59 protein-coding genes, 1 tRNA gene and 2 rRNA genes (2 of these 62 running past the window's edge) are annotated in these 55,076 nt (G+C 62.0%); 13 read left to right on the plus strand and 49 right to left on the minus strand.

Features of this window, described 5'->3' with window-relative positions; genetic code table 11:
- From FHS49_RS01275 to FHS49_RS01285, 3 genes are all read left to right on the plus strand, one after another.
- Positions 1–1,094, plus strand: a 23S ribosomal RNA gene (locus FHS49_RS01275) (it extends 1,697 nt beyond the left edge of the window).
- Positions 1,095–1,223: 129 nt separating this feature from the next.
- A 5S ribosomal RNA gene (rrf, locus tag FHS49_RS01280) occupies positions 1,224–1,338 on the plus strand.
- 171 nt (positions 1,339–1,509) lie between these two features.
- A tRNA-Met gene (locus tag FHS49_RS01285) sits at positions 1,510–1,586 on the plus strand.
- A 57-nt stretch (positions 1,587–1,643) separates the two neighbouring features.
- Here the strand turns inward: FHS49_RS01285 and ung are convergent.
- The 3 genes from ung to FHS49_RS01300 all read right to left on the minus strand — a co-directional run bounded on the left by ung (position 1,644) and on the right by FHS49_RS01300 (position 6,528).
- Positions 1,644–2,333 (minus strand): uracil-DNA glycosylase, encoded by a 690-nt coding sequence (gene ung, locus FHS49_RS01290; RefSeq protein WP_184014504.1) that lies wholly within the window; start codon positions 2,331–2,333, stop codon positions 1,644–1,646.
- 31 nt (positions 2,334–2,364) lie between these two features.
- Positions 2,365–3,885: a PQQ-dependent sugar dehydrogenase gene (locus FHS49_RS01295; protein WP_184014505.1), complete on the minus strand. Its 1,521-nt coding sequence runs from the start codon at positions 3,883–3,885 to the stop codon at positions 2,365–2,367.
- A 156-nt stretch (positions 3,886–4,041) separates the two neighbouring features.
- Positions 4,042–6,528, minus strand: coding sequence for a TonB-dependent receptor (locus FHS49_RS01300; RefSeq protein ID WP_343052869.1), 2,487 nt, complete (start codon positions 6,526–6,528; stop codon positions 4,042–4,044).
- Between the two features lie 204 nt (positions 6,529–6,732).
- Between FHS49_RS01300 and FHS49_RS01305 the strand changes: the two genes are divergently transcribed.
- Genes FHS49_RS01305 through FHS49_RS19795 form a run of 9 tightly spaced genes read left to right on the plus strand, consistent with a single transcriptional unit; the run spans position 6,733 to position 16,699 of the window.
- Complete coding sequence (locus FHS49_RS01305) at positions 6,733–8,139, plus strand: amino acid permease (RefSeq protein ID WP_184014507.1); 1,407 nt, start codon at positions 6,733–6,735, stop codon at positions 8,137–8,139.
- Positions 8,140–8,182: 43 nt separating this feature from the next.
- A complete protein-coding gene (locus FHS49_RS01310; protein WP_184014508.1) occupies positions 8,183–9,052 on the plus strand; it encodes an S-methyl-5'-thioadenosine phosphorylase in 870 nt (289 codons plus the stop codon).
- A complete protein-coding gene (locus FHS49_RS01315) occupies positions 9,049–12,594 on the plus strand; it encodes a hydantoinase B/oxoprolinase family protein (protein WP_184014509.1) in 3,546 nt (1,181 codons plus the stop codon). The genes FHS49_RS01310 and FHS49_RS01315 overlap by 4 nt, the downstream gene beginning before the upstream one ends.
- A gap of 8 nt (positions 12,595–12,602) precedes the next feature.
- Entirely contained in the window at positions 12,603–13,364 is a 762-nt protein-coding gene (locus FHS49_RS01320) for a DUF969 domain-containing protein (protein WP_184015897.1), read from the plus strand.
- Complete coding sequence (locus FHS49_RS01325) at positions 13,361–14,311, plus strand: DUF979 domain-containing protein (RefSeq protein WP_184014510.1); 951 nt, start codon at positions 13,361–13,363, stop codon at positions 14,309–14,311. Before FHS49_RS01320 ends, FHS49_RS01325 begins: the two co-directional genes overlap by 4 nt.
- A 28-nt stretch (positions 14,312–14,339) precedes the next feature.
- Complete coding sequence (locus FHS49_RS01330) at positions 14,340–15,338, plus strand: DUF2891 domain-containing protein (RefSeq protein ID WP_184014511.1); 999 nt, start codon at positions 14,340–14,342, stop codon at positions 15,336–15,338.
- Positions 15,335–15,973, plus strand: a complete 639-nt coding sequence (maiA, locus tag FHS49_RS01335) for a maleylacetoacetate isomerase (RefSeq protein WP_184014512.1) — start codon at positions 15,335–15,337, stop codon at positions 15,971–15,973. The genes FHS49_RS01330 and maiA overlap by 4 nt, the downstream gene beginning before the upstream one ends.
- 41 nt (positions 15,974–16,014) lie before the next feature.
- Positions 16,015–16,521, plus strand: coding sequence for a hypothetical protein (locus tag FHS49_RS01340; RefSeq protein WP_184014513.1), 507 nt, complete (start codon positions 16,015–16,017; stop codon positions 16,519–16,521).
- Positions 16,522–16,573: 52 nt separating this feature from the next.
- Positions 16,574–16,699 carry a hypothetical protein gene (locus FHS49_RS19795; protein WP_281397017.1) on the plus strand — a complete coding sequence of 42 codons (126 nt, stop codon included), beginning with the start codon at positions 16,574–16,576 and terminating at the stop codon, positions 16,697–16,699.
- A gap of 26 nt (positions 16,700–16,725) precedes the next feature.
- Here the strand turns inward: FHS49_RS19795 and FHS49_RS01345 are convergent, their stop codons facing one another.
- From FHS49_RS01345 to FHS49_RS01465, 25 genes are all read right to left on the minus strand, one after another.
- Positions 16,726–18,975 (minus strand): CHASE2 domain-containing protein, encoded by a 2,250-nt coding sequence (locus FHS49_RS01345; RefSeq protein WP_184014514.1) that lies wholly within the window; start codon positions 18,973–18,975, stop codon positions 16,726–16,728.
- A gap of 22 nt (positions 18,976–18,997) precedes the next feature.
- Complete coding sequence (locus tag FHS49_RS01350; RefSeq protein ID WP_184014515.1) at positions 18,998–20,311, minus strand: FecR family protein; 1,314 nt, start codon at positions 20,309–20,311, stop codon at positions 18,998–19,000.
- Positions 20,308–21,024 carry a response regulator transcription factor gene (locus FHS49_RS01355; RefSeq protein ID WP_184014516.1) on the minus strand — a complete coding sequence of 239 codons (717 nt, stop codon included), beginning with the start codon at positions 21,022–21,024 and terminating at the stop codon, positions 20,308–20,310. The genes FHS49_RS01350 and FHS49_RS01355 overlap by 4 nt, the downstream gene beginning before the upstream one ends.
- A 543-nt stretch (positions 21,025–21,567) precedes the next feature.
- A complete protein-coding gene (locus tag FHS49_RS01360) occupies positions 21,568–21,750 on the minus strand; it encodes a hypothetical protein (RefSeq protein ID WP_184014517.1) in 183 nt (60 codons plus the stop codon).
- Positions 21,710–22,141 carry a hypothetical protein gene (locus FHS49_RS01365; RefSeq protein WP_184014518.1) on the minus strand — a complete coding sequence of 144 codons (432 nt, stop codon included), beginning with the start codon at positions 22,139–22,141 and terminating at the stop codon, positions 21,710–21,712. Before FHS49_RS01365 ends, FHS49_RS01360 begins: the two co-directional genes overlap by 41 nt.
- Entirely contained in the window at positions 22,138–22,392 is a 255-nt protein-coding gene (locus FHS49_RS01370; RefSeq protein WP_184014519.1) for a hypothetical protein, read from the minus strand. Before FHS49_RS01370 ends, FHS49_RS01365 begins: the two co-directional genes overlap by 4 nt.
- The gene (locus FHS49_RS01375) at positions 22,389–22,760 is read right to left on the minus strand and encodes a tlde1 domain-containing protein (protein WP_221240331.1); all 372 of its coding nucleotides are present in this window, start codon (positions 22,758–22,760) and stop codon (positions 22,389–22,391) included. Before FHS49_RS01375 ends, FHS49_RS01370 begins: the two co-directional genes overlap by 4 nt.
- 23 nt (positions 22,761–22,783) lie before the next feature.
- Positions 22,784–23,197, minus strand: coding sequence for a hypothetical protein (locus FHS49_RS01380; RefSeq protein ID WP_184014520.1), 414 nt, complete (start codon positions 23,195–23,197; stop codon positions 22,784–22,786).
- A gap of 46 nt (positions 23,198–23,243) precedes the next feature.
- Positions 23,244–23,582: a hypothetical protein gene (locus tag FHS49_RS01385; protein WP_184014521.1), complete on the minus strand. Its 339-nt coding sequence runs from the start codon at positions 23,580–23,582 to the stop codon at positions 23,244–23,246.
- A gap of 22 nt (positions 23,583–23,604) precedes the next feature.
- A complete protein-coding gene (locus tag FHS49_RS01390; protein WP_184014522.1) occupies positions 23,605–23,931 on the minus strand; it encodes a hypothetical protein in 327 nt (108 codons plus the stop codon).
- A gap of 101 nt (positions 23,932–24,032) precedes the next feature.
- Positions 24,033–26,876 carry a phage tail protein gene (locus FHS49_RS01395; protein WP_184014523.1) on the minus strand — a complete coding sequence of 948 codons (2,844 nt, stop codon included), beginning with the start codon at positions 26,874–26,876 and terminating at the stop codon, positions 24,033–24,035.
- Complete coding sequence (locus FHS49_RS01400; RefSeq protein WP_184014524.1) at positions 26,869–27,273, minus strand: DUF6950 family protein; 405 nt, start codon at positions 27,271–27,273, stop codon at positions 26,869–26,871. The genes FHS49_RS01395 and FHS49_RS01400 overlap by 8 nt, the downstream gene beginning before the upstream one ends.
- Positions 27,273–27,932, minus strand: coding sequence for a hypothetical protein (locus FHS49_RS01405; RefSeq protein WP_184014525.1), 660 nt, complete (start codon positions 27,930–27,932; stop codon positions 27,273–27,275). The genes FHS49_RS01400 and FHS49_RS01405 overlap by 1 nt, the downstream gene beginning before the upstream one ends.
- The gene (locus FHS49_RS01410; protein WP_184014526.1) at positions 27,932–28,546 is read right to left on the minus strand and encodes a hypothetical protein; all 615 of its coding nucleotides are present in this window, start codon (positions 28,544–28,546) and stop codon (positions 27,932–27,934) included. The genes FHS49_RS01405 and FHS49_RS01410 overlap by 1 nt, the downstream gene beginning before the upstream one ends.
- Positions 28,547–30,856: a phage tail tape measure protein gene (locus FHS49_RS01415; RefSeq protein ID WP_184014527.1), complete on the minus strand. Its 2,310-nt coding sequence runs from the start codon at positions 30,854–30,856 to the stop codon at positions 28,547–28,549. It abuts the gene before it with no gap.
- 3 nt (positions 30,857–30,859) lie between these two features.
- On the minus strand, positions 30,860–30,961 hold the full coding sequence (locus tag FHS49_RS19940) for a phage tail assembly chaperone (protein ID WP_184014528.1): 102 nt from the start codon (positions 30,959–30,961) through the stop codon (positions 30,860–30,862).
- 20 nt (positions 30,962–30,981) lie between these two features.
- Entirely contained in the window at positions 30,982–31,377 is a 396-nt protein-coding gene (locus tag FHS49_RS01425; RefSeq protein WP_184014529.1) for a GTA-gp10 family protein, read from the minus strand.
- Positions 31,374–31,697: a hypothetical protein gene (locus FHS49_RS01430; protein ID WP_184014530.1), complete on the minus strand. Its 324-nt coding sequence runs from the start codon at positions 31,695–31,697 to the stop codon at positions 31,374–31,376. Before FHS49_RS01430 ends, FHS49_RS01425 begins: the two co-directional genes overlap by 4 nt.
- A 12-nt stretch (positions 31,698–31,709) precedes the next feature.
- Complete coding sequence (locus FHS49_RS01435; protein ID WP_184014531.1) at positions 31,710–32,144, minus strand: phage tail tube protein; 435 nt, start codon at positions 32,142–32,144, stop codon at positions 31,710–31,712.
- A 69-nt stretch (positions 32,145–32,213) separates the two neighbouring features.
- Positions 32,214–32,606: a tail completion protein gp17 gene (gene gp17 / locus FHS49_RS01440; RefSeq protein WP_184014532.1), complete on the minus strand. Its 393-nt coding sequence runs from the start codon at positions 32,604–32,606 to the stop codon at positions 32,214–32,216.
- Complete coding sequence (locus FHS49_RS01445; RefSeq protein ID WP_184014533.1) at positions 32,599–33,075, minus strand: hypothetical protein; 477 nt, start codon at positions 33,073–33,075, stop codon at positions 32,599–32,601. The genes gp17 and FHS49_RS01445 overlap by 8 nt, the downstream gene beginning before the upstream one ends.
- Positions 33,075–33,404, minus strand: a complete 330-nt coding sequence (locus tag FHS49_RS01450) for a phage head closure protein (RefSeq protein ID WP_184014534.1) — start codon at positions 33,402–33,404, stop codon at positions 33,075–33,077. Before FHS49_RS01450 ends, FHS49_RS01445 begins: the two co-directional genes overlap by 1 nt.
- The gene (locus tag FHS49_RS01455; protein ID WP_184014535.1) at positions 33,404–34,033 is read right to left on the minus strand and encodes a head-tail connector protein; all 630 of its coding nucleotides are present in this window, start codon (positions 34,031–34,033) and stop codon (positions 33,404–33,406) included. The genes FHS49_RS01450 and FHS49_RS01455 overlap by 1 nt, the downstream gene beginning before the upstream one ends.
- Positions 34,030–34,254 (minus strand): hypothetical protein, encoded by a 225-nt coding sequence (locus FHS49_RS01460; protein ID WP_184014536.1) that lies wholly within the window; start codon positions 34,252–34,254, stop codon positions 34,030–34,032. Before FHS49_RS01460 ends, FHS49_RS01455 begins: the two co-directional genes overlap by 4 nt.
- On the minus strand, positions 34,251–34,745 hold the full coding sequence (locus FHS49_RS01465) for a hypothetical protein (protein ID WP_184014537.1): 495 nt from the start codon (positions 34,743–34,745) through the stop codon (positions 34,251–34,253). Before FHS49_RS01465 ends, FHS49_RS01460 begins: the two co-directional genes overlap by 4 nt.
- A 14-nt stretch (positions 34,746–34,759) precedes the next feature.
- Between FHS49_RS01465 and FHS49_RS19505 the strand changes: the two genes are divergently transcribed.
- A complete protein-coding gene (locus FHS49_RS19505) occupies positions 34,760–35,545 on the plus strand; it encodes a PEPxxWA-CTERM sorting domain-containing protein (protein WP_246350184.1) in 786 nt (261 codons plus the stop codon).
- On the opposite strand, the gene FHS49_RS01475 is transcribed toward FHS49_RS19505, so the two are convergent.
- The 21 genes from FHS49_RS01475 to FHS49_RS01575 all read right to left on the minus strand — a co-directional run.
- Complete coding sequence (locus FHS49_RS01475; RefSeq protein WP_184014538.1) at positions 35,487–35,678, minus strand: hypothetical protein; 192 nt, start codon at positions 35,676–35,678, stop codon at positions 35,487–35,489. The genes FHS49_RS19505 and FHS49_RS01475 overlap by 59 nt on opposite strands.
- A gap of 11 nt (positions 35,679–35,689) precedes the next feature.
- Entirely contained in the window at positions 35,690–37,981 is a 2,292-nt protein-coding gene (locus tag FHS49_RS01480) for a hypothetical protein (RefSeq protein ID WP_184014539.1), read from the minus strand.
- Positions 37,981–39,333, minus strand: a complete 1,353-nt coding sequence (locus FHS49_RS01485; RefSeq protein ID WP_184014540.1) for an SGNH/GDSL hydrolase family protein — start codon at positions 39,331–39,333, stop codon at positions 37,981–37,983. Before FHS49_RS01485 ends, FHS49_RS01480 begins: the two co-directional genes overlap by 1 nt.
- Positions 39,333–40,109: a hypothetical protein gene (locus FHS49_RS01490; RefSeq protein ID WP_184014541.1), complete on the minus strand. Its 777-nt coding sequence runs from the start codon at positions 40,107–40,109 to the stop codon at positions 39,333–39,335. The genes FHS49_RS01485 and FHS49_RS01490 overlap by 1 nt, the downstream gene beginning before the upstream one ends.
- A 14-nt stretch (positions 40,110–40,123) precedes the next feature.
- A complete protein-coding gene (locus FHS49_RS01495) occupies positions 40,124–40,444 on the minus strand; it encodes a hypothetical protein (protein WP_184014542.1) in 321 nt (106 codons plus the stop codon).
- Between the two features lies 1 nt (position 40,445).
- Positions 40,446–40,673, minus strand: a complete 228-nt coding sequence (locus FHS49_RS01500) for a hypothetical protein (protein WP_184014543.1) — start codon at positions 40,671–40,673, stop codon at positions 40,446–40,448.
- A gap of 53 nt (positions 40,674–40,726) precedes the next feature.
- The gene (locus FHS49_RS01505; RefSeq protein WP_184014544.1) at positions 40,727–42,016 is read right to left on the minus strand and encodes a phage major capsid protein; all 1,290 of its coding nucleotides are present in this window, start codon (positions 42,014–42,016) and stop codon (positions 40,727–40,729) included.
- A gap of 135 nt (positions 42,017–42,151) precedes the next feature.
- Positions 42,152–42,808: an HK97 family phage prohead protease gene (locus tag FHS49_RS01510; protein WP_184014545.1), complete on the minus strand. Its 657-nt coding sequence runs from the start codon at positions 42,806–42,808 to the stop codon at positions 42,152–42,154.
- 9 nt (positions 42,809–42,817) lie between these two features.
- Positions 42,818–44,023, minus strand: a complete 1,206-nt coding sequence (locus tag FHS49_RS01515; RefSeq protein ID WP_184014546.1) for a phage portal protein — start codon at positions 44,021–44,023, stop codon at positions 42,818–42,820.
- Positions 44,020–45,699, minus strand: a complete 1,680-nt coding sequence (locus FHS49_RS01520; protein ID WP_184014547.1) for a terminase large subunit — start codon at positions 45,697–45,699, stop codon at positions 44,020–44,022. Before FHS49_RS01520 ends, FHS49_RS01515 begins: the two co-directional genes overlap by 4 nt.
- Positions 45,699–46,166 carry a hypothetical protein gene (locus tag FHS49_RS01525; RefSeq protein WP_184014548.1) on the minus strand — a complete coding sequence of 156 codons (468 nt, stop codon included), beginning with the start codon at positions 46,164–46,166 and terminating at the stop codon, positions 45,699–45,701. The genes FHS49_RS01520 and FHS49_RS01525 overlap by 1 nt, the downstream gene beginning before the upstream one ends.
- A gap of 73 nt (positions 46,167–46,239) precedes the next feature.
- A complete protein-coding gene (locus tag FHS49_RS01530; RefSeq protein ID WP_184014549.1) occupies positions 46,240–46,554 on the minus strand; it encodes an HNH endonuclease signature motif containing protein in 315 nt (104 codons plus the stop codon).
- Between the two features lie 185 nt (positions 46,555–46,739).
- A complete protein-coding gene (locus FHS49_RS01535; RefSeq protein ID WP_246350186.1) occupies positions 46,740–47,297 on the minus strand; it encodes a DUF6362 family protein in 558 nt (185 codons plus the stop codon).
- A 122-nt stretch (positions 47,298–47,419) separates the two neighbouring features.
- The gene (locus FHS49_RS01540; RefSeq protein ID WP_184014550.1) at positions 47,420–50,371 is read right to left on the minus strand and encodes a phage/plasmid primase, P4 family; all 2,952 of its coding nucleotides are present in this window, start codon (positions 50,369–50,371) and stop codon (positions 47,420–47,422) included.
- 103 nt (positions 50,372–50,474) lie between these two features.
- Positions 50,475–50,924: a single-stranded DNA-binding protein gene (gene ssb, locus FHS49_RS01545; protein WP_184014551.1), complete on the minus strand. Its 450-nt coding sequence runs from the start codon at positions 50,922–50,924 to the stop codon at positions 50,475–50,477.
- 589 nt (positions 50,925–51,513) lie between these two features.
- Positions 51,514–52,497, minus strand: coding sequence for a DNA methyltransferase (locus FHS49_RS19510; protein ID WP_246350189.1), 984 nt, complete (start codon positions 52,495–52,497; stop codon positions 51,514–51,516).
- Complete coding sequence (locus tag FHS49_RS01555; protein ID WP_184014552.1) at positions 52,494–53,444, minus strand: DUF5131 family protein; 951 nt, start codon at positions 53,442–53,444, stop codon at positions 52,494–52,496. Before FHS49_RS01555 ends, FHS49_RS19510 begins: the two co-directional genes overlap by 4 nt.
- The gene (locus tag FHS49_RS01560; protein WP_184014553.1) at positions 53,437–53,694 is read right to left on the minus strand and encodes a hypothetical protein; all 258 of its coding nucleotides are present in this window, start codon (positions 53,692–53,694) and stop codon (positions 53,437–53,439) included. Before FHS49_RS01560 ends, FHS49_RS01555 begins: the two co-directional genes overlap by 8 nt.
- 35 nt (positions 53,695–53,729) lie before the next feature.
- A complete protein-coding gene (locus FHS49_RS01565) occupies positions 53,730–54,056 on the minus strand; it encodes a hypothetical protein (RefSeq protein WP_184014554.1) in 327 nt (108 codons plus the stop codon).
- A complete protein-coding gene (locus tag FHS49_RS01570; RefSeq protein ID WP_184014555.1) occupies positions 54,053–54,730 on the minus strand; it encodes a hypothetical protein in 678 nt (225 codons plus the stop codon). Before FHS49_RS01570 ends, FHS49_RS01565 begins: the two co-directional genes overlap by 4 nt.
- Positions 54,727–55,076, minus strand: partial view of a phage regulatory CII family protein gene (locus FHS49_RS01575; RefSeq protein ID WP_184014556.1) — the 3' portion only. 172 nt of this gene lie beyond the right edge of the window; only the last 350 of its 522 coding nucleotides appear in the window; its start codon lies off the right edge, out of view; it ends in the stop codon at positions 54,727–54,729. Before FHS49_RS01575 ends, FHS49_RS01570 begins: the two co-directional genes overlap by 4 nt.

The raw sequence follows: 55,076 nt of genomic DNA on the forward strand, positions 1-55,076 counted from the left end.
AAACACAGGGCTCTGCTAAGTCGGCTTCAAGACGACGTATAGGGCCTGACGCCTGCCCGGTGCCTGAAGGTTAAGTGGAGTAGTGCAAGCTGCGAAATGAAGCCCAGGTAAACGGCGGCCGTAACTATAACGGTCCTAAGGTAGCGAAATTCCTTGTCGGGTAAGTTCCGACCTGCACGAATGGCGTAACGACTTCCCCACTGTCTCCAGTACATGCTCAGCGAAATTGAATTCTCCGTGAAGATGCGGAGTACCCGCGGTTAGACGGAAAGACCCCGTGCACCTTTACTGCAACTTCAGAGTGGCATTAGGAAAGAGCTGTGTAGCATAGGTGGGAGGCTTTGAAGCGTTGGCGCCAGCTGACGTGGAGCCATAGGTGAAATACCACCCTGCTGTTTTCTGATGTCTAACCTCGTACCGTTATCCGGTACAGGGACCCTCTGTGGTGGGTAGTTTGACTGGGGCGGTCGCCTCCTAAAGAGTAACGGAGGCGCGCGATGGTTGGCTCAGGACGGTTGGAAACCGTCTGTTAGAGTGCAATGGCATAAGCCAGCCTGACTGCGAGACTGACGAGTCGAGCAGAGACGAAAGTCGGTCATAGTGATCCGGTGGTCCCTCGTGGAAGGGCCATCGCTCAACGGATAAAAGGTACGCCGGGGATAACAGGCTGATAACCCCCAAGAGCTCATATCGACGGGGTTGTTTGGCACCTCGATGTCGGCTCATCACATCCTGGGGCTGGAGCAGGTCCCAAGGGTTTGGCTGTTCGCCAATTAAAGTGGTACGTGAGCTGGGTTCAGAACGTCGCGAGACAGTTTGGTCCCTATCTGCCGTGGGCGTCGAAATTTGAGAGGAGTTGACCCTAGTACGAGAGGACCGGGTTGAACATACCTCTGGTGGACCTGTCATCGTGCCAACGGTGCAGCAGGGTAGCTATGTATGGACGGGATAACCGCTGAAAGCATCTAAGCGGGAAGCCTCCCTCAAGATAAGATTTCATAGAGCCGTCGGAGACCACGACGTTGATAGACTGGATGTGGAAGTGGAGTAATCCATGGAGCTAACCAGTACTAATTGCTCTATTCGCGATTGAGAGTTCCACCATCAATAACAGCTCTGGTTGTTGTTGCGGTGCGGATGATTAAACGCAGCCCAATAATTTGGTCATAATACGCACGGTATTCGATTTTAAGAACAAACCCCCCTATACGCCTGCTTCATAGCTTGGTGACCATAGCGTCAGTGACCCACCCGATCCCATCCCGAACTCGGCCGTGAAACCTGACTGCGCCGATGGTACTACCGCTTAAGCGTTGGAAGAGTAGGTCGTCGCCAGGCTTTGTAGCAGGCGTATACGGGGATTTTGTTCAAAGAACCCATTCATGATGTTGATTATTCGGTCTTAACGGGCCGGAAGGTCCGCAAGGCCGAACGGCCGCCCGCGCTGATGCGAGGAAAGCCAAGTTGACGGATGTCGACGCCGGCGCTTGAGGCCCAACACGTTAGTGTCGCGGGATGGAGCAGCCCGGTAGCTCGTCAGGCTCATAACCTGAAGGTCGTAGGTTCAAATCCTACTCCCGCAACCAACAAAACGCCGCCTTACGGGCGGTTTTTTTGTGTCCGGCGCAGATCAGGTCATCAGATCACATCATCTCCGGCAGTGCCCAGTCGATCGGTGTCTGCCCTTGCCCTTCCAGAAAGGCGTTGGCCTGGGAGAAGGGACGGCTGCCCAAAAATCCATTGTGCGCTGACAGCGGCGATGGATGCGCCGATTTCAGCACCAGATGGCGGCTGGCGTCCACGAACGCCGCCTTGCGCTGGGCATAGGCACCCCACAGGATAAACACCACGGGCTCGGGCTTGGCGTTGACCGTGCGAATAATCGCGTCGGTGAACGTCTCCCAGCCCTTGCGTTGATGCGAGGCCGCCTGCGCCATCTCCACCGTCAGTACGCTGTTGAGCAGGAGCACGCCCTGCCGCGCCCAGGATTCCAGAAACCCGTGGCGTGGCGGCGCGATCCCGAGATCGCTCTGCAATTCCTTATAGATGTTCTTCAGCGATGGCGGCGGACGAACGCCAGGCTGCACGCTGAAACACAGGCCATGCGCCTGCCCCTCGCCATGATAAGGGTCCTGCCCCAGGATCACGACCTTCACTGCATCCGGCGGGGTGAGATCCAGCGCGCGGAAATATTCGCTGCCTTTGGGAAAGATGCGCTTTCCCTTGGCCTTTTCGTCCAGCAGGAACTGCCTGAGAGCCGCCATATAGCCGCTCTCGAATTCCGCTTTCAGCGCCGCTTTCCAGCTTTCGTCGAGTTTGATCGTATCTGCCATGCGCCCGGAGTGTCAGAAGATGGCGCGGTGATCAAATGGCGGCCTCGATCACGAAGATGTCGCCATCATAATCGACGATGTAGAGATTGCCCGCCTGGTCCTGTCCGAAGCTCGCGACATTGCCAATCGTGCCTGCGCTCGGTGCGAAACTCTGCGTGCGGATCGTGAAGCTGCTGCTGGGGAGCGTAGCGCCCGGCATGAGCTGCGTGATCGGCACCGACCACAGCGCCCCGCGCACGAAATCGCCGAAGATATACTGGCCCTGCAGCGATTCCACCGGCCCGCGATAGACATAGCCGCCCGTGAGCGAATCGCCCTGCGCCGGTCCGGTGCCATGGCTATATTGCGTGACCGGAAAGGTCAGCCCCGCGGTGCTGTTGCCGGTATTGGCTTGCGTGCCTTCATACAGTGGCCAGCCGAAATTCGCGCCGCCGTCGGTGGGGCGCATCAGATCCACCTCCTCGATCGCATTCTGGCCGACATCGCCGATCCACAAATTGCCGGTCACCCGATCGAAGCTGTTGCGAAAACTGTTGCGCAGGCCATAGGCCCACACCTCCGGCGCGTCGCCCGCTGTTGCGAAGGGATTGGTGGCGGGAATGCCATAGTCCCGCGCGCTGTCCGTGGGGAAATCGTCGCGACTGACGTCGATCCTGAGCATCTTGCCGAGCAGGCTGTTGCGGTTCTGGGCGTTGCCGAACGTGTCGTTCGATCCGCCGCCGTCCCCCGTGGCCGCATACAGCAAGCCATCCGGCCCGAAATCGATCCAGCCGCCATTGTGATTGCTGGCCCCGGCGTGGGGGAAGGTCAGGATGACGTCGGCGGTGGTGGGGTCGAGTTGATCGCTGTTGCTCAGCAGCGTGCGATAGCGCCTGATCTCGATCGCGCCCGTGGTGTTGGTCAGATAGACATAGGCGGTGCCGCTGGTCTGGAAATCGGCGGGCAATGCGACGCCGAGCAGGCCGCGCTCGCCATCGGTGGCGATCTGGCCCGAAACATCGAGAAACGGAGTCGCGGCGATCGCCCCGGTCGCGGGATTGAAAATGCGAATAAGCCCGCCCTTTTGCGCGATCAGCAGCCGTCCGGAATTGTCGGGGATGCCGAGCGCATAGAGCGGTTGGCTGAATCCCGTGCCGGCCCGTCGCACCCGGAATGCGCCGGTCGCAGCGTCGGTCACCGTGACGGAGAGCGCGAGCGTGGCGTTCGCCGTGCCGTCCGATACGGAGAGCGTGACCTGATAGATATTGTTGCGGTCCGCATCCCCGGGCGCCTCGAAATCGGGTGCAGCGCGAAAGGTCAGCGCGCCGCCCGCCGTGATCGAAAACATCGCCGCATCGGCCCCGCCGGACAGCGAAAAGGTCAGCGGATTGCCATCCGGATCGGTGGCTGCGGCAGTGTAGAATGCGGCAGTCGCGCCTTCGGGGGCATTGGCCGCAGTGGCGGAGGTGAAGCTCGGCGCGCGGTTTTGCGGTGGAGACGGGGTGGAGCCGCCATCGCCACCGCCGCATCCCGCGAGTGTCAGGGTCAGGATCGCCAGAATCGCTTTACGCATACATGCGTCCTTCGGAACAGGCCGCCCCCGGCTGCGCGCAAAGATTGCCTTCTCAAGCGGTTACACGCAAGTCTCAATCAGTCAGCCCCGGACGCGTGCGTGACTTCGCGCCCGGGGCTTCACACGACCCGCCGAAGCGGGCGTGATTCGGTGGGTTCAGAAACTCGTCTTGATCGTGCCCCCCCAGGTGCGCTGATCGCCCGGCTGGCCTGCGATCAGCCCGACATTGCCGGGCGCGACCTGCAGCGTTTCAATGTAATTCACGTCAAAGGCGTTGCGCACCCAGCCGAAGATGTCGAAGCCACTGTCCGTGCGGAAACCCAGACGAAAATTGGTGAGCGCATAGCCCTTCACATCGGTGTAGATCGACGGCGAGGCATTCGAATTCCAATGCGAACGATAATTGCCATCGACGCCGAAATAGACTTGCCCGTCCTTGTCGAGCAGATGAACCGGGGCGTTGGCTTCCACACCGTAGGAGAAGGCCCATTTCGACACGCCGGGCAGATCGGCCCCGGAAATGTCGCATTGCCGCGGGCTGAGCGCCCCAGCGACACCGGGCTGCGAATAATCCGGCGCGGCATTGGCAGGCTGGAGCGTGCCGCCGGAAAGCTCGGGCGGGCAGGGCGCATTGGTGAACTTCTTATATTTCGCGTCGGTATAGGCACCGTTGGCATAAGCCGAGACGCGGTCGCTCGGGCGGATCTTGAAATCCGCCTCGATCCCCTGGGATACCACCTTCTCGGCATTGGCCAGATAGCCGCGCACCGTGCCGAACTGTCCACCATTCACGGTGGCCTGGAAATTCTTGATCTCGGTGCGGAAGGCGCTGAGGTTGAAGGTGGCCCGACGATCCCAGAATGCGGTCTTGAGACCGATTTCATAGTGATTGACCGATTCCGGCTTCACCGTGCTTGCGGACAGGTCGGGGACGTTCGCGCTGGTCAGCGGCAGACCATTTTGGTTGATGCCCACGGTCTTGAAGCTCTTGGCATAGGTCGCATAAGCGAGAACGTCGCGGGTGATCTTGTAATTCACGTTGAGATCGTAGCTGAAATTCCAGTCGCTCACCGAGGGCGAAGTGCTCTGCGGCTGATAGACGCCGCATTGCGCGGCCAGCACCGTGCCGGCAGCCGGCACGGGGGTGCAACTGATCACCGCACCCGCGCCGTTGGTCACGACGCGCTCGTAAAAACCTTCCTTCTTGTCATAGTTGATCCGGATACCCGGCTGGATCGTCAGGGCATCGGTCAATTGATAGCTGACCTGGCCATAAAGCGCCGCGCTGTCGCTCTTGAGGAACTGGGTGTTGGATGCGGTCAGGCCGTTGAGAATGCTGGGGTCTACGGCCTGGGCACCGGTCAGGCTCCAGCGGCTGGCATCGGCACCCTGCTGCTCGGTGCCCTGGGTGTCGATCCGTTGCTTGAAGCCGAACAGGCCGACCACGACATCGATCTTGTCGCTTTCGTAATTGTAGCGGAATTCCTGGCTATACTGATCCTGCTGCGAAGGGTTTTGTGATTTGGCGACGATCGACAGGCCAGTGAAATCGCGATCATTCTCGGGCTTCCAGTCCCAGAAGCGCCAGGCGCTGATCGAGGTGAACGTGCCGGGGCCGACATCCCATTTCACCTTGAGCGAAGCGCCGCCGATCTTGTTGCCCGCGTTGAGATTGCTGTCGAGGTCGGTCAGGCGGTCATAGGGATTGGTGCTGGGAACCGCATAATTGCGGCCCGGCGTGGCGGCATTGATTGCTGCGACAAGCCCGTCATACTGCCGGGTGAGCGCGCGCTGGGTGCGGCCGACCCGGACGTAGACGGTGCCGTATCCTTCGGGATCCTGCTGCGAATAGTCGCCCGACAAGGTGACCGAGAGGTTGTCGTTCGGCTTGAACAGCAATGTGCCGCGCAGACCGAGATTGTCCTGCTCGTTGATCCAGCGCTGCGTTCTGGTGTTGTAGAGCGTGCCGCGCCGGGTGGTCGTCGCAACCGCGATGCGCGCCGCGATCGTCTCGGATAGCGGACCTGAAACGGCGGCCTTGGCCTGTTTGTAATTCAGATTGCCCGCCGTCAGCTCGGCGCGGCCCTCGAAATCAAAAGTCGGCTGGTTGGTGGTGATGTTGATCGCGCCGGCGGTGGTGTTCTTGCCGTAGAGCGTGCCTTGCGGACCGCGCAGCACTTCGACCTGATCGACGTCGAGGAAGTCGAACGTCGCGGCGGCAACGCGCGAATTGTAAACGTCATCGACATAGATGCCCACGCCCTGCTCGAAGCCGTCGCTGGTCAGGCCGAACGGCACGCCAAGCCCGCGGATATTGACCGACGTGTTGCGGGGATTGGTGGTATACACCTGCAGCGTCGGGGCGAGCTGCTGCAGCTTGACGATGTTGAAATTGCCCGTGGCCTCGATGCTGTCGCCGCGGATCACGGAGATCGCCAGCGGCACCTCCTGCGCGGTTTCCAGCCGGCGACGCGCGGTCACCAGGATGATGTTGCCATTCCCGATATCAGCCTCTGCGGCCTCCGGTGCTTCGCTTTCGGCGCGCGCGGCGTCGGGTGCCGCCTCGGGATCGGCCCAGGCAAGGCCGGGCTGGGCGAAGGCGGCGAAGGCAACGCCTGCGAGAATGGTTTGACGAATGGTCACGCTGGAAAACCCCTTTTTTGATTCGGGTTGTTCTCTACTCATTCACTAGAGAATCTAGAAACATAGTTTTTCTTTCCTGCGCAATGGGGCTTTGTTTGTTTCGTCGCTGGTCCGGTGAAAATGCGCGACGAGCAGTTTGATGCGCGCCGCTCGACTTGAGCGCGAAAGCCGGTCTAGGTTGCCCCCCACAAGGGGAGCCATGGAATGAACAAGTTGCTGCGGCGGAAAACGGTCCTGACCGGAGACGATCAGCCGCACGAACATCGCATGACGCGCACGCTCTCCTGGCCGCATCTCGTGGCACTGGGAGTCGGCGCGATCGTGGGCACGGGGATCCTCACCTTGATCGGCGTGGGTGCCGATCGGGCGGGGCCGTCCGTGCTGTTGTCCTTCGCGATCGCCGGCGTGATCTGCGCCTGTGCGGCGCTGGCCTATGCCGAAATGTCCACGATGATTCCCGCCTCGGGCAGCGCCTATACTTATAGCTATGTCGTGCTGGGTGAGATTTTCGCCTGGGTGATCGGATGGAGCCTGATCCTCGAATATTCGCTGGTCGTGTCCACCGTGGCGGTCGGCTGGTCGGGCTATGCGGCACCCCTGCTGCACGATTGGCTGGGCTATCCGATGAATCTGGCGCAGGGGCCACATGCGGGCGGGATCGTCAATCTGCCTGCGATCCTGATTATCTGGGTGGTCGCCGGGCTGCTGATGCTGGGCACGCATGAAAGCGCCCGACTGAATGCGGCGTTGGTGGTGGTCAAGATCGTGACGCTCACATTGTTCGTGGCCGTCGCGCTGCCGCATTTCGACGCTGCCAATTTCGAACCGTTCATGCCCTTCGGCTTTGGCAAATCGGTCGCGCCCGATGGCGTGGAACGCGGCGTGATGGCGGCGGCGGCCATCATCTTCTTCGCGTTTTACGGGTTCGATGCGATCTCCACGGCGGCGGAAGAAACCAAGAATCCGGAGCGCAATTTGCCGATCGGGATCGTGGGATCGATGCTGGTGTGCACGGTGATCTACATGATCGTGGCCGCTGCTGCCGTGGGTGCCTTGCCCTTTACCCGTTTTGCCAACAGCCCGGAACCACTGGCGCTGATCATGCGCGAAATTCAGCAGCCCGGCATCGCCAAAATCGTGGCCGCCGCCGCCGTGATCGCATTGCCCACGGTGGTGCTGGCATTCTTTTATGGCCAGAGCCGCATCTTCCTGGTGATGGCGCGCGACGGCTTTCTGCCTCAATCGCTGGCGCGCATATCAGCACGCGGCACACCGGTGCGCATCACGATCATCACGGCGGCCTTCGTGTCGATCTTCGCCGGGCTGATTCCGCTCGATGAGATCGCAGCGCTTGCCAATTCCGGCACGCTGGCGGCGTTCGTGGCCGTGGCCTTGTGCATGTTGGTGATGCGGCGGCGCGCGCCCGATGCGGCCCGACCGTTCCGCACCCCGGCCGCGTGGGTGGTCGGGCTGATCGCGATCCTGGGATGCTGCTATCTGTTCCTCAGTCTGCCGCAAAAGACCCAGCTTTATTTTCTGATCTGGAATGCGTTCGGTCTGCTGGTCTATTTCGCTTATGGCATGAGGAAGAGCCTTGCCGAGACCCGATAGGGGCTTGGCCCGCGCGGACTGTGACCATGGGGATTGAGCCGATATGAGTGAATGGACCATCGGCGTGATCGGCGGATCTGGCCTTTACGAGATCGATGGACTGGAAAATCCGCAGTGGATCGCGGTCGATACGCCTTGGGGGCCGGCATCGGATGCGCTGCTGACGGGTCGGATCGCGGGCGTGAAGTTCGTGTTCCTCCCGCGGCACGGCCGGGGTCATCGGATCGCGCCGAGCGGGCTCAACTTCCGCGCCAATGTGGATGCGCTCAAACGCGCGGGGTGCACCGATATTCTGTCCATTTCCGCGATCGGATCGCTGCAGGACCATATGCCGCCCGGCATGTTCGTGATGGTCGATCAGTTCGTGGACCGCACCTTCGCGCGGGAGAAGAGCTTTTTCGGCACGGGTTGCGTGGCGCATGTGTCGATCGCGTATCCGGTCTGCCCGCGGTTGTCCGGCATGGCCGCAGCCGCGGCGCGCGCTGCCGGTGCGCAGGTGCATGAGGGCGGCACGCAATTGGTGATGGAAGGGCCGCAATTCTCCACCCGCGCCGAAAGCCTGCTCTACCGGCAATGGGGCTGCGACGTGATCGGGATGACCGCGATGCCCGAAGCCAAGCTCTGCCGGGAGGCGGAACTGCCTTATGCGCTGCTCGGCATGGTCACGGATTATGATAGCTGGCGCGACGAGGATCATGTCGATGTCAGTCAGGTCATCGCCCAGCTCAAGGCGAATGGAGACAAGGCGAAGCGCATTGTGGTGGCGTTCGCCAAAGCGCTGCCGTCCGTGCGCGATCCGTCGCCGATCGACACCGCGCTGGATGGTGCCATCATGACGGCGCCATCCGCACGCGATCCGGCGCTGCTGGCCAGGCTGGATGCGATCACCGCGCGGGTGTTTGACCGTCCATGACAGGCTGGTCCTTTTCGATCGACCGCGGCGGCACGTTTACCGACATCGTCGCGCGGACGCCGCGCGGTGCCCTGCTGACCGCCAAGCTGCTTTCGGACAATCCGGAACGCTATGACGATGCGGCCGTTGCGGGCATCCGCCAGTTGATGGCGGCGCATGGCGGCGGCGTGGTCGAAGCGGTGAAGATGGGCACCACCGTGGCCACCAATGCGCTGCTGGAGCGCAAGGGCGAACCGGTGGTGCTGGCGATCACGCGCGGCTTCGGCGATGCGCTGCGGATCGGCTATCAGGCGCGGCCCAAGATCTTCGCGCGCCACATCCAATTGCCCCAGCCGCTTTACGATCGGGTGATCGAGATCGACGAGCGCATGGCGGCGGACGGCGCAATGCTGCAGCCGCTGGATGCAGCAATAACGCGCACCGATCTGCAATCCGCCTTTGACGCGGGGTTTCGCGCGATCGCGATCGTGCTGATGCACGGCTGGCGCTGGACGGCGCATGAAGCGGAGATTGCTGCGATGGCGCGCGCGATCGGCTTCACGCAGGTTTCGGCCAGCCACCAGGTCGGCCCTTTGATCAAGCTGGTCGGGCGCGGCGACACCAGCGTGGTCGATGCTTATCTTTCCCCGGTGCTGCGCCGCTATGTGAACCAGGTGGTGAGCGCGCTGGGCGATACGCGGCTGCTGTTCATGCAATCGAGCGGCGGCTTGGTGAATCCGGAAATGCTGCAGGGCAAGGACGCCATATTGTCCGGCCCGGCGGGCGGCATCGTGGGCATGGTGAAAACCGCGGCACAGGCTGGCTTCGATCGCATCATCGGCTTCGATATGGGCGGCACGTCCACCGATGTGTCGCATTATGCCGGCCATTATGAGCGCACCAGCGAGACGATGGTGGCGGGGGTGCGCGTCCGCGCGCCGATGCTGGAAATTCATACGGTGGCAGCGGGCGGCGGCTCCATCTGCAGCTTTGATGGCAGCCGGTTCCGCGTCGGGCCGGATTCGGCGGGTGCCGTGCCCGGCCCCGCCTGCTACAGGCGGGGCGGGCCGCTGACGGTCACTGATTGCAACGTGCTTCTGGCCAAGATCAGGCCGCAGCATTTTCCGCGCGTGTTCGGCGCGCATGGCGATCAGCCGATCGATGTGGAAATCGTGCGCAGCAAATTCGCGGCGCTGGCGCAAGAGGTCGGCACCCTCTCACCGGAAGACATTGCGCGTGGCTTCCTGCGCATCGCGGTCGAGAATATGGCCAATGCGATCAAGCAGATTTCGATCGCCCGTGGGCATGACGTCAGCCGCTACACGCTCGCCTGCTTTGGCGGCGCGGGCGGGCAGCATGCGTGCATGGTGGCCGATGCGCTGGGGATGGAGCGGGTGATGATCCATCCGCTTGCCGGCGTATTGTCCGCTTATGGCATGGGGCTGGCCGATCTCACGGTGTTGCGCGAGGAGAGCAGCGGGCTTCCGCTGGGCGGCGATCTCGCGCGGCTGGATACGCTGGCGCTCGAAGCGCTCGATGCGCTTGAGGCGCAGGATGTCCCGCTGGGGTTCACCTCCGTGCACAAGCGCCTCGCGCTGCGCTATGAAGGCAGTGACAGCACGATCGAGATTGCGCTCGATGCGCCCGATCTGATGCGCGCCGAGTTCGAAGTGCGGCACAAGGCGCGCTTCGGCTTTGCCGCACCTGGCGCGCCGGTGATCGTGGAGACGCTGATTGCGGAGGCGGTCGGCAAATCCTGGGATGAAGGCGGCGCGCTGTCTGTGCCGCAGGGGCGGAGCGAACCGCTGCTTGAAGAGGGCGTCTATGATCGCGCGGCGCTGGGTGAGGGTGCCCGCGTGATCGGCCCGGCGCTCATCATCGATCCTTCGGCCACCACCGTGATCGAACCCGGCTGGCAGGGGGAGGTGGATGGCGTGGGCAATCTGATCCTCACCCGCGCCGCGCCGCGCGCCACCAGCCATGCCATCGGCACCGATGCGGATCCCGTGATGCTGGAGATTTTCAACAATCTCTTCATGGCGATCGCCGAGGAAATGGGCGTCGCGCTGCAAAACACCGCAAGTTCGGTCAACATCAAGGAGCGGCTCGATTTCTCCTGCGCGCTGTTCGATGCGGGCGGCGCGCTGATCGCCAATGCGCCGCATATCCCGGTGCATCTGGGTTCGATGGGAGACAGCATCCGCACGATCATAGACGCGCGGGGCGATGATCCGGCGGGCGTGGCGCGTGACGGACGCGGGATGAAACCCGGTGACGTCTATGTGCTCAACGCGCCCTATCGCGGCGGGACGCACCTGCCCGATATCACGGTGATCATGCCCGTCTTCATAGACGGCGGCGACGCGCCCGAAGCCTATGTCGCGGCGCGCGGCCACCATGCCGATATCGGCGGGATCGCGCCCGGATCCATGCCCCCCGACAGCCGCAGCGTGGAAGAGGAAGGCGTGCTGATCGACAATCATCTGCTGGTGGATGCGGGCCGCTTTCTCGAAAGCGAAATGCGCGCGCTGCTGGCTGAGGGACAATGGCCCGCGCGCAATCCTGATCGCAACATCGCCGATCTGAAGGCGCAGGTGGCGGCCTGCGCGCGTGGTGTGATCGAGTTGCGCCGGATCGCGGGCGAATATGGCCGCGATGTGATCCGTGCCTATATGCGCCATGTGGTCGCGAATGCCGAAGAGGCGGTGCGCCATCTGATCGCGGGACTGGCCGATGGCACGGCCCGGATCGAGATGGACAATGGCGCGGCGATCCAGGTGGCGATCCGGGTCGATCGCGCCGCGCGTTCGGCGGTGATCGATTTCACCGGCACCAGCGCGCAATTGCCGGATAATTTCAACGCACCCTATTCGATCTGCCGCGCCGCCACCCTCTATGTGTTTCGCACCCTGGTGGACGATGCCATTCCGATGAACGACGGCTGCCTCAAGCCGATCACGCTGATCGTGCCGCCGCAATCCATGCTCAATCCGGCCTATCCCGCCGCGGTGGTGGCGGGCAATGTGGAGACCAGCCAGGCGATCACCGATGCGCTGTTCGCCGCGACCGGGGCGCTGGCCGGATCGCAGGGCACGATGAACAATTTCACCTTCGGCAACGACCATCATCAATATTACGAGACGATCGCGGGCGGCGCGGGCGCGGGGCCGGGCTTTGACGGTGCCAGCGCGGTGCAGACGCATATGACCAACAGCCGCCTGACCGATCCTGAGGTTCTGGAAACGCGCTACCCCGTGTTGCTGGAGAGCTTTGCGATTCGGGCGGGGTCGGGTGGCGCGGGGGCGTCGCGCGGGGGCGATGGCGTGATCCGCCGGTTGCGCTTTCTGGCGCCGATGCGCGCGGGCATCCTCTCCAACCGCCGGCGCGTCCCGCCGCATGGGCTGAAGGGCGGCGCGGATGGCAAGCCGGGGGTCAATCGCGTGGAGCGAGCGGATGGACGCGTGGAATTGCTGCCCGCCACGGCCGGCGCGGATATGGCCGCGGGCGATGTGTTCGTGATCGAGACGCCGGGCGGTGGCGGCTATGGGCGAGAAGAGGATTGAGCGCCTATCTGCCTCTGCTAGGCATCGCGATCGTCGTCATCGGCTTCCTGCTGAAGTTCAATCCGCTGCTGGTCGTCACCGTCGCTGCCTTCGTCACCGGGATCGCGGCGGGCTTCGATCCGCTCGCGGTGCTCGCCGCGCTCGGAAAATCCTTCAACGACAATCGCTTCGTGACGATCGTCTACATCGTTTTGCCCGTGATCGGCCTGCTCGAACGCTTCGGCCTTCAGCAGCGCGCGCGCGCGCTGATCGCCGGCTTCAAGGGGGCGACTGCGGGCAGATTGCTGCTGGCCTATCTGCTGATGCGCCAGGCGATGTCCGCGCTGGGCCTCACATCGGTGGCGGGCCATGCACAGACGGTCCGCCCGCTGGTCGCGCCCATGGGCGAGGCGGCGGCGGAAACGCAATTGGGCGGGCTGGACGAAGACACGCGCGAAACGGTGAAGAGCTATGCCGCGGCGACCGACAATGTCGGGCTGTTCTTCGGCGAGGATATCTTCATCGCCATCGGATCGATCCTGCTGATCAAGGGGACGTTCGAAACCTATGGCATCGAGATCGCGCCGCTGCATCTGTCGCTCTGGGCGATCCCGACGGCGGTGCTGGCATTCCTGATCCATGGCGCGCGACTGTTGCTGTTGGATCGGCGGTTGGCGCATTCTTCTCCCCGTCATCCTCGCGAAAGCGGGGATCCCGCTTCTTCTTACGGAAGCGTCATGAAAAAGCGGGATTCCCGCGTCCGCGGGAATGACGAAGGGGGCGGATCATGATCACGCTCACCTGGCTCTATATCCTCGGTGGCGCGATGTTCGCCGCCTTCGCCATCCTCAGCGCAGCGGATCGCACCCATGCCAAGCGTCTCGGCAATGCGGCCTTCTGGGGGCTGATCGCGCTCAGCTTCCTGGCCGGAGATCATCTCGGCGATCTGGGTAATGGAATGCTGGTGCTGTGTCTCGTCGGCTTGGCGGGGTTCGGCCTGGTGGGGCGCGGTGATCCCGAGACGACATCGGTGAAAGAACGCGAAGCCTTGTCCGCGCGGCTGGGCAATCGGCTGTTCCTGCCGGCGCTCATCATCCCGGTGACGGCGCTGCTCGGCACGATCGCGTATAATTATACGCCCTTCGGCCAGTCCGGCCTGTTCGATCCCAAATGGGTCACGCTGATCCTGCTGGGTATCGGGGCGCTGAGCGCTGTGGCCGTCACGATGCTCTGGCTGCATCCGCCCGTGCTCGCACCCTTGCAGGAAGGCCGCCGCCTGATGGATTCGGTCGGCTGGGCCGCGCTGCTCCCGCAGATGCTTGCCAGCCTGGGCGCTGTGTTCGCGCTGGCGGGGGTGGGCGATATCATCGGCGGGCTGGCGGGCGCGGTGATCCCCGAGGGCAATCGCTTCGTGGCGGTGGCGGTCTATGCGCTGGGCATGGCGGGCTTCACGATGATCATGGGCAATGCCTTTGCCGCTTTTCCGGTGATGGCGGCGGCGATCGGCGTGCCGCTGCTGATCCAGGCCTATCACGGCGATGCCGCGGTCATCGGCGCGATCGGGATGCTGGCGGGCTTTTGCGGCACGCTGATGACGCCGATGGCCGCCAATTTCAACATCGTGCCCGCCGCCCTGCTGGAGCTGAAAGATCGCAACGGCGTGATCAAGGCGCAGATCGGCACCGCTTTGCCTTTGCTGTTGTGCAATCTCCTGCTGATCTATTTTCTGGCTTTCTAGGCAGGGCCGCCGGGCGTAGGCACAGGCCATGAACAGCCTCACGCCAGATATCGCCACCCGTTTCGCCGGGCTCGCGCTCGATCATGTCCGCCGCGAATATCCGCACAAATTGGATCATGTGATGGATGGTCCGGAAGATGTGCTGGGGCCGCGCGCGTTGCACCCGATCTTCCATGGCAGCTTCGATTGGCATAGCTGCGTGCATGGCTATTGGATGCTGCTGACGCTCAGGCGGCTTTTCCCCACATTGCTTCTGGCCCGGCAGGTGCGCGATCTGGCAGACGAGATGCTGACGCCCGGTAAAATCGCGGGCGAACTCGCCTATCTTGATCGCGCCTATACTGGCGGGTTCGAGCGGCCTTATGGCTGGGCCTGGCTGCTGGCGCTGCATGGCGAGGCGATGCGCCATGATGAGTCATGGGGCGCCGATCTGGAGCCGCTCGCCCGCGCCTTTGCAGATCGCCTGCACGCCTTCCTGCCCCGGCAGACCTATCCGATCCGCACGGGCACGCATTACAGCACCGCCTTTGCGCTGGTGCTCGCGCTCGACTGGGCGGAGGATCACGATCCCGCGCTGGCGGCGCTCATCCGCGCGCGCGCGCTGGATTACTATGGCGCTGACAAGGGCTGTCTCGGCTGGGAGCCGGGAGGGGACGAATTTCTGTCTCCCGCGATGATCGAGGCGCTGATCATGAAGCGCGTGCTGCCCGCCGCGGATTTCCGGACGTGGTTCGCGGCTTTTCTGCCCGATCTGGAGAAGGGTGAACCCAGCACGCTGTTCACGCCCGTGACCGTTTCAGATCGCAGCGATGGCAAGATCGCGCATCTCGATGGCTGCAATCTCAGCCGTGCGTGGTGCTGGCGCAGCATTGCCGATGCGCTGGAGGGGCCGGTACGGACGATCGCGCTGACTACGGCGGACGCGCATCTGAACGCCAGCCTGCCGCATGTGGCGGGCGATTATATGGGCGAGCATTGGCTGGCGAGCTTCGCGCTGTTGGCCTTGCTGGCAGGAGATGATGGATGACCGGCCTAACCCTGTTCGATTATTGGCGCTCTTCGGCGAGCTATCGGGTGCGCATTGCGCTCAATCTGAAGGGCGTTGCCTATGATCGTGTCGATGTGTCCCTGATCGATGGCGCGCAACGCGCATCGGAAAATCTGGCGCGCAATCCTCAGGGCTTCGTGCCCACATTGGAGATCGACGGGCTGCAACTGACGCAATCGCTGGCAATCATGGATTATCTGGACGCCAAATTCCGCGCCGCGCCCTTCGTCTCTAAGGATCCTGCGCGACGCGCGAAGACGCTGGCGCAGGCGCTGACGATCGCGGCGGATATTCATCCGATCAACAATCTGCGCATCCTTCATTATCTGAAAGATCCATTGGGGCTTGATCAGGCGGCGCGCGATGACTGGTATCGCCACTGGGTCGCCGAAGGGTTCCGCGCGCTGGAGGTGATGGCGCAGGATGCGGGCGATTTCTTCGGCGGCGCGCATCCCGATCTCGCCGATATCTGCCTGGTGCCCCAAATGTATAATGCGCGCCGGCTCGCCATGGCGCTTGATGCTTATCCCGCCCTGGTGCGGATCGATGCCGCCTGTCAGGCGCTGCCCGCTTTTGCCGATGCCCATCCCGATCGCTTCGCGCCGGTTGGGTGAAATGCTTGGCCTGCATCCCTTCGCGCGCTAAAGAAGGCGGCATGAATATAAAGGCCATCGCCGGCACGCTGCTGGCATTTTCCCTGGCGGGATGCGTGCAGCCGCTGCGTGTGGAGACCAGCGCATCGGGCGCGCCCATCCCGGCCGGCAGCCATTATGTCTGGCTCCTGCCCGAAGCCGAGCAGCCGCATCTGCCCGAAGCCAGCCGTTTGCGGATGGCGGACGCGCTGGCTGCAAAGGGGCTGATCCCCGCCGCAGCCGGTGGGAAAGCGGATTATCTGCTGCTGGTGAATCAAGCGCGGCGCCCCGCCAAGGTGGGGTTGGCCGCGCTGGATCCGCCGCCGGTGCCCGGTGCCGAACCGGCTTGGCTGGCGCGGCCGGGCAAACGCGGCAAGCAGCTTTCCACGCTTGAATTGCGCTTCCTCGATCCGGCGACGGGTCATGAAGTCAGCGTGCTTTCGGCGCGGGCCAGCCATGGCAAGCGTGATGAACCCGTTGTGCTGGACAGGCTGATCGAAAGCGTGTCGCGACAACCGCCGACACCCTGAGCGCACCGCAGCAGCGGAGACAATTCCGCTGTCCTACAGCGCGTGAATCTGCTTGGCTGCGCGCGGCTTTTTGAAATGGTCGATTCGTCAGGTGTCCGGTTTTCCGGCGGTTTTTCGGCCGGCCTTTCTGATGCGCCGGGCCAATGCTGAGAAGCGCGACAGTGTGACCCTGATGTGACCTTTGGGAGAAATCCGCCCGTCCTGCTATTCCATAATCTGCGGCAGCGTCAGGGTGAAGCAGCTTCCTTCACCCGGCGTGCTGGTGCAATGGATCGCGCCGCCGTGATTTTCCGCCACGGTGCGCACGAACACCAGGCCAAGCCCGACTCCGTCCGTCCCTGTTTCGCCGAAGCGGGTGAACCGCGTGTAAAGCCGCGATAACTCCTCGTCGCTCATGCCCCGGCCATGATCCTGCACAGAGAGCCTTGCTTGGCCCTCAAGCGCATCGACCGAGACATGAACCTCGGTGGCCTGGGCATTGTATTTGATCGCATTGCCGATCAGATTGGCGGCCGCGCGCATCAAAAGCGGTGCATTGCCGCGCACCAATATTTCGTCGTCGCCGGTCTCCAGCGCGATCCGGATTCCCCGCGCTTCCGCCTGATCCCAGAGCTGATCTGCGGCCTCTGTGGCGATGTCGCGCAGATCCAGAATGGCGACGTCATATTGCCGGGTTTCGGCGCGCGCGAGCTGCACGAAATTGTCGGCCAGCTCCAGCGTCTGCCGGGCATGGCCCTCGATCCGCTTGCCCGTGGCGGCGTCCAGCGGTTTTTTGAGCAGCGCCAGGATGGAGGCCTGTGGCGCCCGCATGTCATGAGTCAGAAATTGCAGCATCTGATCGCGCTGCCGCGAAGCGGTGCGCAATTCTGTGATATCGGTGAAGCGCGAGATGAAAAACGCCACCCGGCCATCGGGATCGAATCCGGGTTTCAGGCGAAACAGCATGGCGCGGCCGTCATCGAGCACGATCTCGCATTCCTGTTCCTGCGTCGATCCTTCCGCCGCGCGCCTGACGATGGCGGCGATCGCATCCCCGCCCTCGGCGATACATTTGCTGAGCGCGTCGAACAGGATCAGCGCATCGCCCTCGGCGCGGCGCAGCGTGCAGCCCTCGAACAGATCATGGGCGCGGTCATTGGCCAGCGCGATCTGGCCATCGGGATTGGTGACCACCGTGGCGTCGGGCAGGCTGGCGTGGGATTCCTCGATGAAATGCTTCAGCGCGCGCATCCGGCTGACAGCATTGCCAAGCAGGTTCATCTGCAGCTCGATCCGGTCGCCGCTGGAAACGGGCGCGGCTTCGTTGCCCAGCCCACCCGGCTCTTCGTTCAGCCGGCCAAGCTCTTCGATCAGATAGCGGCTGGCCGCGGCCAGTCTCCGCCAGCCCCAGATCGGGAGCAGGATCAGGATCGGCACGGCCGCCGCCGCCGGGGGCAGCCACAGATCGGCCTGTTGCAGCAGCAGCGCGCTGGTCGCGAAGATCAGGATGATCAGCGCGGCGGAGAGCAGCAGATTGCCCCGCGGCCGCAACAGGAGAAAGCCGAGCCAGAGCAGCGTCAGCGGTACGCAGGCGAACGCCATCGTCCATCCTGCTCCCGCTTCGCGCCGCATGTCGCCGCGCATGATTCCCGCCAGGATATTGGCGTTGATCTCCACGCCGGACATCAGATCCTCCCGGCTCTGCATCGGCGTGGCATATTGATCGCCCAGGCCGGCCGCTACCGCGCCGACCAGCACGATCTTGTCCTTCAGGAAAGCGGGCGGCACCTCGCCCTGGGCCAGGCTGGCGAAGGATATCGTGCGATGATGCCCCGCCGGACCGCGATAGGGGATGAGCAGACGGGGATTGTCGTCGGCGCAGCCCGCCCGCTGGCCGGTGATGGCGTCATGCACCACCTGCGTCAGATGCAGCCAGCATCGCCCGCCATGAATTTCTCCGGGCGAGATGTGGCGCATCACGCCATCATCATCGGGCCGCGCCATTACATGCCCGCTGCCCGCCATCGTGCGCGCCAGCGGCGGGATCGGGGGCAGCGCGGCATAAGGCTGCCCATCCGGACCGGGCACTTCGAGCACCATCGGCAGGAACACCGGTACTCCATGATCCATGGCGGCCCCCAGCGCTTCATCGTCCGCCGCCGGTGTCGCGGGTTCGACGAACAGCACATCATAGACCACGGCTTTGGGTTTGGCCGCCGCCATGATGTCCAGCGCGCGCGCATGAACGGATCGCGGCCATGGCCACCGGCCGATCGCGGCCAGGCTGCGATTGTCGATGGCGACGATCACGATCTCGTCATCGGCCGCCGCCCGCTGACTCCGGCTGATCGCATCATAGGCCAGATTGTCCGCCCGCACCGCAATGTTGGTAAAGGAAAGCAGGCCCGCCAGCGCCACGGACAAGGCGCACAGCACCACCCATTCCAGGGCCGCGCGGCGGCGGATCAGGGACATCAGGGCTCCCGGTCGGGAGGGGCTATTCGATCGTGCCAATCTGGAGTTTCTGCGGCGGTGTCACGGTATCGATGAAACTGCCATCTTCGAAGCGGATTGACCATATCTGCCAGTAATAGATGCCCGGTTCGAGATCGGTGACGGAGACATCGGGTATTTTCAGGCCGGGTTGGTCGATGATCCGGTCCTGACCCGCCTCGTCACGCGCGAGCGTGAACCGATATTGCACCTCGCCCTCCCCCTCGCCGCGCCAGCGAAAGCGATAGGCCGTGTGTCCGTTCAGGCGGCCGGGCACGGGCGCATCGAGAGACACTTTATTGAGCCGTCGTTCAAAGCTGTAGGTGTTGGGCAGGCCTTGCACGCCATCTGCCGCCATGATCGAGGTGCGGACGAAATAATTGCCATTGGGCAGGCCATCGAAGCGGGCGGCCGGTTCGGCCCCGAACGATTCGGCCACGCGATCGACAAAGCCCGCATCGGTCGAAAGCTCGAAGATATAGCGGCTGGCACCGGGCAGGGGGGTGGCGCGGAAGCTGATCTGTTCATCCTTCTGCACAGCGCCGGGGCGCTCCAGCACAGGCGCGGCGGCCAGCGGCGCGGGTGCGGCGCGGCCCTCGGCACGCACGGCGATGCCGCTGCCCGCGGCGATCATGTCGCCGCGGGCAGCGGCGGCTTCCGAGACTGAAACGGTGCCCTCAACCACGCCCACGGTGGATTGTCCCGATGTCTCGTCATAGGTCACGCGAAAGCTGGTGCCGCGCACGGCGGCGGTGGCCACGGGTGTCGTCACGCTGAAACTGTCGCCGCGGCCCTTGGCTTTGGCCACATCCCATTCGCTGCGTCCGCCCTGAAGATGGAACGCACGCTCCACGTCGCGGGTGAGCAGCGTCTGGCGGAGGCGGCCGACACCGACGCGGCTATTGGACGGCAGGCTGACCCGAGACCCATCGGGCAGCGCCATCGTGACAAAGGCCTTGGCACCGGTGACGATGACCATGCCTTCCCGCACCCGATGGCCGATCGCCACGCCCTGCTTCTGCCCGGCTGACAGGATCGAGACCTCACCGCGAAATGCGATAATCTGCCCCTCTACGCCCACCGTGCGCAACAGGCGGCGCGGAATGCGCAAATTCCTGTCGACCGGCAGCCGGCGCGGATCGGTCACCTTGTTCAGACGCTGGACCAGGCGGTAATCGGCCGGGCGAATGAAATAATCTTCGGCCAGATCGAACAGCGTATCGCCCTTCTTCACGCGATAGCTGGCTTCCGCTGCAGGGGCGGAGGCGATCGGCTGCGGGTTTGCCAGCAGCAAAAGAAGCGGAAGCGCCACGCTCATGCGACCAGGGAAGGCGAAACCGCCGCTTCCGTCAAGGCCTCGAGCCGATAGCCATAGCTGTAGATCGGCGTCAGGCGAAAGCCGTGCTCGGGGCGGAGGCCGAGTTTGCTGCGAATGCGCGAGATGTGGGAATCAAGGGTTCGGGTGGGCAGATCGGGGTTGCGACCCCAGACCGATTCCAGAAGATAGGTGCGCGAAAGCGGGCGGGACAGGTTGGAAAACAGGATCAGCGCCAGATTGAACTCCTTGGATGTGAGCGTCATCGGCATGTCGCCGATCGACAATTGCTCGGCCTGCACGTTGAAATGGAAATCACCGAAAACCTGGCTCTGCCGACCCTGTTCCGAAGGATAGCAGCGCCGCGACAGCGCTTCGAGCCGCGCCAGCAACACCGCTTCATCGACGGGCTTCGCGATGTAGTCATCCGCGCCCGATTGCAATCCGGTCACGATATCCGCGGGTTCGCTGCGGGAAGTCAGCATGACCACCGGCACGCTGGATTGGCAATCCTTGCGCATCCAGGATAGCAATTCGATGCCGGAAAGCTCCGCCAGATTCCAGTCGAGGATTACCACATCGAAAGTATCCCGCCGGAATTTCTTGACGAAAGCGGTGCTTGTTGCGAAATCATAGACGGAATATCCGGCGCTTTTCAGAATATTCGCGATGAATTCAGAATAGCCTGATTCATCTTCAACAATCGCAATCCGCATGACGCTGCGCCACTTCTTCCTAAAACAGAAAGAAGTATAGCATGGGTGAATTGAGACGCGAAAGCGCAACGCGCTATGAAGCGTAAACAATTGTAATGTGTCGTGCACATGGGGCGGATCAGACCGTCAACAATCGTAAATTGATGGCGCGTTGACTTGCGCTTCCGGGTGAAGCGTATCAAGCCAGTGGCTGGGGAACGCCCGATGCCGGCAGGTCGCGCTGCTCGGGTGCCCGGGATCGCGCGCATCGCGAAGACGGCATCTCTTGTCGAGACCAGTCGATAGCCGGATTGGCACGCAGCGCATCCCGGGAAACCCCGATGGGGCTTATGCGATATTTCCTGTTAAACATTTGGTCGGGGAAAGAGGATTCGAACCTCCGGCCCCTGCCTCCCGAAGACGATGGCAGAATGCGCATATGGCAGTTTTACGTCATGTACAATGTATGAAGGACGTCGTTTGTTATCACCTGTTCGTCCTTCGTTCACGCTGGAGGTTCAATTTGAACTTCCGGTCACTGTCCACACCATCACGTGATCAACCCTATTTCACGTCCTCAGCATTCGCCCTGATCATCGTCTGCCGCAGCGCCTCATAGGCCGCCACCGCACCCCAATGCTTCGCCTGGCACCGCACATATTGAACCGCGGCCGCCGAATCCTCGCGAGCCAGCGTGCCGATCGCGTTATCGGCCAGCAGGTTCAGCGGGGGGCAGAGCGCAGACAAGTCCGCCGTCAGGGCCGGGGGCGCAGGTAGATTGCCAGCGGGCGGCGTTGATGGCGGCGCGCAGGCCGTCAGTAAGGCCAGCAGCAGGATCGGATAGGCGGCTTTCACGAATGATCTCCCGTTCGATTTTCGGTTGGATGATGGTGCGTTCGGTCACGTCGATCGCCGCGATCCGCGCAGCCAGCGCCTGATCGACCTTGGCCAGGCCGTCCGCGAAAGCGCTCTCGATGCGGCGCAGGCGCTTCTGCTCCAGCACTTCGCCCACGAGCTGGCGGTGCGCGGCCTTGCGCTCCGCAGCCGCAGCGCCGCTGGAATAGATCCACCAGACGCCGAACAGCACGGCCGCGGCGATCGCGAGATGAGGCCAATAGCGGCCGAGCAGCGCGGTCATGATGTCACCTCGGCGCTCGTCTCAGCCGCGGCCTTGGCCACGCCCTTGTCCTTGGCCGCGATCCCGAAGCCGCCGGCCGCCAGGATCGCCGCCGCGCCCGCGCCGAACTCCACCGGGTTGAACGGCTGCTTGTTGTAAAACACGTCGATCCCCTGATAAGCCACCAGCGCCATGCCCATGAAGGCCCAGAGCATCCGGCCCAGTTCGAATTCGCCGCTGATCCCTTTCAGGATCTGGGAAAGGCCGTTCATGTCACCACCTCGAGCGAACGGTCGCCACTCGCCCATATCCGATCCCGGATAGCGCGCGGCAAAATGATGCACCCGTGACTGGCGGTGCCTGGCGCGCGAATGCTGTCCCCATGGATGCGAAACGCCGATCGTCCGAAGGTCTGTGTGCCGGGCCTAGGGTCGAGGATCAGCGCGGCGGGGCCGACGTTCGCGCTATTGTATCGCCCGGTGATCAGCCAATGCCCCGCGGGGATCGGACCCACCGCCACCAGCGCCTGCATTGCAGGGTTGTTTTTGCCCCGGCCTGCGCCCGAATAACCTTTGCTGATCAGCACGCCATCGCGCGTCAATTCGCCGGCCGATTGGTCCCATTTCCAACCCATCATCATTCTCCTTGTTGAAACCAGTCGGCTCAGTCGATCGCGTGAAAGATCTGCGCCATGTCGGGCGGCACCATCGGATCGAGGGGAAACGCGGCCGACAGCAGCGCTTCGGCTTGGGCGAGCTGCTGATTGTGTGGATCGATCTGGCGCAGCGTGGGGCCGACCAGATGAAAGGCCATGCGCAGCGCCCGGTTCTCGCGCTCCAGATCCTTCAGCCGCGCCTCGATCCGCGCCTGATATTCCGCCTCAGCCGCGTCGAGTTGCTCCTGCCGATCCTTCAGTTCCGCGTGCCAAGCGTCGAGTTTGGCCGATCGGGAGGCGGCCCGTCGCTCGGTCCAGCCCAATATCCATTTCGCGCCGCCGCCGAACGCCACCAGCAGGGCGGTCAGCCCGGCAAACACGCCACCAATCTCCCCCGGAGACGGCGAACCCGGATCACTCATACACACCGTCCTATACTCGGAGAAGTTTCCAGCGCTGTTGCGCCGTTCAGCGTGGCGGACGCCTATGCCAATCGCCATATATGCAGTGCAGAAGTTCGTGCCCCGGCCATTTCCGCTCCCGCGTCTTCTCCGGCGCAAGCATGTGGATCTCGCATCGAGGCTGATTGATCCACACACGCCCGAAGGCCTGCCGCTGCTCGCCTGCCAGAGTCTCTGGCTTCAACGCGCGAGCCGCCGCCTGCAGCTTCGCCAGATCCTGATATTCCACGATATCAACCGTCACGCGCGAGCGGCGAAAATCAGCATGGTCGAACATGTATCCGTCGTCGCCCGCCGGCTCGCTGCAACTGGCAAGCGCCAGCGCTGCCAGAATAACGATCCGCATGGTGCCTCCAATGTTCACAAATTCAGGCGAGCGCGCGCCAGGCTGCCTTGTCGGCGACGCGCGCGGTTTCTTTCGACGCGATCGGCTCATCCTTCGCAATGATGATCGCAGCAAGATCCGTGACGCTCTGGCCGGTCGCTTGCGCCTCGGCCGTGAGAAGCCCTTCGAATTCATAGCCCGCGACGATCAGCCGCGCTTCGATCGCCTTGCGCATGTGGGCCAAGGTTATGGCGTCCGGGCCATATTCAGAACGATACTCATCATCGATCCGCTGCTCTGTCCGCTCGACCAGCGCGCCGTCCTGCATGACATCATAATCCCCCGGCGGTCCGTCCAGTTCGGTTAGCACCCAAGCAGGCGATAATCCGCAGTCGTGAGGCGTCTTGTCATCCGGCGACTGGGTAAAGCTTTCCCCCAAGGTCCGATGCTTGATGTGCCAATATCTCATGATCAAGCCCCCGCCGCAGTAAATGTTCCAACCCACTCCGCATCGCCGATCACGCTGCCGACCTTGCGCAGCAGCAAATCAAATTCGTAATCGGTACCGGGCGTCAGGCCTGTTTTTTGCCGTGAGATTGCCAGCCATCCCGGTGTGTTTTCATAATCTGGCGCTCCATTTCGAATGGCCGACGAAGGGCTGACTTCTTCCGATCCCAGATCCGCGAAGACACCGCCGACCACCCGCCACCGGACCTTGCCGTTGCAGTAGATGACGCCGTTACTCGTTTTGTAATACTGGCCTGGGAAAGTCAGATCCACGACGCCGGTTGCGCCGGCCTTGGCGACCAGCACACGCGCGTTCGCGGTTCCGTATGTGTTCGCCGTCGAGGGCGAAATCGCGGACGTGTAATCGACAGTGCCAGACGTCCCTCCGCTCCCTGCGGCCGGCGGCGGATCACGAATTTCGCCGATCTCCAATATGATTTTCCGCGCCGTGCCAGTGTAAGTTCCCGTGACCTCGATGCGCGCGGCTGGGGAGCAATCTGTTATTTCGAGCGCGCTGCCGGTCCAGGAAAATGTCGCCGAGCCGGTGAGCGCCGTTGCGCTGAATGTCGCGGCCCCAGTCACGTCCAGGCCGGCGCGCACCATCTTGTAGACGAACGTCTTGGGCAGCACACCTGCCTTGACCGCCCCGCCATAATCGCGCGCAAGCGTGGCAGAAGCCGGTCCTTCGATCAGGAAGGTGACGTCGGCCGCCGGCTCGGTCTTAGCCACCCGGATGCCACCGATATAGGTCTGGGTCGCGTTTCCGTTGCCGAACGGTGAAATCTTGAACGCCACCGCGTCGGCTGGCGGGGTGAATTTTACATTGAATGGCTCAAATGAAAGCGCAACGGGCGGGAGGATGGAGCGCGTTTCATCAGACAGGATGGCCGAAACCGAACCGTCCGCCTGATACCAGGCCACATAGATGCCGAGTTCGGTCGCCGTGCCATCCCGGCCCGAATATCCGCTCACGAAGAATGCGGGAGCGCCGGAGAGCGGGATCAGCGAATTGTCATTGGCATAGGCTTCGGTGCCCGCGCCTGCGATCGGAAACACGAGCGCGAACGGCACCTTGTCGCCGGGCGGCACGGCGTAGAGAAACACGCCGCCAGCCGTGTCCCAATGTGCCGCATTATCCGCCAGCGACCCGTTGATCACCATATTGTCAGCAGAGGTGGCATAGTCTTCCGGCTTGCCGTCCCCGTAGACTTCATCCCAATTCGCCGTGGCCGCGGATTCGTCGATGCCCTCTATCAGTACATTCTTGCTGAAGTCATAGACAGTCGGATCAGCCGCCGCCACGGCAGGCGCTTCCTCCGCATCCCAGGCGTAAATGTCTTCATGCTCTTCGCGCAGGATCATCGGCACGGTGCCATCGACCTGCGTGGTGCCCTCCGCGATACGGAAGAGCTTGTTCACGAAGCCCAGGCTGGCATGGCTTTGCGTGATGACGTCGCCCTTTTGGCCCTTCCAGGCGGTCGCTTGCCACACCCCCTGCAGCGCACCGCCATATTGACCGCGCTGCAGTCGTTGCTTGGCTAGGCGCTGTGCTTGCCCCGGCGATTGCACCAGAGCCAGGTCGAACGTTTCGACGCGCTCGATGCCGTCGGGAGAGGGCAGCGATACCTCGGGATATTCGACCAGTTGGAAGAGCGACGCGTCGGAGGGATCGGTATAGGATCCGCGCACCACGTTGAAGGACGAATCCAATGCGGTGTGAGGCCGCCATTGCAGCGCGCCCATCACGTCGTTTTCGGTGAAAGCCGCAATTGGGGTGGCGAGATCATTGTGAAACACGGTCACGCGGATCTGGCCATCAACATCGTCGAGATCGGCATTCATCGCCGCCTTCAGATTGTCCATCACCAGCGTCGGGCTGTCACCCTCGCCGAATATGCCGTCGGCCCGATAACGCGGCTCGGTGCCGCCTGCCGCCTTGGTGACCGCTTCGTCGCACAAATTGGCCGCCGTGATGAAGCTGGCCATGTCGATTCGGTCGGGCGGGATGCCCTTGCCGACGACCAGGAAGCCACTGATCTTCCAGCCCAGCATATACCAGAGCAGCAGGAGCGCCGGGTTTCGTGCTGCGTTGCTGTTCCAGATCCATGTCGTTTGGTTGTTCGCCCGGCACGATCCCGATCCGCCCGCGGTGCTGTCCAGCCTGGGATCATAAACATAGGCACCATTACCCTTGATCGTCACGCGCGTCGGGATCGCCTGCGCGAACGGGCTTTCGGTCTTCTTGCTGTTTCCCGTCAGCTTGAAGCGGAAATGCACATAGGCGCAGCCGGTATAGCGTCGGCTCGATCCCATTCGCGCGCTGATGTTGATGGCGTTGCCGGCACTGCCTTCAAGGATCGGCGCGACGGTCAGATAGCCGACAAAATCGCCTTGCACGCCGCCAACGAGCGTCCAGGCCAGTTTGTCGTCGAACCAGATTTCGTTCACTGCATGGATCTTGTGGCTGGCCACCACCACGAAGCGATGCAGATAGGCCTGATCGTTCGTGAATTCCTGATCGAGAATGTCCGTCGCAAGCGCCGTCGATCCCATCGCCATCTTCCGCGTGGCGCGCGGGTTGATCGATGTCAGCAATCGATCCGTTGCGTTCTCGCTGACATCGGGAGCTTTGGGCCGCCCTGCCAGCAGTGTCGATCCGATCGCCAGGCCCGCCGCGATCGCCGTCGCGGCAACCGCGGACACGCCCAGTGAATAAGCAAGCAGCGATGTGCCGCCCGTCGGAATCGCCAGGGCGACCGCGGCGACGGCGGCCGCGATGCTGACGACCGTTTTGACGACCTTACCCAACGGTCCAAGCCTTTAGCCACGCCGCGCGTGCGATGCGCACCAGGCCGGATCGCCCCTCTTCCTCGCCCACGAACAGCGCATCGGCACCAATGCAGACACCCACGGACTCGCCTTCCCAGACGAGATCGCCGCGTTGCGCGAAGGCCGGCGGCTTCACCTCGAACAGACTGTCGATCGTGCTTTCGAGATCGCCCGCGCCGATCTGCCGCAGCGCACGAACGGCGCTGGCGTGGGATTTATAGCGTCCGCGAAAAGCCTTCGCTGGATCGTTTCCGGTCATCGCGAGCACGGCACCGGCGGCAAAGAGCGCGCAGTCGGCTTCGCCGAAACTGAACACGACCGATTCCATCGCGCGGAGATAATCCGCCAGCGCGCGCTCCCACGTTCCAATACGCATCAGAGTTCATTCTGCCTGTAAAATCCGCCGCCGCCATTGGTCGGGATATAGACCCCCGGCACGCGCGTGTTGCCGGTGAGCGGCGATGCGCTGTTGCCATTGGCGATCGCAATCATCGCTTTGGGGGAGAGATCGCCCGCATCCAGGCGCGTCTGATCGAGATAGGTCCGCTGCGATGCCTGGCTGAACGCGGCCAGGTAGCTCTCGATCGTAATCTCGATCATCTGGTTGCCCGGCTCGGCATTGATATCCAGCGCGGTCATATAGCCGGTGTAATAATGCTGGATCGCGCCTTGCTGGACATTCGCGGCGTTGCGTATGATCCGCCACAATCGCGCCGTCCGGCCGCGGTAGTTTGCCGGATCGCCAAGAATATTCAGCGTGTCTGCGTCGATGACGGGCAGGCCGGAGAGGCGCGCGGTCACCGAATCCGTGCCGCCCGCCGCGGCCTTCACTGGCGTGATATCGATAAAATTCGCAGAAATGCCGTCATAAGTGAACCCATCCAGATCAGCGATGCCGGTTCCGGTGAACAGGATGTCTTCACCGCTGGTGTTTGCGCGCACCGGATCCCCTGCGATATCGAGGAAGCCGATGAACACCGGCCTGATGATGTCGGCGTCGAGCGCCGCGGAAGCTGTGGCGTCGGGGCGGCTCATCAGAACGCTTCCTCGGCTTCGAATTCAAATCCATAGATCTGGCCGGGGGCCACGTCCCATCCGGCACTGTCACCCGTCAGGCACATCAGTGCGTAGGGCTTCTGCGCCTCGATCGTCGCGCCATTGGCTGGCGATTGGCGCAGCGCCGTGCGAAAATAGGCGATCCCGTTGGTGCCGGAGCCCACGATCAGATTGGCGCGGAGCACCACCAATTGCACCGTTCCGTTCGGCAGCGGGATCGACATGCGCATCCCGCGCTTCAGAAAGATGTCGCCCACGCCGCCGGCCAGCCCGGTAAGATTCAGTTGATAGCCCGTTTGGGCGCCGCCCGCGACGGTCGGGTTCGCGGCTCCGGTCTGCGCGCGCTCCACCGCGATCAGGGGAAAGCTGTTGGCCTGGCCATCCAGATCCATGAAGAATGCAATCCAGGCGTCGGCCATTTCCGGCCGCAGGATCGGTGGGAATTCGCCCGAAGCAGTCCATTTCGCCGCGCCGGGCAATCCGATATATTTGCGTGCGCCCGTCCATTCGGATCGGTTCAATTGGCCGGGGCGCGACAGACGCCAGCTAACGCTGCGCAATGGAAGCGGCGCGTGCGGGGTGATGATGGCCATTCAGATCCTCGGGCGCTGGAGCTTGGCCAGATCTTGGCGGGCGAGCTGGCGGCCGATCTGGGCGCCTTCCACGGCGGAGCGCTGTCCGATGGCGTTCATCTGGGCGAGAATATCCTTGGTGACGACCGCGCCGCGCAGATCGAAATGGAACGCTGCCGCGCCGCCGCTACGCAGACTGGAATTCGAAAGGATCGCACCGGAGATGCCGGGCGAAAAAAGCTCAGGCCCGCGCTCGCCGACCAGATAAGCCTTGCCGCGATCGACCGGGCCGCCGCCCTCGCGCTTGCCGCCGAATATGCTGCCCAGCGCGCTTCCGATCGAACTGAAAATGCTGCCCCCGCCTGCCGTGCCGCCACTGCTAAACAGCATCAGGAACGCCTTCTGCACCGCAAGCCGCGCGAATTCCCCGATGATGCTGCCCACCGCGCCTTTCAGCCCCAGCGCCTTGGCCGCGCCGCGGCTCAAACTCTCTTCCAGGTCGCGCGCACCGCCCACTGCAATGCGCTCGAACGCGTCGTTAATGTCGCCTGCTTCGGTTTTCAGATCGTCGAGATATTGCTGGCCGGGAGAAAGATTGCCGCGATCGAGCGATCCGCGCTCATTGACCTGGCGGGCTTCAAGGTTGCGCCGCGCCTGCGCAACATCGAGAATCTCGCCACGCGCGATGGCTTCTTCCAGCACCTTGCGCTCGATCTCCTGCTGCGCCGCCAGAATGCGCCGCTCGATCTCGAGGCGCTCGCGCCGCGTGACTGCCAAATCAGCGCCACTTTCCAGCGTTCTCTGATGATCATCGAGCGCGTCCAGATCCATGCGCAACAGCTTTTCATTCGTATCCCTGGTCTCGTCGGAAATCCGCTTGCGCTCATTGGCATTGACCAGTTCGATTTGCGCAGCCGCCATGCGATCATTGATGGCGATCTGTTCGGCCTTTTGGCTGCGGGTGATCTTATCGGACTGCTCAACCCGAAAATTGGCATCCTTGCGGTCCGCCTCGATGCGCATCCGCTGCGCTTCTGCCATCGCATTGCGGTCGTCCTTCGCCTCGGCTTCGGCCAGCGCCAGCGCAGCCGTCGCTTGCTCGATCTCAACGGCATAGGCGTCGATCGCCCTGGCAGATTTCTCCCCACCGGAAAGCAGCGCTTTCGTCACGCGCGGCGCCACCGCGGCGGCCGTGAATTCAGCATCCGCGCCAAAGAACTTATTCTGACGCCGCAAGGATTCCGGCGCGGGATTGAATGCCGAGGTGCCAATAAAGGCGCTGGCCGGGGCACGCACACGGGGTGTCGCAGACGTGGGCGCAGGACCGGCCTTCACCCCTTGGGATACCCCGGTGCGCACCGTGAAAAGTCCGCCAGGCGCTTCGAATGCCACATCGCCAGCTTTGTTCGGCGCATTGCCGATCCGTACCCATTTGGCATAGGCGTCGGCCGCCTTGATCGCTTTGTCCGCCAGCTTCGCAAGCGCCTCGACCAGCCTCAGAATCTGATCGGCATTGTCAGCCACCACGCCCGCGATCCGCGCTTCCAACACCTTCTTCACGTCGGCCAACTTGTCGGCTGCGGCATCGGCGTTCGCGATCTGCTGGGGTGTCAGCTCGATACCCAGCCGCTTATAAGCGCCCGCCAATTCGTTGATGCCCGCCGCCCCCCCTTGCAGCGCCGGGATAAGCTTAAAGGCGGCCTTACCGAATAACTCGGTTCCTTTCGCGTTCAACAAAACGGGAGATTCCAGTTTAGAAAGACCTTCAGCAATGTCGGGCAGGATGTCGCCCGCGGTTCGCAAATCGCCATTGGCGTCGCGGATATTGACGCCCAAATCCTTGAACGACTGCCCCTGATTTTTGCCGCCTGCCGCCGCCTGACCCAATGTTTTGGTCAATTTCTGCAGGCCCGCGTCCATCTCGTCCTGGGAGATGCCGGTCTGCGTCGCCACATAGCGATAGAATTGAAGGTCGCCGGTCGTCACGCCGAGCTGATCCGCCACTTCCTGCAGCGATGAGGCATAGTCCAGTCCCGCGGCGGCGGCCCGCACGATGGCATCCACGCTGAACGCAACGCCGAACGATGCGGCAATGCCGATCAGGCTGCCGCCCAAGGCGCTCACCTTGGTACGGAGGCCATCCACCCCCTTGCCAATGCCGGAGAGTCCGGTGCCCGCCTTCAGGAAACTGCGATCGACCTTGTCCATCCGGCGCTCGACGGTCTGTTCGAATGCGGCCACCTGCCGTTCGCCCTTGTCCAGGTTGCGCCGGAGCAGCTCCACCGAGGCATCCACCTGGAGCAGCAATTGCTTCACATCGCTGCCTGCCATCGATCAGTCCTCATCGTCTCGGATATTGGCCGCTTTCCAGACCTCGTAAGCGGCCCAGAATTCATGCGGTGTGGATCGCCAGAATGCGCTGGGAGACCAGTGCAAATGACATGCAGCGAAGCCTGCTAGGCGGCGGCGGGGGTCTCCGTCGTCTTCATCCCCGTCGCCGTCGCTTCCCCCGGTGTAGAACCCCCGGTCGTCGCCCGCGCGAGCACGATCGCCAGGCGCGGCTGCACCAGGATCGTTCCGGTGTCATAGATCAGCTCACCGATCCGTTCGGCCTGCACGCCGGCGATGCTCTTCACATCCGTCTCCCGGCCCCATGCGCGGATATATTCGGTCGTGACGATCGCCATCTGACGCAGGGTCAGCGCGCCATCGTCGGCGAGCACGGCCAGATCGAGCAGGGATTTTCCGGTCTGCTCTTCCACTGCCAGGGTAGCCTCGTAACTGGGGCGAAGCACATACTCGGTGCCATCCAGCGTCAATGTGACCTCGCCCCTGAGTGCATTGGCCGTCATGCGTCTTTGCCGCCTGCATCGGCGGGTTCGATCTTGGCCGCTGCCTCGGCTGCCGGAGCATAGAGCTTGCGCGCCTCGATCGACACAGCCGTGACGCCGGCTGCGGCGATTTCTTCGGCCAATCCCTGCGAGACCACTGGTTCGCCCTCCTTCGCGTCAATGAAGGGCAGGATCGCGCGGGCGACGAGATGGGCCAGCGGCGAGCCCGCAAGAATCTTTTCCATCTCCGCGGCTGAGCAGCCGGTGGTGGCCAGCAACTCCGCGTCCAGATCCTTCGGTTTGCGAACGCGATAGGTTTTATCACCAATCTGAACCGTCATGACCTTCGCTCCTTAGCCGAGTGTGTCGATGGTCGGCGCGGCTGCCAGCGTGAGCTGAAAGGTGCACTTCACCACATCATTCTTGCTGAAGTCAGTGTCCAGGTTGCCGACATACATGGATGCGGCAAACACCACGTCCGCGGGGGCAACGCCGGCGGACCCGCCCTTGCGGATCTGAAACAGCACCGGGGCCGAGCCTGCGCCGACTGTCTCCAGCCGGGTATAGCCGGACGCATCGGGAAGGTTCGGATAAATTTCGGCATCGATCGTCAGGCTCTTCAAACCTGGCGCTTGCGTGCCATAGGGAAAATCATCTTTGGTTGCCGTATCGATCTGACCAGCCTGACGGCTGATTTTCAGCGTCGTCTGTCCGAGGATCTGGGCCGGCGTGCCTGGAGTGGAACTGTCGATCCACAGCCGATAGTCATTGCCAAGCTTCTTTGCCATGATCGGGGTCTCCCATTAAAAAGCCCGCAAAAGCGCGGGCCGGCATCGTCAGAATTCGAAAATCGTGGATCAGTCGGCCAGCGCCATGATGCGAAACCGTGAAGTGCCGACATAGTTTTCGCCATCGGGCAGCAGCACCGCGCTCTGCGATACCCAGAGCGGACGGATCGTGAAGCCCGGCATCATGATCGCCTTGCCGTTCAGCGCCGCCTTGATCCGGGCCTGCGTGATCAGCACCGGTTTGCGTTGCTGCGTCTGCATCACGGTCGTGATCTCAAGCTCGATGGCTTCGTCCAGGTCGTCATCTTTGGTCGAAATGCTGTCGTCGGAATCCAGGTCGCCGATGATGATCACGGGCGGCGCGGTATCTTCCGGCACATGTTGATAGATCGGAATGCCGATTGCGGCAGCGGTCAGTTCGGTGAACACACCGATCTCGATCGCGTCCATCGCTTCACTCATTGCCGGCGCCCCTTGCGGCCGCACCCAGGATTCGCTCCCAGACGGATGCGAGCCGCTTGTTCAGCACGGGGAGAAGATATGATCCCGCCCCTGTGATCGATCGATCCCCTGCGCGCGCGCTCACGCGCATCAGATAACTTGAAACCGCGCCGCTCTGCGTGCGCCGGTTTGCCTTGGCCGTCTGCGCCTTGCGGCCCCAGTTGAGGATATAGCCATAAAACAGCTTGCCGCGCGCCCTGGGCGATCCCAGCACACCCACGCGAAGCTTGAGCGATTTTCGTAATACCTTCCATTTAACCCCCCGTCCCAGCGCGCCTGTGCGCCGGCGGACACGCGCGCGCATGACGCCCGCCAGATCGCGACCACTCAGCTCGAGCACGTCCGCAAATTCCTCGCGGGCCGATGCCGGAATATTCTTCATCAGCCGGCGAAAGGTCTTGCCACCCTTTGTCCGCGAACGTCGGGCCATTAGACGAGCAGCCCGCTCTCGCAGAGGCAGAGCATTGCCGCGCGGTCCTTCGGGTCAGGCATCACGGCCTTGATGTCCAGCAGCCGCGCTCCCCAGCGGAAACGATGCTTGGTCGTCAATCCCGCACGCGTCCTGATCGTTACGCGCCATTGCTGAACGCTACGCTGCACCCCTGCGGCCAACGCCTCGTCGCCGCTCAGGCCCACAACCTTGCCCCATAGTTTCGGCTCTTCAACCAACCAGCTTGTCACCTGTCCGCCTTGGCCATTGTTCGCGCTGGTGAGCTGCTCCAACGTCAGCAGCTCTGTCAGATCGCCCGCCGCCGGCATCAGAGGACCGGCCTGTATTTGTCGAGAATATCCATAGCCGTCTGCGGAACTTCGACCATGCTCCCTGCCGCGACAGCCTCGCGGTTCGCGTGCCAATGGGCCACCATCTGAAGCATCGCCACCTTAAGCGCCTGTGGAACTGCGTCCGCTTCATAGCCGGCAAGATAGGCGACCTTCACGACGCCGTTGCGCCGCGTCTCCGGCCAGGCCGTCAGAGGATAGATTTCCACGGGTGCCGCATCCGCATCGTAAACGGCGTCGACATAGGTCTGCGCAGTCCCGTCGCTATCCTTATAAGTTATGCCGCTGATCGAGGCCACGGGACGCCAGAGCAGCATGATGGGCGAAGCGAAGTGGCGGAATGTTTCAGTCACTGTGCGCTGCATCAGCACATGGCCGGTATGCACCTCCGCAAATTCCCGTGCGGCCACGATATAGCCAGAGATCAGATCGTCTTCGCTATCGTCCAGCACGCGGCACTGCGCCTTCGCCAGCTCCAGTGAGATCGGCTCTTCAATGATCGTCTCGGCGATCGTGGCGGTAGTATAGGCCGCATAGGCCTCGGCCACGTCTTCATCGGGCACTTCGGGGCCAATCCCGAGGATCTCGCGCATATCGTCGATCGTCATTGCAGCGCCTCGAATGTGGCGAGGTAAAACCCCGGATTATCAGGCGACTTCCAAACCGATATCCGGATGGTCTCCCCGTTCAGCAGCGCGCCGTTCGCCGACTCTGGCTTTTTGGTGCGGATGTTGGGCTGAAACGAAAGCACCCCGTCGGAAACCCCACAAAGGCCATTATGCACCCCCGCGATGATGAGATGGCCCTGCGTCCCATTATCGATTTTCATTGCTGCCTCACGGTCAGGACGGCCGTCCGCTCATAATCCTTGTAAGGATCCGCAGAGGTGCGGATCAATGCAGCCACGCCAACGTTGATGCCGCCGCCGGCGAACGCCGCGTCGCCTTGGAATGCGTCGTCCACCAAAAACCACATCTGGATCTTCTTGCCCTCAGTATCGATGATCGGCAGCCGCTCCGCGCCCTCGTCGATTTCAACCCCCAACGCCGCGCCCGTGGCGGATATGGTCAGGCGCACGATCTCTGCGATCGTCTCGTCATCGGCTAGAAGGGCGCTCCAGTCGATCGCAAATGGGGCGCGATCGCTCGGGTCGAAATGCGCGGTCCAGGCGAACGAACCAATCGGCAGATTACCGCCGCGCGCCGCGTTGCCAGGAGAGGTCGTCACGATCACCGTGCGTTCGCTCGGCGCGGTCACCGCCCCTACGCCCGCCTCGATCTCGGTCGCGAACAGGCCGAGCGCGATTAAATGGGTCAGCATCGCACACCTTTCCATTGTCCCATTTTGACGCAGCATTTCCGCGGCATTGGACAGTTAATAATTTAGAAACCATAATCCCCGAATTCTTGGGGAAGATCTTTATGAAACGATTCGCGATACTTGCGGCCACGGCCGCGCTTGGATTTGCTGCGCCGGTAGAGGCTGCGACGATCGTTCAGACGGGCAATCTGTCAACAAGCGGCGGCGCGGGCCAGATCGCGAAATTCAATCCAGCAGCCGGCACGCTGCAACAAATCCTCTTTTCCATCGGCGGCTACGTCCAAGATCACATCGCGGTTTCCGGCTCGCCTGTTGGCGGACCGGTATCGTTTCAGTCTTCGTGGGGCGGTAAATTTGGGCTTTATGTTTCATCGGGCGGCGCAAGCGGCACGATCGGTGAGATCACGGATTTTGCGCCCGGCCTCGTCGGCCCGTTTGCGCCATCGTCATATTATGAGACTGCGGGGACCGCTTCCGGCAGCGCCTCTGGCTCGATCGACCCTCTTGCCCTGCTGATCGGCCCCGGCTTCGCTTCCATCTATGTGATAACCAGCCAATCCGCGGCCATGAACTACACGCAATTGACCGGCGCGCCGCACGGGATCACGCAGATCACGGGCCGTGGCGACAATGCGGTCATGAATTATTCGGTTACCTATGTGTACGACGACAGCGCGCCAGCGGTCCCAGAACCCGCCACCTGGGCGATGATGCTCATCGGCTTCGGGGCCATTGGCAAATCTATGAGAGCGCCGCGATTTCGGCGGTCACCTGTTCGATCTCAGCCTCTACGTCTGTGACGAGCTTTTGGCAGCGCGCCACGGCTTCCGCCCGCTGTTCTTGATTTGCAAACGAGCGCGCTTGAATCAACGAATGCCTGAAAATCGCCAGATCGTTTTCAAGCTGCGCCTTTTTTGCCAATAATTCATCCATGTTAAACATCCTTAAATCGCGGCTTGGGCTTCAAGGAAGCCTGCCCATTTGGGCGATTCCTCTAGCGTCGCGTTCTGGTTTTTCTTTGCCCCCCATGACCCATAATATGGGTGCGGTTCGCCAATGCTATTGAAGAAGCACAGCACATCGCCAAAATCAGAAGCCCAGCGCAATAGCCCATCTCTGATCAACTCACGCATCCGATCATCCGTTTGGAAGGCTCTCAACTTGGCCTCTTGATCAGGCGTATATCCATTCTCTGGAAATACCACATGCTGTTGCCATTCGTAGCATATCGCACGAAGGCCAGCCGCTTTATAAGCGGCATTTGTAGAAGCGTAATTGTTCCATGTCGTGTTCATCATGCTTCGCGCTGTGGCGAAAATTGTTTCCAGCGAACCATCGAACATAGAAGGAGTCATGCTTCCACCGAAGTAGGGTGCGTTACAGATAGCATCCGTGCGCGTAGCGCCGCGCTGCGTCACAAGATTCAGTTCGTTGCTGGTCCCCATTGCAGTGATTACCCGCACAAAGCGTCCTGTGGGCGCGCCGAGGCTGTCCAATATTGTCATCTGTCGCTGATGCTGAAAAGCCTGCTCGTTGCGCGTTGCCATCGCGCCGCCGCCGTCGGTAAATTCCTCTAAAGTAGCACGACCATTGTCATACGCTTTCTGACGCGCCCTATGGTAGAGTCCGAATGCGGCGTTGCCCCACTCGTTTCCGACCTCGGCGTAAAGTGTAATTCCAGGGTTGACTCCGTTATTTAGGGCCGTGAAGAAGCCACGAACATAGTCGTCAGATGCAAAAGGCGGGGTGTTGACCCAAGCATCTTTTCCAACCGCGTTGATAAGTGTGATGACGTTCTCAATGGCCATGCCATACGGACGAAAAACATTTAGCCTTCCGTTGGGAGTGCGCTCATCCCAGTCGCCTTCAAATGTCTGAAGGTTGTTCGTATTCAAAAAATCCATCAGACGCATTGGGCCATTAAATTCATTCTGACGCGCGATAAACTCAGGCGTGAACAAATCGACCGTGGGGTCCCGATCAAGCTCGCACGCAACGATGTTTCGCATGTGATTGGCTGGATTGGTGGAATGGACATGAAACATCACCCGCTTCGGGCCGGTCCAATCGTGCCCATAGGTAAATTGCCTGAAATTGGCTCCGGATGTCTCTCCGGTGACCGTGACGCCATCAGCCAAAAGGCTAGTTACCGCCTCACCATCCCACTCGACACGAACAACTGATCCCGGTGTATCGGGTCTGGTTATGCCTGCGACAAGATGGCCTGAAGGATTATGTGTCCCATTTGGTGAACTAATAGGCTCACCATCGAGATTGATGTGCGCTGATCCGGGTAGCGCCTCGGGATTGTCGAGCAGAGTCCCGTCTTGCCAGCCTGATGCGAGTAAAAGATTGGTATAGGCTCGTTCGTATCCATAAGAGCTAAGGCCGGCGAGGTTCATGCCGAACTGAGCAGGTGCCGGAACGGTTATAATTGCTGTTTTATTGATTGTCGGATTGTCATTAAGAATAGCTTTAACCGTGATAGCGCCGACGCTTCCGCCGATTGGCAAGGTCCGCAAGGTGGCTTCACCCGCAACTGTGTTGGTGAGCAAAACCGCATCGTTCTCGGAGCCGTTGTTCAACGTATATTTATAGCCGGATGGCGTATCGCTGTAGAGAATGTCGATTTCGAACCAATTGTTAGCAATGTCATATCGAACATCAGGGATTCGAAGATCGACACCTCCAACGCCATAAATGATATTGCTAGCAGCGCCCCCAGAGGCTTTAGCGAAGCTGACACCCGTGCCTCGATCCGGCTGAAACGTGTTGACGGATGATCCAGATATCACAGATGCAGGAACTAATTCATCATCAAGATACAGGCCTAACGCGCCGTTAGTTTCCACACGGGCTTCTATTACTGAATACAGGTTCCATGCTTGAGGTACGGCCTGATAAATCCATGGCCCCAGCCCAGTGGTGCTTAGAACGCCGTCGATAACTCTATGTAAAGTGAAGTGGTCGCTATTTCCGCGAGCGTAACACCAGCCATTATTGATATCGATCATGTTCAGATACAGGCGGAAATCATGATCGACGCCGCCAGTATCAAATTTGACGAAATGAGCCTCTACACCGGTGTCTCGGAAGCCGATATTGGTCGAAGACGCTATTACTGTTGGGGGAACCTGTGGGTTCGGGATAAAGGTACCCGGCGCAGGCGTAGGCGTAGGCGTAGGCTGCCGGCGCAGCGCCACCCGCCTGAACGATTTACGACGCGCCAGGACCATTACGGCAGCGTCGCCGGCAGCGGCCAGACGCCAGCCTGCGCGATCTTGATGCTCCCCAGAGCGCCGGCTGTGACGCCCTTGTTGAACGAGACCAAAAACGGCATCCCCGCCGCGCCGGATGGCAGCGCCATAGTGCCCGGATAGCGCATTTTCAGTATTTCGGTTACCGTCGGCACCAGATTAGCCGCAGGGGTCACGGCACCGGTATTGTTGTCATAGCCGCCCAGCGTCGCGCCGTTCAATTGCAACATGAACCCGTTGCAGCCGATGAGATTTTCAATCTGCACGAGCGCGCTCGCATAGCAAAGAATGCCAGCGCCGGGCGAAGCAAAGCCGCCGCCGCCCATCCCGAGCGAAACGGATCGCCCCTGGGTCAAAGTGGTGGTGGCAGTGAAAGTCAACTTCTGCGCGACATGGGTCACGCCATCGACGACAATCGTGTCCTTCGCGGCGACGCAAGTGATTTCGCCCGAGCCGTCACCGCCCATATCCCAGCCTGTCGCGACATTGCCGGTGACCCCGGTGCCCTTGCCGCCCGACGTCCCGATGAACGCACCGCGGTCGCCGACCAGATTCCCATAGGGCTGGTCGCTGGCATTGTAGTTTCCGATCTGGCCGACCGCGATATAATCAACGACCGGGACGCCGAGGATGTCCATCATCACGTCCCATTTGTCGCGAGCCGCGCGCGCGCCGAATGTGCTGGGATGGAGTCCATCAAAGGTGACCGCCGTAGCGCCGCCGCCCGCACCACCGATCAGACCGTTCGTCGCGCTCGTGTCGTCCAGAAACTCGGGATACAGATCCATGTAATGGATGCGTGAATCGACCGTCTGCCAATAGCGATAGAGCGCATTTGTGTGCATGTAGTTTCCGGCCGAACTTGCGCGCGGGAGAATGGAAACCACGATATATTTCTTGGCATTGGTCTGGCCGACGAACGATTTCACGTTCGCAAACGTCTCGTTATAGGCGGTCGACCCCCGATCGTTCGTGCCGATCTCGATCACGCAAATGTCTGGCGAAATGGCATTCACCGCATTGCGCACCAGCGCGGTATTCATGTCCGGCGTGTTGGTGCCGAATGTCGTGGTCGCAGCGTGGCCGGTCGTAGCGCCGGACCATGATCCGCTGCGGGCGAGGTTGTAGGAGTCGTTCGAGCCGTCCCACCCTTTGTTGTTCCAGGCATAGAGCCGAGGCTTTCGGACCTGCGCCCAAAACCACGGGCTACTAAGCCCATTGCCGGCGATGGCCGCGGCAATGCTGTCGCCGACAACGACGATCTTGGGCGGGCGGCCGAAGGATGATGCTGATGCGGCTGCCGATACCGGCTGCGTGACGGGGCCACCCATTATGCGGTCCTCTCGGTCACGCGCGCATTGCCGGTCGCGCTCGCCCAATAGCCCTTGACGATGCCCTTCCAATCGTCGGGAATCTCGAAGATGCCGCCGACCGCGCTGGTGCCCATGCCGTCGATCGCATAGCTGTAATTCGTGGCGCTCGCCGTGCCGCTGCCAAGCAGGATATAGCAGATCGCCGTGCTTTCATTGACGATCGACCCACCCATACGGTTGGCATTGGCCGCGAGCAGGGTGGTGGATGCCGCTGCGCCTTCCACCGTGCTGGTCGTGCCGGTCGTGGAGCCTGCCATGCCGACGGCGAACACCGCGTCGGAGGCCGGGGCCATCGACATGCTGAGCGCCGCGGTCTTGGCACCGAGCGTCGCGGGGAGCTTGGCGGACATGGCGCTGGATAAAGCCTCAAGGCCATCAACATAGCCGTTCAGCGCACCGATCAGCGTTTCGAGCGTGTCGGTGTTCGCGTTGCCCGTCGTCAGGGCAGCATTCGTGGCCGCGACAAGCGCTTCCAGGCCGTCAACGAACCCGTTCTGCGTCGTGAGCAGCGTGTTCGTGGATCCGATGAGCGCCTCCAGTCCATCGACGTTGTCGACGATGGACTTCAGCCGCCCAGCGATCGACAGCGCGTTTGGCGAGGCAGTGAGATCGCCGAGGATATTCTCGCCCGCCCAATCGGCGATAAGGTTGGCCAACGCCAGACCTTTCACGCCAAGATCGAGGCCCGCCAGCGGATCGCCCGCCGTTGTCGTAATGACCGGTTCAAGTGCCATGGATGTGGCTTCCTTTAAGCCGCGATGATCGCGGTGGTGGCGAGGCTTTTTGCTTTGACGCGGACGCCGTTAGCCAGGGCCGTGACGGCGCAACGCAACGTCGCACCAACATCGCCGGCGGCGAGCACACGGGTCGCCGCCGTGGCGCCGCTGATGGGCACGCCATCACGAATCCATTGATAGGCGAAGCTCGGTGCGCGGCTCCATGTGCCCGTCGAACAGGTGAGCGTCTGTCCCTGTGTTCTGGTGCCGGTGATGGCGGGTAGAGCGGAATTGACCGGCGCTTTCCCGGCGGCATCCGCGGCGGCGCGGCGGGCTGCTGGCGTCCGATACATCTCAGCCGCTCTTCTTAGGCGCGGCAACCTTTTTCGGCGCGGGCGTCTTGTTCTTGTTGACCGCCGCCATTTTGTTATCGAGCGGGGCAGCCTTCTTGGTAGCCAGCTTGACGGCACCGGTGCCGATCAGCCTGGTCGCGTCCAGGTGCGTCACGGTCCGAATATCACCCGGATTGAACTCACCGTTGTTCATAGTGCGCAGCACTTCAACCTTGACCTCGTCGGTCATGATCAATTCCTTTCGATGGATGAAACGGGGCGGGCCGAAGCCCGCCCACTGCATCAGACGTTGCCGAAGTCGCCGTAGATCAGCGCGCCGGGCTTCTTGACTGCCAGCGCCACACGCTCTTCGCAGCGCATGGTGTAGAGATTCTTTTCGAAATCATCGGAATTCTCCGACGCGATTAGAACCTCGGGTGCCATGCGATCGTAAAGCGTCTGCAGTTTGAAACCTCCGACAAGAAACTTGTCGATCGTCATAGCCGGCGTCGCCACGACCGGCTTGGCCCAGAGGCGTGGCCCGGCAAGCTGCTGCGGATTGGCGAAAATATATCCGCCAGCAGTGTCTTTGGTCAGCTCGATCGCCGCCCAGTCGGCGTTGTTCATCACCACGCCATCGGTCGGATAAAGCGCCAGCTCCGCCTGCAGCAGCGCAATGCGGATGATATCGATCATCGTTTCGGTGCCCGCCGGATTGATCGGCGCAGCATAGGCTGTGGCGTTGGTCACGAGGCCCGAAAGATGCTGGCCGGTACCATCGCCGGTAAGCAACTCGCCCTCTTCCGCATAGGCCAGTCCGTAGCGCATCTCGGCATCGACTTCGCCTTGGAGCTGCACGGCGTCGTCCATTGCCTGCCGCGTGATCTTGGCAAGGTGGGCGATGACACGAACGACTGCGTTGACCTGTTCCCAGACATAAGTCGACGTTGGCTTGGTCGCGCCCTCGGCTACGACCGCCGCATTGTTCGTGCGTGTGGTCTGGCGCGCATAGTCGATCGAACCGCTGGTGGTGGCGACGACGCTAAGCAGATCCCGCACGGTCATCTGCCGCTGCGGGAGGCTGGTAACCGTGTTATCGCGGTCGGACCATGCCGTGCCCGCCTGGGCGGCCGTGATCGCCTTCACGCGGCCCCACGGCAGACCCTTCAATTCGAAGCGCGCACTACCTTGATAGCCCCCGCCCTGGAACGACTTGAACTTGTCGGATCCGGCAACCTGCGCACCGTATGACTTGCTTTCGTCTTCATCGCTGCCAGGCTTCCGCGCCATCTTTTGTTCGAGCGCTGCCAGCGTTTCGCGCATGGTATTGATCTCGGTCAACACCTTGTCAGTCGAACTTTTTGTTTCTTCACTCAGTCCGCCGGCCTTCTTTGCTTCCGCCAATGCGTCGTCGGCGGTTTTCATGACCAGCTTGTGCTTTTCGTCGATCGACTTGCGCAGCGAATCCGCCAACTCTTCCACGGTTTTACCGGTCGGATGATCCTCGGCGTCACGCATATAACGACCCATGCGCCGCTCGCTCTTTGTCATGGGGCCGAGATGTCTGGGCGATGCGGCCAGGATCGCGAGCATCACGCCGCCATCGCCGAAGGCGCTGATGGCATGGGCGGCCGCCGGCATGGCGGCCATGCCGACCAGGATGAGGCAAGATACCGCGAGTGCGGTAATAAGGGATTTCGTCATGTCAGTGTCTCCAGAGGATTAAGGTCAAGCGCGCAGGCGTTCGATAAACCTGCGCATGTCGTCTGCTGCTTTTCCTCCAGGCTCCCCCTGAAGATGCTGCTTGGCCGATGCGGCGATCGCTTCAGCCTTGCTCCGGGAGAAACCTGCATCCCGCAGGAAACCCTCGAATTCACGGAGAGTCGGCATTTTGCCGGCCTCCAAACACGATTTGATTTCGTCGATATGAGCCGCGCGCCCAAGCGCCCCGAAGGTCACGATCGATACTTCGCGCAGATCGAGCTTCTTCAAGATGGTCACCCCGTCCTGGCTTCGATCGGGTGCCGTCTCGATTTCGCGGTAACCGATCGACAATTCGTCCAGCGCACCTTCGCGCACCAGGCCGTAGGTCTCTGCCGCCTTGGGTGACACTTCAATCAGCAGCCGACCTTTTACGCGCAAACCCTTTTCATCCTCGGCCAGTTCGTCCCAGACCCCGATCGGCTGCCAGCTATCATGCTGAAGCAACATCTTGATCGAACGCTTTTCCTTTTTGGCCGATGCCAGGGATCCTTTGAATGCGCCCGGTGCAACCATCTCGCCATAGCTGTCGATCACGTTGAACGCGGACGCATAGCCCTCGATCACGCCATCTTCGCCTAACGCCTTCACGTCGAGCGCCAGGCCGCTGTTTTTCTGGAGCATGGGCAATTCCTAGTCGGAGATCAGGGGCGTCGTGCCCGTGGCCTCTGTGATCGGTACGTTTTGCATCTGGAGCCGGGGAACATCGCCGCCAGGCACTGGCGGCAGATTTTCGAACCGGCGCACTTCGTTGATGGTCAGCCATCCCTTATCGAGGCCGGAGCCGTAGAAGGATGCCCGCCCCGCGCTATCGCCGCGCAACAAACCTTCAAGGTTGAATTCGATCTTGATGCCAGCGCCGCGATCCGCAGCGGTCAGGAGCTGCTGCTCCAGCGACTGCTCGATGCGGCGCAGGCGACGACGCAGCTTGAATTTTACGAAGCCCAGCGTCTGCTGTTCAAGGCCGGTTCCCCAACTTGTCGATTTCTCTGTATGCCCGATCATGAACGGCGGCACGTCGAAAAACCGGCAGACCTCCTCCACTGAGAAACCCCGCGATTCCAGCATCTGGGCGTCGTCGGGATTGATCGTGAGCGCTTCCCATTTCAGCCCATTATCCAACAGCATGGGCCGCCCGCTGTTGAGCGCCCCCGCGAATTTCGATTGCAGCAAACCTTCAGCTTCTTTGCGTTTTTCCGGCGGAAACATCTTGTCCGATGTCAGGATTCCGCTGGATACGATGCCGTTGCGAAACATGGAACCTGCCGTGCGGTTTATCGCTTTCGCCAGGCCAAATGTGTTTGCGCCAGCGGCGATCGTCGATAATCCACCAAGGGGCGATCCGCCGAACCCACGGATATGCAGCACGTCCGCCGACGAATATTTTTCGCCCTTATACTCATATTCGATTTCGCCAGCGCCATTGCGACGAACACCCGTCCAATCCCAGGCCATCGGCTCCAGGGCAACCACGTTGCCGCCAACGCCAAATGTCTTCAACGCGACAGCATTGCCCTTGAGCTCAATGCTGGCCTGCGCCCCCTCCCAGAAATCCAGAGGTGTCTGCTCCGCATTGGGTGCATCGTGCAACAGACGATACAGCGGGTGATCACGCGCCACTTCCCGATCGTTCGCGTGGTTCGTTCTATAAACCATCAGCGGCAACGAGGCGACGTTACCTGCATTCAAATTGACGCACGCCCATGCGGCTGACAGCGCCAGGACGTCCATTTCCTCGACGCGCTCACCGCTGTCACTGGGACGATTGTCGATCCGCGACGTCCCGTCCGTCACCACGAAGCGGCGGAAATAGCTGAGCATATTGCCGACGACGCTCACGCGGCGAGGCTTTCCATCCAGGCGTCGATCGATCCCGCCGCCTCCGGGTTGCGCTCAAGCAGTTTTGTCGCGTTGAAAACCGCGATGAGCGGATCGATCTTGGCTTTGCCTGCCGTCTCTTTCGTGATCAGCACGGCATTGCCCCTCTGTTCCGCTTTCGCATTGCCGACGCACCAGGCCATCATGTCCGTCCCGCCATGCAGCGCGCTGCGATCTTTCAATTTACGCTCGAGGCTCCACACGGCGGATGCCAGACGAAATCCTTGACTCACCGGCACCATCTGGTCGTCGGTGAAGCCTTCGTTCGAAAGCGCGTCGATCAGTACGCCGACGCCTTGAGGATCTAGGCCGATTGCCGCCTTATCGGGTAGCAGTCCGGTGTCTTTGACATCGGCCAGCAGCGCTGAAATTTCAGTAATATCCTGTTCAACGGTGGTGCAGATGACCAGATCACCTTGCTCCGAATAGGTTCGCAGGAGCGGCGCGATTTCCTTGCGCATATCCAGCACGGATTCCTGCACCCATGCGCGTGTCCAATAGAGCCAGCGTTTCGTGACTTTCTCGCGACCGGCAACGCACAGGCCGAATAAATCGTCCAGGCCGCCACCATCAATTCCGGCCACCACCACCTCACTACGCGCCAGCAACGAAGTCAGATTAAGCTCCCGTTCGCCAGCATCCTCCCAATAATCTGCGCCACGCCACCGGTCTCGCCGCAGCTTCAAGCCAATCTCGACGTTCAGATGCTTGGCGAGGAATATCTGCTTTCCTTCGCCGTCTCCACGCAGCTCTTTGCGAAGCTCGTCCTCCAGCCATTGCTGGTTGACCGATCTCCCCAGGTTGGGATTCGTGACGTAGAAATTATCCGGTTCGAGATATGCCTCGGATTCGATCATTGCTTCGGGCCATTCGTAGAGCACGCCCAAGCTCGATCGATCGTCAATCAGGCCGTCGCGCACGTCCCGGAAATATTCCAGCTTCGATTTGAAGATCCCCGCAGGCGCTTCGTCGCTATGCGTCGTGAGATAGATCACGAACCCTTCCGGCCTAGATACCAGGCCGCCGGTCGCCTCACGCAACATGGCGTCGGCACCCGATTTTTTTCCGAAAAGCCACAGCTCGTCCACCAGGACGAATGCCGCCTTCTTTCCCGAAACAACTTCTTTGTCCGCCGCCACGATCTTCAGCTCGGCATTGGTCGTGCGATGTTTGATCGTGCGCTTATGATCGATCACTTGCAGCAGCTCGGTCAACTCGGGATCCGCGCGCACCATGTCGGCTGCCGGATTGAAGCAATTGTTCGCCACCTCCATCGTTGGTGCCAGCACGAGCAACTCGGCCGACATGCGCCAGTTGCGGATCAGAGCAGTGAGCATGATGCCCGCCGCGATCGTCGATTTGGAATTCTTCTTGCTGATCAGCAGCAGGAATTCGCGGATCAGCCTTTGCGCATTTTCCGGATCATAAGCGCCAAAGATGGCTGATACGAAGTCGAACACGAACTGATCGCAGGCTTCGCCGAACGTCGGCGACCCCTGCGCATCGACGATCCGCAGTCCCTTGAACACGGCTAGTGCGGCTGCAGCCTCGTCCGGGAAGAGCGGGGCGAAGGGAATGAGTGATTCCCCCTCCACGATGCGGTCTTCCCAATCCGTACAGGCCGTTGACCACTGCATCAGTTGATCAGCCTGGGCGCGGGCGGTGTCGCATATTTGCCGCCGACCTGTCCCGCCGCCTCGCGCTGCATCTCCTTTTTGCCTTTCGGTGCCGTCCGCTCGGGCCTGCCGCGCTCGGAGACGCGGGCCGCCAGCTTCACCAGGTCATGCTTGTCCAGGCGTTTGAACAGCTTATCGACCGCAGAGACGTTTCCCTTGTCAACCTCCGTCAACAGCGACCCCAGCAGCTTGCCCTCTAGGCGGTGGCGGGCTTCCAGACGGGATCGCAATTCTCGAAAATAATGCTTCTTCAGCGTGGGCGTGGAGATCGAAAGCGCCGCGGCAATTTGGTCTTCGTTCTTGTCGAACGCAGCCAACACCATGACTTTCCGCCGATTTTCCAGCGTCACCAAATGCGGCGGCCGCCCGCGCTTGCCCATGCCTTCCGGAATGGGATCGCCCAGCAGGTCAAAATCCCAGTCCGACATTAAAAAATCTCCGCGTGAGGGGGACGGCGGTGATGGCCGCATAGGTCTGCAGACTTTTAACACCCCCCCCGGCTCAGGCTTGACCTCGTGCCCTCCTGCGCCGCGCGGCAGCCGTCTTCTGTTGATGGTGCGTAAAGCACAGCAGCTCGATGTTGGACCGCTCCAGATCGGCTCCGCCGTCTTTGCGCTCGACTATGTGATCAGCAATGATCCTTTCGACCGAGACGCATCCGTGCCGCTGGCATCGCGATCCGCGTTCGCGCTTGATCGACGCGACCAACGATCGCCACTCCTTGCTCTGATAGAACGGGTCCGGGATCTTCGGTGCCGGACGCAGCCGCGGCTCCAACGCACGCAACCGAGGCGGCGCGCTCTTCAATCGGCCCATGTGCTGTATCCAAAATGCCAGCGCCCGCCACGATCGAGACCGAGGCGGGCGCTGCAGGGTTCCGAGGGAGGATCGAAGCTGGTGAGCATCAGCATGACGCTCGCCCAAGCCTATCGGTCTATAGCCCTAAAAGGCCGCCAATGTGGACAAACATTATTTTCGCATATGCAGATAAACCCACTTGATCACGCGCACCCGAGGACTTTGGCCGCATTCAGCGCCTTGCATATGCTCTCGATCGCACGGCCATAACGCTTGCGCAGCCCATCGGACCCGAATTGCACGCCCATCGCCTTCTTGAGCGAACCCCAGGCCACCTGATTATCCCCCCGCGCGAGCCGCGAGACCGCCATTGCCACCAGCTTGCGGTCACGATCCTTCACGAACGCCATCCAGGCGAACGCCTCTTCCATCTCGGCCACATCACGGCGGGTGAGCGCAGCCGCGCGGGGCATAGCTTCGGTGTCGCCATAGTCGCCGAAGAAGTTGTGCCGAAGGACGTCCGGCCAATGCGCTTTAACATGAAGCCAGCTCGTCTCGCGATCTGGCATCCGCCAGCAGATCAGCATGGCGGCGATCAAACGCTCTTGCACCAGGTCGAAATCGAAGAAGCTCCCGCCCTCCCTTTCTTTTCGAGGGTCTAAGGGAGGATGTATTTCATTCTTTTCAATAAGATAAGGAGTATTAGGGAGCATGGGAGTGTATCCTATGGTTGTTTTGTGCGCGCGCCCGCGCCGGCGCATGTGAGGTGAGTGGTTGCAATGTGCCTCCCGCAAGCTCCCATCCTCCCTAAACGGCAGAAATCAGGGCTTCCCAAGGTGTCGCAATCCTCCCGTTCATGGCTCCGGACGGGAGGAAGGGAGCATCATGGCGGCAAATCGTCATCATAATCGGGATGCGGATGAGGGGGCGGGGGCGCAGGGAGGGGCTCTGCCGGTGGCGCTGCAGCGCCCGCCGGGGCCGCCACGATCGGCGCGCCGGCTGATGCCTTGTCCACATGTCTGGGCGGCCCCAGATCGCGTTCCACGGGTTTGCCCTCGTGATCGGTGAAGTCGGTGGCATCGTATCGCGGCAGGATATCGTGCCACTGCATCGTGCTCGCCTTGTTGATCTTGAAGCCCTTCTTCTGCATCTGGGCGTTGAGATATTTGGCGGACCATGCCTTGCCCGAGGCGGGCAGCAATTGCGCCCAGGTCTGCCAGGCTTCGAACAATCGGTGCAGCGCCGTCGCGCCCAGCTTGTCGCCCGGCGATCGCGCGACGCAGAGATCGAGGAAGGTCATCAGGATGTCGTTTTCCTCATGATATTGCTGCGTCGCTTCGATCATCTCCTGCGGCATCGGCAGCCCGTCGGTGAGATAGGCGAGCGCGCCCGCGATCATGCGGTTCAGCACACCGGATAATTCGTCGCGGATCTTGATCTTCAGTCGATCGTCTCGCTCTTCGGTCGGAATGATGACGCCCCACGGCACCACCTGCATTCGTCGCCGGATGCCGTAATCGGTGCCGATCCGGGGCAGGTTGTTCGCCATGATGGTGTTGGTGAAGGTCACCGGCAGTTCGAACGGCGGCTTCAGCAGCTCGCGCACGCCGCCGATCGGCTCGTCGCTGGTCAGCGATTTGACCAGCCCGTCGGAGAATTTGGAGCTGTCATCGGGTTCGTTCGCATAGACCATGCGCCGGCCCGCCAGGGCGGCCAGATCGGTCGTCGGCCCGCCGCCCGTGCGCTTCTTGCCGGCGTCCATGAAAGTATCGATGCCGGTGGTCCAGGCATAGTCACCCAGCAGCCATGCGTGCGTCTGCACCCACACGCCCTTGCCATTCTGGCCTTCGCCATGGAAAACAGCCATCTTCTGCGCATCGGCCAGGCCAAGCGCATTATAGCCGCCCCATCGATCGAGCCAGTCGCGCATCTCCACATTGGGCTGCACGCGCGCCAGAAAGGCATCGAACATCGGCGAGCACGCCTTGGGATCATAGGCGACCCGCGCGATCTTCGTCATGCGATCCTCGCGACGATGCCCGCGCTCTTCTACCCAGGCCGCCTTGTCGCCTTCCGGGCGATGGAATTGCAGCGCGCAATTCTGCAGATTGATGGCCAGCGGATCGCCGTCGAATTCATCGGTCTTCGCCGAAAGCCGCGCCTCCGCCATCTTGGCGATGCACGTGATATGGCCAGCCCCTTCCGACGCGCGCCCCCAGGCACCCACCTTGTCGGAGAGCAGCACGATATCGCCATTGCTCTTCACCTGGACGATCGCGTCATGCCGCGGGCTTTCGCCACCAGTGTCGCGCGCCAGTAGGCGCTGGCGATACCACATGTCGGATTTGAGCTTCTTCTTCTTCTTGATCAGGTCGCGGATGAAGCGCGTGCCGCCACCACCGTCATCCGCATCATCATCGTCATGCAGCTCGATATCGCCATCCTCGGGCGGAAAGGGCACGCCGCTCGATCGGATCAGCACCGATTCCTGCTGGATCGCGCGCATCGTATCCTGCACCGCGCGGCCGAGCAGTGGCATGGCCATGTCGCGATTCCAGCGCTGTCCGTCCCACGCCAGCCAGCCCCACGCCTCGACATAGAGGAAATTCTTGCCATAGCGCGCCAGGAAGCGCTCCAGATTGCCAAGGTCCGTTTGTGGCAGGAACCCGCATTCCAGCGTCAGATCGTCCGCCCAGCCCCCATCCTTGCCCGGCCCGCATCCTTTGTCCGCGGCCTTGGCCGGCGATCCTCCCCCGCGGGAGCTTTGCTCATATTCGTCGTCGGATCCGGGGCGGGGGGAAGGAGGGGATGAGGATGATGATGACGTTCGTTGGGCAGAGCTTGCGGGGTTCGATCGTCCCGCCCGCGTGCCCACGTCGGAAAGGTCGTGTGGATTGGCCATGCCATCGGCCAGCCCATTCTCCAGCGTCTTTTCCGCGCCCGCTGGATCTTCATTGTGCGCCATGCCGCGGATCACGCCCTGCAGGGCGGCTCGCACCACGGATTCCGCCAGCCAGCCGCCCGGAATATAGCCCCCCAGTTTCAGCGCCGCGAAATAGATGCCGTTGTTCCGGCCGCCATGCCGGCCGCCGCCGATCGGCGTGGCGGCCAATGTCGCGCATTCCTCGTTCAGCGCGGTCATGGCATATTTGCGGCGCACGGTATTGGCCGGATCGCTCATGTCCTGGCGCTGCGGCGGCGGTGAGGCCGGGCGATCCGGCGCAGCCTGATCCTCCCGCGCAGCTTTCGCTTTCGGGGATCGGAGGATCTCGATCAGCGCCGGCGGTGCTTCGGCGATCGCGTCGCCCAGCTTGCCGCGCAGCCAGCGATAGCGCGCGCCGGTTTCCTTCATCACGCTGGGCGGTGCGATCACATAGCCACCATGGCCGCGCACATCCACATGCCGGGGAAGGTTGCCGCGGTTCCTGATGTCTTCGCCCGCTGGCTGCTTGAAATACACATGCACGCCATCGCTCTGCGTCATGGCGGTCAGCGAAGGCGGCAGGGCGCACCCCATCTGGGCTTCCAGATCGGCCTTCAGCGATTCCAGCGTCCAGACCTCGCCGGATTCCGGATCTTCGCGCGGATCGAAATCCAGCACGAAGCAACCATTCACGCCCGTGGGCAAACCGATCAGCGCGTCGGGATGCTGTTTCCACCAGGCGCGAATGCGGGTTTCATCGGTCGTTGCATCCTTGAAGCCGGTGCCGGTGTAAGGCGCTTTCGCGCGGAAAACCTTCTCCTTGCCCCCGAATTGCTGAATGGTTTCATCCCGCTCGCGGCAGGGAAACACCGGCCAGCCATGGCGCGCATATTGCAGGGCCGCCGTGCACATGGGCGAGGGGAGTTGCGAAACAGTCACAGTCAGGAAATCCCCCCGAAAATCGGGCTAAAGCGGGTTTATCATCGGTGGCGCGCACGCCGGATCGAATGGGAGGTTAGAAGGGCACATCGTCGTCGAGGTCGGGCGACGCAGAGGGAGGATCCCGGTCTGGCACCGCGCCGCGACCACCCGGATCGGGTCGGTCAGCCACCTCGGCCTGCCGCCCGTCCAGCAGCTTCAGCAGCCCGGAATAGCGCTGCACCACGATCTCGGTCACGCTGCGCTCAACGCCATCCTTGGTCCATTTGCGCGTCTGCAGCTCGCCTTCGATCAAACATCGGCTGCCCTTGCGCAGATAGCGCGCGGCGATCCGGCCGATCTGCTCGTTGAAGATCACGATGCGATGCCATTCGGTGCGCTCCTGCGTCGCGCCGTCGCGATCTTTCCAGCGCTCGCTGGTCGCCATTGAAAAGGAGACCACCTCCACGCCGCCACCCGTCGTGCGGGTCACCGGATCGCCGCCCAGCCGCCCGATGATCGTGGATCTGTTCAAATCGCCGCTCATCCGTTCAATCCTTCCTGAAATCGGCCGCAATGCGGGCAGCGCCGCTCCGGTCCGTAAATGGCGTCGAATGCACCGCGGTTCGCGGCACGCCAGGCGCGCGCCCATGCGATGCCGGCAGCAACGTCAGGGCGTGCGGACTGCCCCCCCCCAGGGCGTGCGCAGATGAGGCACGCCGCGTCATATCTTGCTGCCTCCGCTGCAATTCCACGCGGCGATCGCCAGCGCATCATCGCGCACGGCGTCTTCACTCCGCGCGCCGGTCGCGCCGCATCCGGGGCATTCAACCCAGGTGGTTACGCCGTTTGGGGCGGGCCGAGTCCGGACGCTCGGCATCCGGCCGCACCGGCAACGCAACGCGCGCTCGCTCACGCGGCGTCTCGCCGCAGGGGCAATTGTCGCAGCGCGCCAATAAGTGACGCTGCAGGGCGAGGCTGCGGCGTGATAGAAGATTCGAAAATTGCGCCATATTTGCCTCGCTCAAGGGGGAGGCTGACGTCATTGCGTTCGAAAAGTGAATTTGTGGTAAATGCGAAACCTATTGTTAACCTATTTGTGCTCCGGCGCATTCGGTTAACGTCTTCTAAATTCTTCATATCATCGCCCTCACCGATGCAGCGATCCGTCGGCACGCCGTCAGGAAATGTGCCGGATTCTGCTCGATCCCGGTAAAGCGACGTCCGGCCTTCACCGTCGCCACGCCCGTCGATCCCGTCCCCATGAACGGATCGCACACGCTATCCCCCGCCACATTGCGGATGATCTTATCCATCACGGCATCGGGCTTCACGGTCGCATGACCGAACTTCTCAACGCCTCTTGGCGACATCGCAATGATCTGGCGATCGAGGTCGTCCAATGCGCCACGCGGATGAAAGCCGCTGTTCCACGCGTGGATGTAGAATTCCATCACCGGGCGGTAATGCTTGTTCGCCACAGGCTGCGGGTTCTTCTTGCGCCAGATGCAGACAGCCTGGCGCTTGAAGCTGCCGTCCAGATAGGGGAGCAACTTCGAAAGCTGGTCATTGTGACAAAACACGACGACGCCGCCGCAGATCAGCGGATTGATAACCGAATGGTCGAACCCGCCACTCAGCCCTTCCGCAATTATCTGATCCATCCCGCCGCGGCTCTCGCGATAATGCCCACCACCCTCGGCACGAAATTCATACGGCGGATCCATCACATCCGCGTCATGCCACCCAAGCTGGGGGCGGATGCGATAGGCGTCGCCCAGATACAGCGTCGCCGGCCCGATCACGATCGCCCCTAGCGATCCGTGCTGGCGTCCGTTAGCGATGATATAATGCACTGGACCCTCATCGAGCCCCCGCAACACGTCTTCGAAACTGGCGACGTCACGTTCAGGATCGCCGATCGCGATGATCGGCTGCGCGTCACGGTCACCGGAGAAGCCATCATGGATCGGCTCGAAATCCGGTCCATGGAACCCAAGCTGCGGGCGCAGTTCGTCCTGAACAATCTGGCCACGCTGATCCGCCACGCCCTCCGACGCCGCGAGGGCACCTGCCAAAGCGTCATGCTCCGCAGCGGGGATATCGACTGAAACGCTCATGCGGGCATACCATTATGCTCGACGCCGTCCAGCAAGCGCCCGGCAGCTTTCTTGCCGATACGTTCCATGACCGAGGAACCAAAAGCAGAGAATTGGCGCGGGTAGCTGTCCGTGTACGCTATACCGGCCCAGCTAAGGTTCTCGTTGGGTACCAGCGCAAAGCGCCCCGGAGCGCCCGCCGGACGTGGCCGCCCGCCTTGCCATTCTCCCCATTGCTTGAAAAAGAAGGGCACCGCCGCCGACGCACAATGATCGCGCAGTATCCGCACCCACTGGATATGCATCGGCCGCGCGCCATCCCCGCTCTCGCCACCAACAATCATCCAGTCCGGCAATAGATCGTCGGGAATGGTGCCCAGCGGACCGATCAGCGGTTCCACGCTCCAGAATGTCTTGGCAGCGGGCGTGTTCGCCAGATCGCCGCCGCGCGCCAGCATCCGCTCGCGATCTTCTATCGACACGCCCAACCAGATATTCTCCGGCACCTGGAATAGTGGCGTGGATTCGGAGAGATCATAGAAGAAGGCGATACTTTCAGGCAACCGCCAGCGCGCAGAGATATAATCTCGCATCCGCGCAGAGCGCTTTGTAAGCACCTGAAAGATATGTCGTGCCGGCCGAGCCTCCATCACATCGAACACCCGATCAATCCACGCATCCGGCACATCTTCATGGAACAGGTCGCCATGCGCACAAACGAAGACCCTGCGAGGCCGCCGCCATCGTAAAGGCTGCGCGATCCATTCTTCATTGAAACGAACTTCGCCTGTCCAAACCGGCCCAGCTTTCGTCGCCACTGTTAAACCGGCGCGCGATCGGTGATGCTGCAGCCGTGTGCCCGCCAGCTTCATCGCATAGCAGTGCTTGCAACCCGGCGAGATCACGCTGCAACCCGTGATCGGGTTCCAAGTCGCATCAGTCCATTCGATCAGTGAGGTTTCAGCCACGGCGCACCTCCAACAACCCTTCCTCGCGAAGCGCCGCGCGTATCGCCTTGCGCGCGCCCACGGGGTCGATCTCGTGCCGGTGCAGTCCTGCCGCCACGCCATTGGCGAAATTCTTCACCTGCTCGATCGCCAGCGTGCCTTCCTCGGCCGTCAGCCGCCGCTGCGAGACCATCGCCCGCACGCCCTTGGCATAGCGGCGGGCCATGCCAAGCACCGCCGTCCGCTCCAGCGCGATCGTCTCGACGCGCATGGAATCAAGTGTGCGGGGTGAAGTGCCTTTGCCCATCAGGCGTTGCCGCCAAATTCATCGCACGCCACACGCATCGCCCGACGCTTGCCAACGTCGATGCCGGTCCGGAAATTCCGCGCCATGGCATCCGTTACCCGCTTCTTATCCTGGTCGTGCAGCAGCCCGGCAACGATCATGTGCCCCATGATCGTGCCAGCGAATGTGGCCGCAGCAGCCATCAGAATCGACGACTTCATTGCCGGGTCATCGACATCCCGAATGACGTGCATCGTGGCTTGCCGAATAACCTCCACCAGCTCGATCATTTCCAGATGCTCAGCGCTACCGCTGCCCGCGCTTTTCAGGATGACTTCCGACGTCACGCCGCCATTCCATAATCTGATGCCGGCGAAGCGGGGCGCGGCGCGGGGCACAACACCTGATCCGCATCCGCTTCGCCGGCGGCCCCGCGCGCGTGTCCGATGGTCGCACTATCGGCCATGCGCGCAGGGGCGACCCGTGCGGCGGGGGAAGTCGCCGCACAGGATCTGAAAAGGGGGGGCAGCGCCGTGGAAAGGCCGGATCGTAGCAGCGTCATCGATCGCGCCGCCTCCGCGCCGATGCGGTGCGTGTCGATCGCGATCTCGCCCGCTTCCTCCAGCCCGATGAGCAGGCGGCGCACGCGGTGCACATTGCCCAGCCCCAGCGCCGCGGCGAATTCGTCCAGCGTCGGGCATCGCTGGCCCAGGCGCGCGGCGTCGGCGATCATCGCCATGGTGAACCGGCTTTCCGCCGATCCCGCCACCAGCGATCGTGTCCCGCAGCGCGGATGTCGCTTCGGCTCTGCGCCGCCCCTGGTGCGCTGCGCGATATAGGCAAACACGCTGCCCGGAGCGCGCTTCTGGCACAGGGCCAGCAAACCCGCCTCGGCCAGCCCCCGCACATGCAGCGGTCCCGGTGCCTTCTGGGGCAGAAATGCCACCTTGGCATAGGTGATGCTGTCGCCGGGCTCCGCGCCGCGCAGCCAATTGTCGATCTGTTCCACTGTCTTGATCATGAAACCACCCTTTCGTCACACCAGCCGGGAGCCACCGCGCCGGCACGCTCGACCAGCGCGGCGCGCAATTGCACGGCGATGTCGATCAGCTCCTGCACGTCGTTCAGCGTGGCGGTCGCTTCGGCGGGGGAAACGTCGTTATCGTCCTCCAGCGCGCGGCAAACGGCAGCCATCACGTCGCCGCCCTCCTTGGCCAACTTGGCCACGAAGCCGCTCCAGATCGTAGAGCACGCCATCGGATCGGGTAGCTTCACCAGAGCAAAGCCCTGCCGCTGCGCCATCAGCCGCGTCATGACCGGATGCCCGGCGGATCCGTGCGTCACGCTCTCCAGCTCGATCGCCACCC

Origin of the sequence: Sphingobium boeckii (assembly GCF_014199215.1) — a bacterium.
GTDB classification, from domain to species: domain Bacteria; phylum Pseudomonadota; class Alphaproteobacteria; order Sphingomonadales; family Sphingomonadaceae; genus Sphingobium_A; species Sphingobium_A boeckii.

Excerpts from the sequence above, each read along its gene's own strand:
- FHS49_RS01380 (WP_184014520.1), bottom strand. The coding sequence starts at position 23,197 with ATGAGTGATCCGGGTTCGCCGTCTCCGGGGGAGATTGGTGGCGTGTTT.
- FHS49_RS01375 (WP_221240331.1), bottom strand. The coding sequence starts at position 22,760 with ATGATGATGGGTTGGAAATGGGACCAATCGGCCGGCGAATTGACGCGC.
- FHS49_RS01400 (WP_184014524.1), bottom strand. The coding sequence starts at position 27,273 with ATGCGTATTGGAACGTGGGAGCGCGCGCTGGCGGATTATCTCCGCGCG.
- gp17 (WP_184014532.1), bottom strand. The coding sequence starts at position 32,606 with ATGAGTGAAGCGATGGACGCGATCGAGATCGGTGTGTTCACCGAACTG.
- FHS49_RS01570 (WP_184014555.1), bottom strand. The coding sequence starts at position 54,730 with ATGATCAAGACAGTGGAACAGATCGACAATTGGCTGCGCGGCGCGGAG.
- ssb (WP_184014551.1), bottom strand. The coding sequence starts at position 50,924 with ATGAGCGGCGATTTGAACAGATCCACGATCATCGGGCGGCTGGGCGGC.
- FHS49_RS01355 (WP_184014516.1), bottom strand. The coding sequence starts at position 21,024 with ATGCGGATTGCGATTGTTGAAGATGAATCAGGCTATTCTGAATTCATC.
- FHS49_RS01490 (WP_184014541.1), bottom strand. The coding sequence starts at position 40,109 with ATGGCACTTGAACCGGTCATTACGACAACGGCGGGCGATCCGCTGGCG.
- FHS49_RS01410 (WP_184014526.1), bottom strand. The coding sequence starts at position 28,546 with ATGGCCATCATCACCCCGCACGCGCCGCTTCCATTGCGCAGCGTTAGC.
- FHS49_RS01450 (WP_184014534.1), bottom strand. The coding sequence starts at position 33,404 with ATGCCGGCGGCGGGCGATCTGACAGAGCTGCTGACGTTGGAGCAGCTC.
- FHS49_RS01480 (WP_184014539.1), bottom strand. The coding sequence starts at position 37,981 with ATGGTCCTGGCGCGTCGTAAATCGTTCAGGCGGGTGGCGCTGCGCCGG.
- FHS49_RS01485 (WP_184014540.1), bottom strand. The coding sequence starts at position 39,333 with ATGGGTGGCCCCGTCACGCAGCCGGTATCGGCAGCCGCATCAGCATCA.
- FHS49_RS01415 (WP_184014527.1), bottom strand. The coding sequence starts at position 30,856 with ATGGCAGGCAGCGATGTGAAGCAATTGCTGCTCCAGGTGGATGCCTCG.
- FHS49_RS01520 (WP_184014547.1), bottom strand. The coding sequence starts at position 45,699 with ATGCAGTGGTCAACGGCCTGTACGGATTGGGAAGACCGCATCGTGGAG.
- FHS49_RS01455 (WP_184014535.1), bottom strand. The coding sequence starts at position 34,033 with ATGACGATCGACGATATGCGCGAGATCCTCGGGATTGGCCCCGAAGTG.
- FHS49_RS01350 (WP_184014515.1), bottom strand. The coding sequence starts at position 20,311 with ATGAGCGTGGCGCTTCCGCTTCTTTTGCTGCTGGCAAACCCGCAGCCG.
- FHS49_RS19510 (WP_246350189.1), bottom strand. The coding sequence starts at position 52,497 with ATGAGCGTTTCAGTCGATATCCCCGCTGCGGAGCATGACGCTTTGGCA.
- FHS49_RS01315 (WP_184014509.1), top strand. The coding sequence starts at position 9,049 with ATGACAGGCTGGTCCTTTTCGATCGACCGCGGCGGCACGTTTACCGAC.
- FHS49_RS01525 (WP_184014548.1), bottom strand. The coding sequence starts at position 46,166 with ATGTCGGACTGGGATTTTGACCTGCTGGGCGATCCCATTCCGGAAGGC.
- FHS49_RS01460 (WP_184014536.1), bottom strand. The coding sequence starts at position 34,254 with ATGAAAATCGATAATGGGACGCAGGGCCATCTCATCATCGCGGGGGTG.
- FHS49_RS01510 (WP_184014545.1), bottom strand. The coding sequence starts at position 42,808 with ATGCTCCAGAAAAACAGCGGCCTGGCGCTCGACGTGAAGGCGTTAGGC.
- FHS49_RS01310 (WP_184014508.1), top strand. The coding sequence starts at position 8,183 with ATGAGTGAATGGACCATCGGCGTGATCGGCGGATCTGGCCTTTACGAG.
- FHS49_RS01500 (WP_184014543.1), bottom strand. The coding sequence starts at position 40,673 with ATGACCGACGAGGTCAAGGTTGAAGTGCTGCGCACTATGAACAACGGT.
- FHS49_RS01535 (WP_246350186.1), bottom strand. The coding sequence starts at position 47,297 with ATGCGCCGGCGCGGGCGCGCGCACAAAACAACCATAGGATACACTCCC.
- FHS49_RS01365 (WP_184014518.1), bottom strand. The coding sequence starts at position 22,141 with ATGACCGCGCTGCTCGGCCGCTATTGGCCTCATCTCGCGATCGCCGCG.
- FHS49_RS01530 (WP_184014549.1), bottom strand. The coding sequence starts at position 46,554 with ATGGGCCGATTGAAGAGCGCGCCGCCTCGGTTGCGTGCGTTGGAGCCG.
- FHS49_RS01325 (WP_184014510.1), top strand. The coding sequence starts at position 13,361 with ATGATCACGCTCACCTGGCTCTATATCCTCGGTGGCGCGATGTTCGCC.
- FHS49_RS01295 (WP_184014505.1), bottom strand. The coding sequence starts at position 3,885 with ATGCGTAAAGCGATTCTGGCGATCCTGACCCTGACACTCGCGGGATGC.
- FHS49_RS01475 (WP_184014538.1), bottom strand. The coding sequence starts at position 35,678 with ATGGATGAATTATTGGCAAAAAAGGCGCAGCTTGAAAACGATCTGGCG.
- FHS49_RS01540 (WP_184014550.1), bottom strand. The coding sequence starts at position 50,371 with ATGTGCACGGCGGCCCTGCAATATGCGCGCCATGGCTGGCCGGTGTTT.
- FHS49_RS01385 (WP_184014521.1), bottom strand. The coding sequence starts at position 23,582 with ATGCGGATCGTTATTCTGGCAGCGCTGGCGCTTGCCAGTTGCAGCGAG.
- FHS49_RS01430 (WP_184014530.1), bottom strand. The coding sequence starts at position 31,697 with ATGACGGTTCAGATTGGTGATAAAACCTATCGCGTTCGCAAACCGAAG.
- FHS49_RS01465 (WP_184014537.1), bottom strand. The coding sequence starts at position 34,745 with ATGCTGACCCATTTAATCGCGCTCGGCCTGTTCGCGACCGAGATCGAG.
- FHS49_RS01330 (WP_184014511.1), top strand. The coding sequence starts at position 14,340 with ATGAACAGCCTCACGCCAGATATCGCCACCCGTTTCGCCGGGCTCGCG.
- FHS49_RS01495 (WP_184014542.1), bottom strand. The coding sequence starts at position 40,444 with ATGTATCGGACGCCAGCAGCCCGCCGCGCCGCCGCGGATGCCGCCGGG.
- FHS49_RS01305 (WP_184014507.1), top strand. The coding sequence starts at position 6,733 with ATGAACAAGTTGCTGCGGCGGAAAACGGTCCTGACCGGAGACGATCAG.
- FHS49_RS01435 (WP_184014531.1), bottom strand. The coding sequence starts at position 32,144 with ATGGCAAAGAAGCTTGGCAATGACTATCGGCTGTGGATCGACAGTTCC.
- FHS49_RS01370 (WP_184014519.1), bottom strand. The coding sequence starts at position 22,392 with ATGAACGGCCTTTCCCAGATCCTGAAAGGGATCAGCGGCGAATTCGAA.
- ung (WP_184014504.1), bottom strand. The coding sequence starts at position 2,333 with ATGGCAGATACGATCAAACTCGACGAAAGCTGGAAAGCGGCGCTGAAA.
- FHS49_RS01560 (WP_184014553.1), bottom strand. The coding sequence starts at position 53,694 with ATGCGCGTCGAGACGATCGCGCTGGAGCGGACGGCGGTGCTTGGCATG.
- maiA (WP_184014512.1), top strand. The coding sequence starts at position 15,335 with ATGACCGGCCTAACCCTGTTCGATTATTGGCGCTCTTCGGCGAGCTAT.
- FHS49_RS01425 (WP_184014529.1), bottom strand. The coding sequence starts at position 31,377 with ATGACGGCCAATGCACTCAGGGGCGAGGTCACATTGACGCTGGATGGC.
- FHS49_RS01340 (WP_184014513.1), top strand. The coding sequence starts at position 16,015 with ATGAATATAAAGGCCATCGCCGGCACGCTGCTGGCATTTTCCCTGGCG.
- FHS49_RS01405 (WP_184014525.1), bottom strand. The coding sequence starts at position 27,932 with ATGAGCCGCCCCGACGCCACAGCTTCCGCGGCGCTCGACGCCGACATC.
- FHS49_RS01345 (WP_184014514.1), bottom strand. The coding sequence starts at position 18,975 with ATGTCCCTGATCCGCCGCCGCGCGGCCCTGGAATGGGTGGTGCTGTGC.
- FHS49_RS01445 (WP_184014533.1), bottom strand. The coding sequence starts at position 33,075 with ATGGCCCGACGTTCGCGGACAAAGGGTGGCAAGACCTTTCGCCGGCTG.
- FHS49_RS01505 (WP_184014544.1), bottom strand. The coding sequence starts at position 42,016 with ATGCTCGCGATCCTGGCCGCATCGCCCAGACATCTCGGCCCCATGACA.